This window comes from Defluviimonas aquaemixtae, from assembly GCF_900302475.1.
Lineage (GTDB): Bacteria > Pseudomonadota > Alphaproteobacteria > Rhodobacterales > Rhodobacteraceae > Albidovulum > Albidovulum aquaemixtae.
In genome coordinates this window covers 446446-501521 of sequence record NZ_OMOQ01000003.1, presented here as the reverse complement: position 1 = coordinate 501521, position 55076 = coordinate 446446, and the positions used below count along the sequence as shown (strand labels likewise).

Below are 55076 nucleotides of genomic sequence, written 5' to 3'. Positions count from 1 at the left end.
CTCCATCGCGGGCTGAAGCTCGGGCTCGTACCGGCCGGCGAAGGGATTCGAGACGACCGCGAGCACGGCGGCGCGCCGGCGCGGCGTCCCGGCCTCGGGGCCGCCGTCGTGGTGGATCTCGTCGACGAGGATGCTGAGCTTGCGGAGGCGGAATTCGGCCACGACGGGGTCTCCCTGTCTTTTCACGCCCGGTCCCGGCGCGAATGAACGCTTGCGGGCCGGGGGATCATTCGCCGTACGGCACCCAGATGTTCTTGACCTGGGTGGCCTTCAGCAGGAAGCCCCGGCCCTGGCCATCCGCTGCGTGCCAGTCGCGGTTGGGAAGCGTCCAGGTGGCCTTCAGGTTGCCCGCGCTCTCCTCCTCGACCATCTTCGCGCCCGCCTCCGAACCGCAATACCACATCGCGGCGACATCGTCGTGCTGGGCGAGCGTCTTCGCAAGCTCGTCGCGCGCGCCGGTGACGATGTTGACCACGCCGCCCGGCACGTCCGACGTGTCGAGAACCTGATAGAGGTCGGTCGCGGCAAGCGGCATCGACTGCGCCGGGATCGCGACGACGCGGTTGCCCATCGCGATGGCGGGCAGGACGAGGCTGACAAAGCTGAGAAGCGGTGCATCGTTCGGGCAGGCGATGCCCATCACGCCGAACGGCTCCGGCATGGCAAGCGTCACATGGGCCGACTTCGTCGAATGCACCGCACCGTCGAACTTGTCGGCCTGCGCGGCATAGTAAAAGGCGCGGCGGATGGAGGCCGCGACCTCCGCGGCGGGTTTGGGGACGCCGGCCGACCTGAGGCGGGCGGTAAACTCGGCCTCGCGGGCCGAGAGGTTCTCGGCGAGGTAGTAGAGCACCTGCGCGCGGTTGTGCCCTGTTGCCTGGCCCCAGCCAGTGGCCTTGTGCGCGGCCTCGACGGCGTTGCGGACATCCTTTCGGTTGCCGAGACCGGCGAGCCCGATCTGACCCGCCTTGCCCATCACCGCGTAGGAATAGCCGCCGTCGGGCCGCTTCTGGGCGCCGCCGACATAGATCTTTGCGGTGCGGTCGATCGTCGCCACTCCCTTCCCCGGCGTGCCCGGAACCGGAGCGGCATCGAGCCGCCCCGGTTCCGGCTCGGGCTTCGCCCTCGGAGAGGGATCGGCGAGGTACTCGCGCATCCCCTCGCGCCCGCCCTCGCGGCCGAAGCCGCTCTCGCGGTAGCCGCCGAAACCTGCGGCGGCGTCGAAGAGGTTGGTGGCGTTCACCCAGACAACGCCCGCCTTGACCTTCGACGCGACATCGAGCGCAAGGTTGATATTCTCCGACCAGACCGACGCGGCGAGGCCGTAGCGGGTATTGTTGGCAAGTTCCACCGCCTCGTCGGGCGTACGGAAGGTAGTGAGCGTGGCGACGGGGCCGAAGATCTCGACTTCCGAGACAATGTTCGCCGGGTGGACGTTTGTGAAGAAACCCGGTGCGAAGAACGATCCCTTAGACGGAAGCCGACATTCGGCCTGATGCAGCACCGCGCCTTGCTCCTCCCCTTTCGCGACCAGTTCGCGAACGCGGGCGAGTTGGACCGGATCGACGAGCGAGCCGACGTCGGTACACTTGTCGAGCGGATCGCCGACGCGGAGCTTGGATAGCCTGGCGTGCAGGCGTTTGGTGAAGGTCTGCACGATGCCTTCCTGCACGAGGATGCGAGACCCGGCGCAGCAGACCTGGCCCTGGTTGAACCATATGGCGTCGACGACGCCCTCGACCGCGCCGTCGACATCGGCATCGGCGAAAACCACAAAGGGCGATTTGCCGCCAAGCTCGAGCGTCAGCTTCTTCCCCGTCCCGGCCGTCGCCGTGCGGATCGCGCGGCCGACCTCGGTCGAGCCGGTGAAGGCGATCTTGTCGACCTCGGCCGCAACGAGCGCCGCGCCTGTCTCGCCGTCACCAGTGACAATGTTGATAACGCCCTTGGGCAGACCGATCTCGGCGCAGATCTCGGCGAAGGCGAGAGCGGTCAGCGGCGTATATTCCGCGGGCTTCAGCACCACCGTGTTCCCCGCGGCTAAGGCGGGTGCGATCTTCCATGCGAGCATCAGGAGCGGGAAGTTCCATGGGATGATCTGACCGCAGACACCCACGGGCTTGGCACTGGGAAACTCATCGTCCAGCATCTCGGCCCAGCCGGCATGGTGGTAGAAGTGACGCGCGACGAGGGGGACGTCGATATCGCGGCTTTCGCGGATCGGCTTGCCGTTGTCGAGGGTGTCAAGGACGGAAAGAAATCGGTCGCGCTTCTGGATGTGCCGCGCGATAGCGTAGAGCCATTTCGCCCGCTCATGGCCCGGAAGCTTCGACCAGGCGGGCAACGCGGAGCGCGCGGCTTTCACGGCGCCGGCCACGTCTTTCGCGCTGCCCTGCGCCACCTTCGCCAGCCGCTCTCCGGTCGCGGGGTTCGAGGCGTCGAATGTCTTGCCGGGTTTGGTGAATTCTCCGCCCACGTAGTGCCCGAACGTCTTTCGAGACTTCAGCCAGCCCATCACCTCGCCCGAAGCTTCAGGGGCTGGACCGTAGTCCATCGTTTCCAGGATTTCGGTCACTGTTGGCATCTGTCCCTCAGGCTATGGCATGGCGCGAAGACGCGGCGTAGCGTCCGGTGACATGGTGTTCGAGCTGGCGTTCGATATCGCCGAGCATCGACGAAGCGCCGAGCCGGAAGAGATCGGGCTTCAGCCAGTCGTTGCCCAGTTCCTCCTTCATCAGGATCTGCCAGGCGAGCGCATCCTTGGCGGTCTTCATGCCTCCCGCGGGCTTGAAGCCGACGCGGTGGCCGGTCCTGTCGCCGTAGTCGCGCAGCGCGCGGACCATCACGAGGCTGACGGGCAACGTTGCGTTCACGCCTTCCTTGCCGGTCGAGGTCTTTATGAAATCGGCGCCTGCCTGCATCGCGACCATCGAAGCCTTGTAAATGTTCCTCAGCGTCTTCAGGTCGCCGGTCGCGAGGATCGCCTTCATATGGGCCTGACCGCAGGCCTCACGCATCTCCGACACCTCGTCGTAAAGCGCCTGCCAGTTTCCGTCGAGGACATGGGCGCGGGTGATGACGATGTCGATCTCGTGGGCTCCGTGATCGACCGCGTAGAGGATTTCGGCGAGGCGAAGGTTGAGCGGCATCAGCCCCGCTGGGAAGCCCGTGGCGACGGAGGCGACGGGCACGCCCGTGCCTTCAAGCGCCTTGACCGCGGTGCCGACCATCGCGGGGTAGACGCAGACTGCGCCGGCATGAAGCTCCCGCAGGCCAAGGTCGGCCATGATGTGATCGGCAATCGGCTTGCGCGCCTTGGCGCAGAGCCGACGCACCCGCTCCGGCGTGTCGTCGCCCGCCAACGTCGTCAGATCCATGCAGCGGACCGCGTTGACGAGCCAGGCGGCCTGCCATTCTTTTTTCACCGTCCGGCGCGAGGTCAGCGTCGCTGCGCGACGCTCGGCTGCCGGCGTGTTCACTGCGATCTGATCGAACCAACTGGTCTCCAGGGGAACGCCGGGGTTCCGCTCTGAATTGGGAATGACGTGGACCTCTTCGGTCCCTTGGATCGACATCGGGCAATCCTGTCTCGCGGGCGCTATGGGATCATAACGCGGCACGCTAGCGAATGTCTCGCATCTCCGCAATCTACACATTTGACCAGAAAGTCAAAAAACCGTTTGTTTCCGCGATTGCTGTTGACTTGGAAGGACAAACCGGGTGCCAAGGAAGTGGGTGGCGGCGGCCTTTAGGCCGTTTGAAGGGCTGGACGGTTGGATGTCGGACGGGTCGACACGTTCCGAGAAGGTGGAGTTTGCGATCGAGCGCCTGCTCGAAACGCCCGATGGATGGCGGCCTCTCGTCCGGGACATGGTGGCGCGCTGGCCCGAGGCGCCGGCGGCGGAACTGGTCTATGTCCTTGTCAGTGCCGCGACCGAGATCGAGGCGACCTTCGCCGACGGCAGCCCGTCCCGCGCAGCCGCAGATCACGCCTGGCGCCTGGCAGCCTTGCTCGGCGTCGACTTCTACGCGATGGAGGCGGTGGGGTTGCCGCGAACGAAGGCGGCGGATCTGGCCGGCTACTGGCTGATCGACCCCTACTTTCGGAACCTCTAGTGCCGCGGCCTGCCCTTCCAGGTGCCAAGCCATGCCTTGAAACGCCCCCAGGTGCCGCGCGCCCGGTCCGCCGCGTCGTCGGCACGCTGATCGACGCTGTCCCAGGCCTCGCCGACATCCTCGATGACAGGATCGATCATGCGCTCGCGGAACTGCAGCCACATGCGGCGGATCATGAAGATGATAAGCAGCAGAACGATGAAGAAGAAGATGTTGAACCACGGGATGACCGTCACGTCAGGGCCATCCACGGGCTTGATCGCAATCGCGTTCGGGAAGGCGGAGAAATACACGATGCGCCAACCGTAATGCGTGACCGAGACCCATTGCGGGTCCGCCGCGGTCGACTTCTGGTCCTCCGCCTCGGTCTGAAGATTGGCCGTGTCGAACTTGAAGTACGGCGGCCAGGACCAGCTCGTATCCTCGTTTCTGTAGACCATCGGCTTGCCGTTGGCCTTCACGGCCTGAATGAACTGGACATCGCGGTTGATCAGCCCGCCAGACTGGTCGTCCGGGCTTGACCAGAAGATGCGTGTCCAGTCGTTCAAGTCCTGCCGTTCCTGGTAGGTGTTAACGATCCTGACGATGTCATGCTGCGGCAACGTGTAGTGCAGAAAGCCAAAGACGATCAGCGCGATCAGAGTGAGGAAAGTCCATTTTGCGTATCTCATTATCGCCTCAATAAACGTTCGTCAGATAGACGAGGACAAGCACCAGCACCGTTGGGATGACATAGACGAGCCATATGAGCTTCCGGCGCAAACTCCCTTGGTACGCGCGCATTCCCGCCTCGATATAGGCGTCCCTTGCGGCACTATCACCCCCGCCGCCGTGATTGGCGTCCCATTCCTTCTCAAGCCGCTCGCGTTCGACCGAGCGCGAATAGATCGACAGCAGTACATACATGATCGTCATCGCGATGAAGCCGAAAACGGCAAGACGGACAAAGGCGATCATCTGCGCTCCTTCCTCACGGCGCCCCATGGGCCGACGATGTCGACAATATCGTCCTCGCGCCCAGACGGCCAACCCGGCCGGGAATCTCCGGGTTCACGCATATCCGGTTCCGAGCCGAAGAGCGCTCGTCGCGCGCCCGCCTTGTCGATCTGGTATTCGCGTTCGAGGTAGTCGGCGACGAAGGCCTTCTTCGGCTCCGGCCACGACCGGTAGAGGTGGTAGAATAGCTCCTTGTGGCAGATGAAAAGCTGCCGGACGTCCAAGGGCGACAACTCCGACAGGAGCATGTTGACGAGATCCCGGTCGGCATGCGGCTTGGCGCGTAGCGTGTAGAAATAGGAGGGGTGCGACGAGGTGATGCGTGGCCAGTCGGCGCCCGTCTCGACCCAGCGCAGAAGTGCTGCGAGGCCTTGGAACTCGTCGGGAAGCCGCGCGCCCAGCGCCGCCGCCGCCTGCCGCAGCTCGCGCCGCGACCCGTGGCCGATCTCCAGCCCAAGGCCCGCCGCCGCCGTGACCACAATGAAGTCCATCTTCTGGCGCAGGATCGCCGCCGCATCCGCGCCGGGCGCATTCACGATCGGCTCCACGAGGTCGTTGATTTCAAGGAACTTGGCGATCTGGTTGCGGTCGTCCATGTCGAATACATACTTGATAGGCAACTGGCCGAGCGCCTGCTTCTGCCCGACCGAAATCGCCGCCGGGTGCTTCACGTCGCGGAAGACGTAGATGCCGCCGAAATGCGCGGTCCAGAAGTTGCCCTGGTCGAACCTTGTCGATTTCAGCTCGATCGGGTTCCGCGTCACGTCGCCGGTCCTTTCGGCCAACGTGATCATCTCGGCGATCAGCACGTCATCCCACCAGCCGTCCTCCTCGGTGCGGAACCTCTCAATCAGGCCCGACAGCTTCTGCCCTTCGGCGACATGGTTCCCGGTCGTGTCGGCGATGACAGTGATGCGGCGGATATCAAAAAGCCGCGCAGGGCTTTCGAGGTCGTAGACAGTGTTCTCAAGCTCCCCCGCCACCGCGTCGCGAGCGGTCAGCGTGAAAAGCTGCGCCTCGTTTTCCTCGATGAAGCGGGTGAGGATGCCGCGCGAAGTGGAAAACCTGGCGTTCAGTAGCGGCGCGTTCTTCTGGTCGGTCGTCAGAAGGATGAACTGCCGGTTGCAGCCATTGTGGTTGAGATAGAGATGATCGGAGAACTCGTCGCCGATCTCGGGCGAATAGCCCGAGACGTCAATATGGAAATCGGCAAGCTTGGTCTCCTTCCCCGTCAGCGCCTTCAGCGCGCGGTTGTAGCGCTCGACCAGCGCCGGGCTCTCGACATGGACGAGATTGCCGAACATCAGGCCTTTTTCGATGAGGCGTTTCATCTGATTTTCGCTTCCGCATGCGCCTGAAATCTCTTTCCAAACTGCTCAGCTGTGTTCCGCCATCTAGTGATGTTATTGAGCTGCAAGGAGTAGGGTTGCCTATTAACCGTGAGTGCACTTCCGTGCGCAATGCAGTTTCTGACTTGGTTGATCGTGTCGAGCGTGGATTTGAGAGTTCCGGCAGCTTGCTTCTGCCAACTCAATCCTTCGAAGACATCGTCTACTCCCAACCGTCTAAACAGGCTAACGATGTTACTGGGGCTAGGGTTACCCCAACGGCTCCAAGTCGCTCGGTAGTTCCTAAGTTCCGGTTCAACGAGCACGCGACCAAACGCCTTGAAAGAGCAATCCAGAAAGACTTCTTCAACAAAAGATTGCAGCGCCGATGAAAGCATCACCACACACGCGTTGTTGAGGGCAATGCCCTCGCGAGAACCATCAGCGAGTTTAACTGGGGCTCCTCGATTACCTCCGTGCAAAGTCCGACGCGCATTAATTACTTCATCAAATGCTTGAAGACTTAGGTCTGCCATCGCTCACCCCTTCCCCTCCAGATACCGCCGCTTGGCCTCCTCCATCCGGCCCATCTCGCGCACCGCATTCTCGATCGCCACCTCGTCCGACTTGTCGGCATAGCGGAATTCCGAATCCGCATAGCGGTTGATCTCCTGCACCACCATCTCGACCGTGATCGGGCGGCGCAATTCCGAGATCATCGCCTTCTTCTCGTCGTAGGCCTTAGAGAGGAACAGCTCCGGCTCCTCCATCCATTCGTCCGGCAGTTCGAAATCCATAGCGCGCACCTTCACCGCGTCGGTGATGTTCTTGATCGCCCGGCCGGTGAAACGCTCGTCCGCCTCCTGGATCGCTTTGAGATAGGTTCCGAGCTTGGCGATCGTGTCGAGTTCCCCGATCTCGCCGCGAACCTGATCAAAGACCTTTTGCAAGACATCCTCCATCGGCCGCGAATGCTTTTCGAAGCTCTCAGCCACCGCCCGCTTTATCTCCTGCGCCGCATAGAGCTCGTGCTCCCCCAGCGCGATCTGGTGGTTCTTCCCCAGCAGAAGCGCGAGGATGTCGATGTAATCCTCGCGCGTCTGGGGGCCATCGACCAGAAACCGCGCTCCCGCCCGCTGGCGCAACGCGTCGTCCACGTTTTCCGGGTAGTTCGAGAACATCCCGAACGTGCAGTTCCCCCGCACGACCGTGTTTGCCCCGGCGAACGCCTCCATCAGCACCGCCGTGATCTCCTGCTGGCCCGCCGAGGACTGCCGGTCGCCGCGCTTGCCCGCCACCTGGTCGATGTCGTCGACCGTGCCGAAGCCGATCACGGCGGGGTCCATCACGTTGTTGATGAACGCCTTGGCGTTCTGCCCCGACTTGCCCTGGTACGAATCCACATTGTCGATGGAGAGGTTGGCGAAGCGGAACGGATAGCCCGCCACCTTGCAGTAGTCGTTCAGCAGCCCCGCCATCATCTGGATCAGCGTCGTCTTTCCCGTCCCCGGCTTGCCGTCGCCCATGAAGGTGAAGATGAAACCGCCCAGCTCAGCGAAGGGGTTGAGCTTCCGCTCGAAATCATAGGCCATCAGCATCTTGGCAAGCCGCATCGCTTGGTACTTGGCGATGTGGTTGCCCACGACCTCGTGCGGCTTCTTGAACGTCATGACCAGCGCCGAGCCGCGCGCCTTCCGCGCAGGCTCGAAGCCCGAAATCGGGAAGTCGTCTGCCTCGACCCGGTAATTGGCGCCGGTAAAGGCCTCGAGGCGCGATGCGGAATCCGCGCGCAGCCGCACCTTCTCCATCAACTGCTCGGCATATGCGAGAACCGTCGCCACCAGCTTCGGCTCCTCGGTCGCGAACAAGGCGACGTCCTGATCCAGCTCCCAAAGTGCGCCATGCAATGCAAGCTGTGCATTGTCCGTCAGCACCTCCTCGACCGAGCCGATCTCGACTGTCTCTTCGGTCGCGTGCGCCGCCAAAAGAAACGCCGTCGCATTGGCGAAGACCGACAGGACTGCCAGCGCCTCCGCCGCCAGCAGTTCGGAAAACTCGTTCTTCCGCCCGGCCGGCAACCGGTTCTCGAGATTCGCCTTTTTCAGTTCCGTAAGCCCGGTCTGGTCGGAAAACGCCTCGCCCATTGCCAGAGCGATCGCCAGCGCCCGCCGCAGCGCCTGCAACACGGTGGCCTCGACCGGCGCGACGATCGGGTCGTCGCCGCCGATCCCCTCAATCCGCTCGATGAGCCGTACACCCTCCGCCCGCGCCGTCGACCGGGTCACAAGTCCAGGTGTCGTCGAGCGGAAGCGCGGGCGCGCCCCGATTCCGGGCGATCGCTCGCGCGGCTGATCCACGACTTGCGCCTTGGCGAGCCGCGGCGCGTGATCGAGGCCGTCCAGCATCGAAGCCGCCGCCGCATAGTGCGCCCGGATCTCGTCTTCCTTCAGCTCCATCTCGTTGCGCGGCGCCGTCATTCATTTCCCTCACACATCTTCTTCATTGCCGACATACCTCTGGGGGTCCGGGGGCAGGCAGCCCGCGGGGCGGCATCAGCCGTAGACAAGCACCCGGCCCTCTTTTCCGACCACGAATTTACGCACGTCCCGGAACCCGGCCGGATCCATTTCCGCGAGCACCTGGAACGGACGCTGCGGCAGGATCAGCGACCGTGTGATCCGCGTGGCGCCGGTCTCCGCCCCGCGCCCTGAGAACGGGTCGAGCTTGAAGACCTCGCGCTCGACGCTCGAGAACCAGCCTTTCTCGACTTCGACCCGTTCGCTCAGCAGTTCCTCGATCGTCCAGGCAAGCGCCCAGTCCTCCCCCACGGGTGACCGCGCCTCCTCCAGAACCTCGCGGATCGGCCCGGTCTGAAGTGTGAAGGCCGAGGAATACATCGGCCCGAGGTGCAGCCGCCTCAGCCGCTTCGGATGAAGGTCGTCGAAATCGGTGTCGAAGCCCTTTGCGATTGTCAGAAGCTTCAGCCCGCCCACCGACTGCGCCATCAGATGCGCCTGCGCTTCGGGCCAGCGGCGCTCGTCCAAGGGCAGCGCCTTGCGCCCCGAATCCACGACCTCCATCAGGTAGACGACGGGGACGTTCAATTGGCTGTCATAGACCGCCCAGTGCACGAGGTAGCCCTTTCGCCCGCCCGACACGTCGGCGATGAACTGCGCCTGCGGATGCATCTGGGCGAAGTACATGCCGCCTTTCAGCAATGCCTCGTAATACAGCCGCTGCGACATTGCATATTGCAGGCGCGTCGGCACCACTCGTTCGCCCACGATCTGGCGCACCATCTCGTCCTTGAGCCGCAGCGCATCGGGCATGCCGTCCAGGTGCTTTCCCGCCTGCGCGGCGTCATTCGCCATCGTCACGATCTCCTGGAAGATCGGGAATCCGCTGTCGTGCAGGTCGATCGTGAGATGCTTCTGCCCGATCCCGTCGATCCGGCCAGAGACGAGGTATTTCAGGCTCAGCGCCTTGAACGTGCCCGAAATCGCCCGGACGTAGCCCTCCAGCACCGCGCTGTCCATGGCCGAGAAGGAGCGGTCCTTCTCCATTTCCTCGGCGACGCCCGTCAGAAGCCGGGTGATCCGCTCGAACTTCGCGAAGTAGCGCCGCGCGGCGAGGTCGTCGTCGAGCGACTTGTGGTCGGTGGTCAGGTCCAGTTCGGGCACTTAGCCACCGTAGAGGTTCTTGTCGTGCTTCTCGACGATCTCGGCGAAGCGCCGCGCGAAACGCTCGTCGGCCTTGGCCTTCTGCTCCAGCACCTTGCGGGCGAAGACCATCTGGTCCTCATGCGCCTCGAGCATCTCGGCCATCCGGGTGTTCGTCGCCGACCCGATCCCGGCCATCGCCGCCTGCGCCTCCTGGTCGGTCTTAACCCCGATCTCGTTGATCTTGTGCGCCACATCCTGTTGCTGCGCGGTCTTCAAGGACTTGGTCAGCGCGTCGTAGAGCACGACCCGCTGCTTCGTATCCGTCTGCAGCTTGTTGATCAGCACCATCTGCGTCGCCGCCTGGTTCTGAAGCGAGTCGACCCAGGTCTTGCCCTTCTCGATATAGCGCTCCAGCGTCTGGGACTTGGCGAGCTTCACCTGCTCGTCCTGCACCATGGCGTTGTATTGCTTGTTGAGCTCGGCGAGCTCGCTTTCCAGCTTCGTCCGCGCAGCGGCGTCCTGCTCCATCGAGATCCGGTTTTCGAGCTCGATGATCTTCGGGTCCATCGCCTGGATGTCGGCGCGAAGCGTCTCGAGCTCGCCCACCGTAACCTCGCGCTCGCCGAGCGTCTCGGTGAGGTTCCCTTCGACCTTGTTCTTGTGCTCGTTCAGCACGTTAAGTTGGCTTTCCAGCAGCTTCACGATCACGTCGGACTTACCGATCAGGTCCTGAAGCTTGTCGTCGATGGAGGCGCCGCGCAGGCGCTCCTGCCGCATCGCCTCGGACTTGCCGGCGGCGAAGATGCCGACGAAGCTCTCCCAGCCGGTCTTCGACCGCATCTCGTCGAAATCCTTGGAGAAGCCCGCCGTTACGTCGTCGAGCCCCATGATTAGCTCGGCGATATTCGCATTCATGATCTCGGCATGCTTGTGGACGTCGTCGAGTGTCGCATTCTCGATGTCGATCGACACGTCGTCGCCCGCTTTGAGCTTCTGGCGCGCCGTTTCAATCCGGCTCGTCAGCTCGGAAATCTTCGACTGCGCCTCGGAAACCTGCTTTTGGCTTTCCAGAATCTGGGCATCGAAATCGGACATGGGCTCTCCCCGATGTTAATCACATTTACAATGATAGGGACGCTGCTTTCGCTTTTCATCCCTCTCGCTCGAGAATTTCTTAGCCCAAAAGCAGCGCACCCGTCACCTGCATTCCGGTCGTTTTGCCGTTGCGGCCCCGCTGCCGGGACGATTAGCCTTGGCGCATGCAAGCCGATATCGAGAACCGCATTCAGAGCGAAATCGCTGCCCGGCGTGACGATCTGATCTCACTGACGCAGGACCTGATCCGCATCCCGACGCTCAATCCGCCGGGCCGGAACTATCACGAGATCTGCGTCTACCTCGCCGAACGACTCGGGCGGGCTGGCTTCAAGGTCGATCTGATCCGCGCGGAGGGTGCACTCGGAGACAGCATCGCACATCCGCGCTGGAACCTCGTCGCGCGGGCCGTTGGGACCGGCGCGGGCGACTGCGTCCATTTCAATTCGCACCACGATGTGGTCGCCGTCGGCCACGGCTGGACGCGCGACCCATTCGGCGCCAAGATCGAGGACGGCCGAATCTACGGCCGCGGCGCCTGTGACATGAAGGGCGGTCTTGCGGCCTCGGTCATTGCCGCCGAGGCGTTCATGGCCGCCTGCCCCGATTACCGCGGAGCCATCGAGATTTCCGCCACCGCGGACGAGGAATCGGGCGGCTTCGGCGGCGTCGCTTACCTCGCCGAAAAGGGCTGGTTCGATCCCGAGCGCGTCCAGCACGTGATCATCCCAGAGCCGCTGCACAAGGACCGCATCTGCCTGGGCCACCGGGGCGTCTGGTGGGCCGAGATCGAGACCAAGGGCCGGATCGCCCATGGCTCGATGCCCTTCCTCGGGGACTGCGCGGTCCGCCACATGGGCGCGGTCCTGGCCGAGATGGAGGCGACGCTGTTTCCGCTTCTCGCCACCAAGCGCACCGACATGCCGGTCATCCCCGAAGGCGCAAAGCAATCGACGCTTAACGTCAACGCGATTCACGGCGGCGAGAGCGAGCAGGACGAGGACTATACCGGCCTCCCGGCGCCTTGCGTCCCCGACCGCTGCCGGATCACGATCGACCGGCGGTTCCTGATCGAGGAGGATCTCGCCGAGGTGAAGCGCGAAATGAGCGCGATGCTCGAACGCGTCAAGGCGGCGCGACCGACCTTCGATTACGAGGTCCGCGACCTTTTCGAGGTCCAGCCCACGATGACCGAAAAGGAAGCGCCGATCGTGAAGTCAACCGCCGCCGCGATCGAAAAGGTGCTCGGGCGCGAGGCAGCTTTCGTTGTCTCGCCCGGCACTTACGATCAGAAACATATCGACCGAATCGGACGGCTGAAGAACTGCATTGCCTACGGACCGGGCGTCCTCGACCTCGCCCATCAGCCCGACGAGTGGGTCGGTATCGGGGACATGGAGGACAGCGCGAAGGTGATGGCGCTCGTTCTTGCCGAACTCCTCGCGCCCTGACTTCTGCATAGCCCAACTACCACGGGTGTGGGGGCGACAGCCGCATTAATCGGTATCAGGGCGAAACCGCGACATTGTCTATGAGCCGAACGCCGCCGAGCCAAGCCGCCGCCAGAAGCCGCGCGGGGCGCTCGGGCCGGTCGAGCGGCGTCAGACGTTCCGCGTCGCGCAGTTCGAGATATTCGATCGCGCGGAAGCCGGCGGCCAGGACGGCCTCGCGCGCCGATTGCAGCGCGGCGGGCACCTGCCCCCCGCTCCGGATTGCTTTGGCGGCAGCTTCCATGGCACGGTGAAGGGCAGGTGCTATTGCTCGCTCCTCCATAGAAAGCCGCAAATTTCGCGACGACATGGCAAGGCCGTCGGCTTCTCGCAGGATCGGGCAGCCCACGATCTCGACCGGGATGTTCAGGTCGCGCACGAGCCGCCGGACGATCTGCAACTGCTGCCAGTCCTTCTCGCCGAAATAGGCGGCATCCGCCCCGGTCATCAGCAAGAGCTTTGTCACTACCGTCGCCACGCCGTCGAAATGGCCCGGACGGAACGTGCCCTCAAGATCGGCCGTCAGGTCGGCCACGCTGACCGCAGTGGCAAAACCCTCGGGATAGACCGCCTCGGGCGGCGGCGCGAACAGAAGGTCGGCGCCTGCGGCGGACAGAAGATCCGCGTCGCCCGCCTCGTCGCGCGGGTACTTGTCCAGGTCTTCGGGGTTGTTGAACTGCTTGGGATTGACGAAGATCGTGGCGATCACCCGGTCCGCGCGGGCCCGCGCGGCATCGATCAGGCTCGTGTGGCCCGCATGCAGTGCGCCCATCGTCGGGACGACGCCGACGCCCGCGCCCGCCGCCTTCCAGCCTGCGACGACCTCGCGCAGGCTTTCCACCTCGCGAACCGTCTTCATTTCGCCTTGGAATCGTCGCCGAAGACATGCTCGGTCGCCGGAAAGCGACGCAGGCGCACTTCGGCGGCATAGGTGGCAATGGCGCGCTCGGCCGTCTCGGAGAGTTCCGCGTAGCGCTTGACAAACTTGGGGCGGAAATCTGCGAATAGCCCCAGCATGTCGTCGACCACCAGCACCTGCCCATCGCAATCGGCCGAGGCGCCGATGCCGATCGTGGGCACGTCGACCGCCTTCGTGATCGCGCGCGCGAGCGTATCGGGAACTTTTTCGAGCACAATCGAGAACGCGCCCGCCTCGGCCACTGAAATGGCATCGGCGCGCACCCTGTCGCCGTCCTCGCCGCGCCCCTGAACCTTGTAACCTCCGAGCGTGTTGACCGATTGCGGCGTCAGACCGACATGACCCATGACCGGGATGCCGCGCTCGGTCAGGAAGGCGATGGTCTCGGCCATATGCGTGCCGCCCTCCAGCTTGACCGCGCCCGCCCCGGTCTCCGCCATCAGCCGGGCGGCGTTGCGGAACGCCTGGTCGGGGCTCTCCTCAAACGACCCGAAGGGCATGTCGATGACCATCATCGCCCGCTTCAGCCCTCGCGCTACGGCCTGGCCGTGCAGGATCATCATCTCCATAGTCACGCCAAGCGTCGTCGGAAGACCGTGCAGCACCATGCCGACGCTGTCGCCGACAAGTGCCATTTCGCAATGCTGATCGACGAGCTTCGCGATGGGGGTCGTGTAGGCGGTCAGCATGACGATCGGCGTGCCGCCCTTCGCCGCCCGGATATCACCCGGCACCAGCCGCTTCGCCCCGCCCGTCGCGCTCATATCCGCCGTCCCTCATGCAGATGCAGAGCGACTATAGCTGCGGCGCAGCATCCTTTCCACCCTTCTCTCCCGATCTCCGCTGGCGCTTGATCGGCGCGCGAAACCGGCCAAAGATACCGCATTCGACTAACTTCCGCGCGAAGCGGCATGAAGGAGGGGCGCCATGCTCGACCATCTGAAAAGGAGCGCCGCGGCGCTCGCGCTCACAGCCGGCATGGCTTTCGCCGCCGAGGACACGATCACGCTCGGCATGGCGCTCGAACCGCCGGGGCTCGACCCGACCGCGGGCGCCGCGGCCGCGATCGACGAGGTGGTGTACGCCAACATATTCGAGGGGCTGACGCGGTTCGGCCCGGACGGCGCGGTCCGCCCGGCGCTCGCGACAAGCTGGGACATCGAGGAGGACGGCAAGATCTATGTCTTCCACTTGCAGGACGGCGTGACCTTTCACGACGGAACCGCGATGGACGGCGAGGACGTGAAGTTCTCGCTCGACCGGGCGCGGGCCGAAGACAGCGCGAACGCGCAGAAGGCGCTCTTCGCCGGGATCGAGGCGGTCGAGGTCGTGGATCCTCTGACTGTGAAGGTGACGCTCTCCTCCGCCGACGGCAGCTTCCCCTTCAATATGGCCTGGGGCGACGCGGTCATCGTCGCGCCCGAGTCGATCGACGGCGCCGCGACCAATCCCGTCGGCACCGGGCCGTTCAGGTTTTCGAGTTGGACCCAAGGCGACCGGGTGGAGATCGAACGCAATCCCGACTACTGGGGCGAGCCGGTCGCGCTCTCCAAGGCCACATTTCGCTTCATCTCCGATCCGACCGCCGCCTTCGCCGCGATGATGGCCGAGGATGTCGACGCCTTCCCGAACTTCCCCGCTCCCGAGACCCTGGCACAGCTCGCCGCCGACCCTCGCTTCAAGGTCATCGTCGGCTCGACCGAGGGCGAGACGATCCTGGCGATGAACAACAAGCAGCCGCCCTTGGACGACGTGCGCGTACGCGAGGCGATCGCGCACGCGATCAATCGTCAGGACATAATCGACGGTGCGATGTTTGGCTACGGCACGCCGATCGGCACCCATTTCGCGCCGCACAATCCCGACTATGTCGATCTGATCGGGCTTTCCGACTACGATCCCGAACGATCGAAAGAACTTCTCGAAGAAGCCGGTGTTAGCGACCTGAAGCTGCGACTTGCCCTACCGCCGCCCACCTATGCACGGCGCGGCGGAGAGATCATCGCGGCACAGCTTGCCACGGTTGGCATCGCAACCGAGATTACTAATGTCGAATGGGCGCAGTGGCTGGAGCAGGTCTTCAAGGGCAAGGATTTCGACCTCACCATCGTCAGCCATACCGAGCCTGCCGACATCAACATTTACGCCCGGCCCGATTACTACTTCCAGTACGCCAAGCAGGACTTCGTGGCCTTGATGGACAAGCTTACGGTGACAACGGATGCCGCCGAACGCTCCGCGATCCTCAAGGACGCGCAAGAGATGATTGCGAACGATTATGTCAATGGCTTCCTGTTCCAGCTTGCCAAGACGGGCGTGGCGAATGCAAGAATCGAGGGACTATGGGAAAATTCGCCCACCCAGGCCAACGACCTGACAGCCGTGCGTTGGGTCGACTAGGCGGGCAGTCGCAGATGACCGGCGCACTCGACCAATGAGCGGGGACGACGACGCAGGCGCTGCGCCTTCGGATGATCTGAAATACACCCGACGCAGGCAGGTCGACAGCCACCCAAAAGCGCTGCTCGATGCGCGCCACACAGCGGGCGGCGTTCTCCTCCCGAACCGGCTGGCGCTGCTCGATCGGATGCCCAAGGATGCGGTGGTGGCCGAGATCGGCGTCGCGGGCGGAGAGTTCACGGCCGAGATCCTCGACCGAACCGCCCCGTCCCGGCTGCACCTGATCGACGCATGGGACACCGAGCGCTACGCCACGTGCGAGGCGGAGGTGCGCGCACGTTTCGCGGGCGAGATCGCACGCGGGCAGGTCCGGCTCGACAAGGGCAGGTCGACTGACATGCTCGCCACCTTCGATCCGGTCTATTTCGACTGGGTCTATCTCGACACCAGCCATACATTTGCGATGACCGCAGAGGAACTCTCGCTGTGCGACCGCGTCGTCAGGCCCGGCGGATTCATCGCCGGACACGACTTCTGCACCGGCAATGTCGTGACACCGGTCGTCTATGGCGTGATCCCGGCCGTCAACGAGTTCTGCCTTTCACACGGATGGCGTTACGACAGCGTGACGCTCGAAAGCCACGGGCATTTCTCGTTCTGTATACGCCGTCTGTGAGGCGCCGTCAGCACCGGTCCGAGACAAATCCGCGAGGGCTGGCTGATTGGCGCACGGCACTGTAATCCGGTGCCGCACCCGATTGGTTCACGGAGACGACATGTCCACCTTCCTCCACCTGTCCCCCGACGCCGCAGAGGCCGAACGCGACCGGCCCTCCCCCGACAAGGTGATCTCCGGCGATCCGCGCTTCACGACCTGGAACCTGGAGGAGCGCGACGGCCTCTACTGCGGCATCTGGGAGGCGACGCCCGGCAAGTGGCGCATCGCGTACGAGGAATGGGAATACTGCCGTATCCTTTCGGGCCGCTCGGTCATCACCGACGCCGAAGGGGTGGAACATGCGCTCCGCCCCGGCGACAGTTTCATTCTCCGACCCGGCTTCACTGGCACATGGGAGGTAATCGAGACGACGCGCAAGGACTACGTCATTCGCCTCTGATGTCGCCGGTCAATTGATCTGGGTGAAAATATCAGACGCCTCCGCCGTGGCCACGGACTGGCGCTGATAGAATTCCTCGGCTTCAAGCGACCCTTCAGGCACTAGGTAGCCGTTCTCGAGTTCGACGAAAGCCCCTTCGATGGCAAGCGACTCTTCAGGCGTGCGCACGACGACCGGCGTGCCCATGGGTGCACGCTGATAGAGGTCGAGCGCATCCTGGTTGAAGAGCCGGATGCAGCCCGCCGAAGTCCTACGCCCGATCGTCTGGGACGCATTAGTGCCGTGGATACGGTACTTCGTGTCTCTCCCGCCCCGGTAAAGATAGAGCGCTCGGGCACCCAAGGGGTTGTCGAGACCACCCTCGAGCCCGTCGGCGAACTGGGCGTAGTGTTCGGGCTCGGTCCGGATCATGTTGGCGGTGGGCCGCCAGAATGGCCACTCTTCCTTGCGCTTGATGACGGCATTGCCGCGGAAGCCGCGGCCCTCGCGCCCGACGGCGATGCCGTAACGGATCGCCGTTCCGCCCTCCTCGACATAGTAGAGCCAACGCGCCCAAGGATCGACGACGATCGTGCCGGGTCCTTCGGCGCCCGTCCAGGCAACGCGGATCCGGCGGTTGTGTTCGTTCGTATAGCCCGGGTGGACTTCGGGGATCAGGATGTCGCCATCCTGAACGGCCTCATATCCTCGCAACGGTTCGGCGGCAACCGGCGCGCGTGTGACCTCGGGCTGCCCGCCGCAGGCGGCGATAAGCAGGATGACAGGCAGAATGGTTGCCGAGCGGATGCGGCTGAGGGCGCGCAGCGAAACGGGCATGGCAGCTTCGATCCTCAAGTTTCATGCGGGTTTTGGCACATGACCCCCGCGATGCACAACCCGTCAACCCCCTGTTGACCCCAGCCCATGAAAAACCCCCGCACGGGGCGCGGGTGTCACACGGACGTGATCGAGGGGCGTTCAGTCGGCGAGAGACAGGATGTCGCCCGGCATCCGCAATGGGGTCTCGTCTTGGTCTAAGGAGTTCGAAGCTTCCCGGACTCGTCTGTAAGGCCCGATAGGCCCAAGCCGATCAAGTCTCGGCACTGGCCGAGTCGAGTATCTATCTTGCAGCAAGCAATCCCTGGTGCGTCTTTCCTTCCCCTTGTCGCCCCACTGGCCGAGAGCGTTCCAAGTTTGCTACGCGACCAGGCTAGCGGGCGGAGTCAGTTTCGTGAAACCCGCCGAATAGCCCCCGGCGGGCTCAGGCCCCGATCCCGCGCCGCGTTTCGGCGATCGCGACCGCCAACTCCGCCCGGGCAGTGCAGAAGCCACCGGGCAGCGCCGCTACCACTGCCTCGGCCCAGTCGACATAGGTCCGGCAGCGCTCGAAATCCCAGTCTACGGGCCGCGACCGATTCACGGAGCGGATGTTTGAAGTCTTGTCGCCGAGTTTAACGAGCGCCGCGCGCCCCGACTTCCGAGGTGCAGTCACGATCTGAAGCTCCTTGCGCCGGGCCTTCGGCAGGGACTTGTCATCCGTAACCTCGGCCACGACCCCCGCGATGTCTGCGCCGAACGCGTGGTGGATGTCGGCAGGCTCAACGCCGTCGCAATCCTCGACCGTGTCGTGCAGCCAAGCCGCCGCGATGGCCGCGCTGTCGCCCCCGTGCCGGCGCACGAAGGACGCGACCTCTTCGAGGTGGACGACATAGGGTTCCATAGCTGCGCCCTTGCGCGTCTGGCCGGAATGGGCGTTGCGCGCGAACTCCTCCGCGCGCGTGATGATATCGGACATGATCCGTCTCCTGGTTGGGGATGCGTGGGCCGGACTCCGGCGCGGAAGCGCGGAGGGCCGGCTAACGCTTAATATGAACGGGAAAGGTGGCGGGCCGTCTGGCCGCCACCTTTCAACTTAGTGCCGATTTTCCGTCCGTCAAGCGCCGTCAGCCGACGGTGTTGAACTCGGGCCCGTAGGGATACTTGGTGATGTCCTCGTTGCCCTCCTCGGTAATGACGAGGATGTCATGCTCGCGGTAGCCCCCGGCGCCCGGCTGGCCTTCTGGGATCGTCAGCATCGGCTCCATTGATATCACCATGCCGGGCTCCAGCACCGTGTCGATGTCCTCGCGCAGTTCCAGCCCCGCCTCGCGGCCATAGTAGTGGCTGAGAACACCAAACGAATGGCCATAGCCGAAGGTCCGGTACTGCAGCAGGTCGCGCTCGGCGAAGAAGTCGTTGACCTTCGCCGTCACCTCGGCGCAGGAGACGCCCGGCTTCAGAAGGCTCATGCCGAGTTCATGCGCCGCAACGTTCGCCTCCCAGATATTCAAGGACGCGTCGTCCACCTCGCGCACGAACATCGTCCGCTCCAGCGCCGTGTAGTAGCCCGAGATCATCGGGAAAGTGTTGAGGCTGAGGATATCGCCCACTTGCAACTGACGTCCCGTGACCGGGTTGTGCGCCCCGTCGGTGTTGATCCCCGACTGGAACCAGACCCAGGTGTCGCGGTACTCGGCATCTGGAAAGCGTTTGGCGATCTCCAGCTCCATCGCGTCACGTCCCGCCATCGCGACGTCGATCTCGCGCACGCCGGCCTTCACCGCCTCGCGGATGGCGTAGCCGCCCACGTCGGCGACATTGGCGCCATGCGTGATCAGCGCGATCTCGGCGGCCGACTTGTGCATCCGCTGCTTCATCGTGGTGGGCGCGATATCGACCAGTTTCGACGGCGACAGGAACGACTTGAGCTTTTCCGACTGCAAAAGCGTCAGATGATCGCCCTCATAGCCGACCACTTTGCCCGAACCGGTCACCGACAGGATCGCGCGCCAGTAGTTGTCGCGCTGCCAGTCGGTGTAGGTGACGTTGTCTCCATGTGACCGCCGCCACGGCTGGGCCGCATCGATGCCCGCGCTGATCGTCACATCCTCGGTCGCGGTGACGACGAGCGCATAAGGCCGCCCGAACGCGCAATAGAGGAACCCCGAATAATAGGCGATGTTGTGCATCGAGGTGAGCACCACCGCCTCGACCCCCTGCGCATCCATGATCGCGCGCAGCCCGCCGAGCCTTGCGTCATATTCCGATGCAGCGAAGGGCAGAACCTTCTCGCCCTGGTGAAACCGGTATTGCTGCGGACGTGTCGCCATCGTGCTGTCGCCCTGCTGGAAATTCTCGTGTTGTGGACGTTTCGTCATGTTCAGACCTCACATTGTGGGGTCTCGGACCTCGCCCGGAACCCCGAAAGGTCCCGGCGTACAGGACTTCAGGCGGATATCTCCGCGAGCGTCGGGGCGGATGCCCCTGCGGCGACGCCATCGCCACGGGCTCGCGCACCTTTTATCCCGACCGCCCGAACCGGCGCTAGTCGAAAAACGACACGCGTCCGGCTTCTTCATTGCGCAAATACCCTGCGGCGGTCCGGGGGCGCAAAGCCCCCGGCGCCTGCGCCCGTCCACCGGTTCACCGGCGCCGGTGCCGCGTTGGTCCGCTCGGCGGAACGAAGCGGGCTTTCAAAAAATCAAGCTCGAATGACCGGTCATTTACGCAGCCGCACCTTGGGCCGGGAAACACGTCTCGCCCGAAAGCGGGCGTTCCATGTGGAAATACGGTCGCTGTCGCGATCCTCATATTCTCTGATCGACGCCTCAAGTTCCGTTGAGTCAGCTGGTTCACGATCTTCGCCAAGCTCTGTCAGTCGCATCGTGTACCAAGCCGTGATCCCGCCCTCGGGCGGGTCAGAGAACCTCGGGAACTTGGGGGCACCCTTCGTGCCGGACCGCCACCCATTTGGAAGCGTCGGGTCGAGAACGAGTGCCCGCGCGAGGCCGACCATGTCAACGCTGCCTCGGGCGACTGCATCGGTCGCGTGCTGCAGGGTTTTGAATCCACCCGTCGCCATTAGCGGCTTGCGGGTCAGGGGCCGGGCGCGTTCTGCAAAATCAAGGAAATAAGGCCCCGTGCCCGCACTGTCTGAGGCGGACCGCGCGCCGGGAAAGTAGGTTCCACCGCTGATGTCGATCAGATCGATCCCCGTCCCATCCAACGCCGCGATCACTGCAAGGGCATCTTTCTTGTCAAAGCCCCCTTCCAGTTGATCGGTCGCGTTCAGCTTGATGGCGGTTGGAAAGCCGGGGCCGACAGCGCCGCGCACCTCATCAACGACTTCAAGCAACAGTCGCATCCGGTTCGCTATGGACCCGCCATGTTTGTCATCCCGCCTGTTGAACAGAGGCGAGAGAAACTGGCTCAACAGAAACCCGTGGGCTGCGTGGACCTGAACTCCGCCGAATCCAAGATCCTTGGCGAGGCGCGCTGTCCGGGCAAACTCGGACGGCAGGGCGCGCACCTCGTCCTGGGTCAGGGCCGAACAGATCAGGCCGGGAATGTCGAGCGCGCTCGGACCTTTTGGATCGCTGATTGGAGGATGCGCCATCGCGCCTGCATGGCCAAGCTGAAGCCATAGCTGCGCTCTATTGGCAGACCCCCTGCGGGCGAGGGTTTGGAAACGACGCAGATCAGAATCCGATCGCAGAACGAGATTTCCGGGCTTTTCGGCGAAGTTCGGATTGCCCTGCACCTCGCCAATAATCGACACGGCCAACCCACCTTCCGCCCAACGTTCGTAGAGCCGGATTTGTGCATCCGTAGGATCGCCGCGACCGTCCCCCAGCGAATCCGACATGGCCGACTTGGCAATCCGGTTCTTCAAGACAGTCCCGCACGGCAATTCGAGCGGTTGGAACAGTGTTGCGTAGTGATGATTTTCCATGAAGCGATCCATACCCCGAATGGTCCGCATTGTCGCTTTTTGCGCTCATTCAATCTTGATGCATCATCCGGTAGATTAGGGCTCAAAGCGGACGGACATGCTTTCGCGACATCGCCAATCCCTCTTGGGATTTCGGCTTCCCTGCGTTAATGCGGGCGTCAACACGGGGAGGATGGGAATGCCCTTTCCCGTGAAATCCCTAAAATCCCCTTACGAAAGAGGCAAACACAAGTCTTTTCAACCTCTTGGCCATTGTTTCACGCGTGAAATCCCCTCCGTTTCACACCCTCGGCCGCCGTCCCGACAGCCCCGTACCGGCCCCCGAACGCACCGACTCCCCTCTGGACCGCCCGCCCCCTTCCCCCTAGCCTCGCCCCGGAAAGGGGCCGGGCATGATCCGCTATCTCCTCAGACGCCTCCTCTCGCTCGGCCTGAGCCTCGTCGTGGCGAGCCTCGTCATCTTCGCCGTGATCGAGATCGTCCCCGGCGACCCCGCCTCCTACATGCTCGGCCTGAATGCGAGCGAGGACACGGTCGCCGCCCTCCGCGACCGCCTCGGCCTGAACGCCGCCCCGCCCGTCCGCTACTGGACCTGGATCACCGGCATGATCCAGGGCGATTTCGGACAGTCCTACACCTACAAGGTGCCGGTTTCCCAGCTGGTGGCCGAACGCCTCGCCGTTTCGGCGCCGCTTGCCGCCTTTGCGCTGGCGCTCGCTGTCGTCATCGCCTTTCCCGCCGGCCTCGTTGCCGCCGCGCGCAGAGGCCAGGTCACCGACGCCGCCGTCATGGGCGCGACCCAGGTCGGCATCGCGCTGCCGAATTTCTGGTTCGCGATGCTCCTCGTCCTCGCCTTCGCGCTCCACTGGCGCCTCTTCCCGGCAGGCGGCTTCCCCGGGTGGGAGGGCGGCGTCGGCCAAGGCCTCCGCGCCCTTACCCTTCCTGCCTTCGCGCTCGCGCTGCCGCAGGCGGCGATCCTCGCCCGCGTGCTGCGCTCGGCGCTGATCGAGACGCTGGGCCAGGACTACATCCGCACCGCCCGCGCCAAGGGGCTGACGCGGGGCCAGGCGATCCTGCGTCACGCGCTCCGCAATGCCATGATCCCTGTCCTAACCATCCTCGGCATGCAGTTCTCCTTCCTCCTCGCGGGCGCCATCATCATCGAGAACGTCTTCTACCTGCCCGGCCTCGGGCGGCTCATCTTCCAGGCCATCACCCAGCGCGACCTCATCGTGGTTGAGAGCGTCGTGATGATCCTCGTCTTCGCCGTCATCCTCGTCACCTTCCTCGTCGACCTCGCCTATGCCGCGATCGATCCGCGCCTGAGGAAGCGCGTATGAGGCTGTCCTTCGTCCTCGGAATCGCGCTCTCGCTCGCGGCCCTTCTCGCCGCCGCCATCTCGCTCGTCTGGACGCCCCACGACGTCACCGCGCTCACCATCGCGGAGCGCCTAGAGCCCCCCTCGCCCAACCACTGGCTCGGCACCGACCATTTCGGCCGCGACATCGGCTCGATGCTGATGTCGGGCGCCCAGACCTCGATCGCCGTCGCGCTCGTCGCCGTCGGCATCGGCATGGGGCTCGGCGTGCCGCTCGGGCTCCTCGCCGCCGCCAACCGGGGCAGCCTGATCGACGAGGTCGTGATGCGCGGCAACGATCTGATCTTCGCCTTCCCTTCTCTCGTCATCGCAATCCTGATCACCGCCGTCTTCGGGCCCTCGGCCGTCAACGCGATCCTCGCCATCGGCATCTTCAACATCCCGGTCTTCGCCCGCGTGACCCGCGGCGGCGCGCTTTCTCTCTGGACGCTCGACTTCATCCGTGCCGCCGAGGTCGCAGGCAAACGCGCCGCCCGCATCTCGGTCGAGCACATCCTGCCCAATGTCACGAATCTGCTGATCGTGCAGGGCACGATCCAGTTCTCCCTCGGCATCCTCGCCGAAGCGGGCCTCAGCTATGTCGGGCTCGGCGCCCAGCCGCCGACACCGTCCTGGGGGCGGATGCTGGCCGAGGCGCAGACGATGGTGACGCTCGCCCCTCACGTCGCGATCTTCCCGGGCCTCGCCATCGTCTTCACCGTCCTCGGCCTCAACCTCCTTGGCGACGGCCTCCGCGATCATCTCGACCCTCGCCTGAGACGCGTCCGATGACGCTGCTGTCGGTCCGGAACCTCTCGCTGGCGATCCACGGGCTCCCCATCCTTTCGGATGTCTCCTTCGATATTGCCCCGGGCGAGACCTTCGGCCTTGTGGGCGAATCCGGCTCGGGCAAGTCTATGACGGCGCTCGCCGTGCTGGGGCTTCTGCCGCCCGGGGCACGCGTTTCGGGCGAGGCCCGCTTCACCGGCGACAATCTCCTGGCGCTGCCCGAGCGCCGACTGACCCGTATCCGCGGCAACGAGATCGGCATGATCTTTCAGGAGCCCATGACCGCGCTCAATCCGATGAAGACCATCGGCGACCAGGTCGCCGAGACGCTTCTCATCCACCGCGCCGCCACCCGCGCCGAGGCGCGCGCGGTCGCCCGCGAGAAGCTCGCCCGCGTCGGCCTGCCCGGGGACCGCTTCCCGCTCTCGCGCTACCCCCATGAGCTTTCCGGGGGCCAGCGTCAGCGGGTCGCGATCGCCATGGCCATCGCACTGAGGCCGAAGCTCCTCATCGCCGACGAACCCACGACGGCGCTCGACGTCACGACCCAGGCGCAGATCCTCGATCTTCTCGAAGGGCTGACGAAAGACGAGGAAATGGCGCTCATGCTCATCACGCACGACCTCGCCGTCGTGGCGGGCATGGCGAGCCATGTCGCGGTCATGCAATCTGGCCGGATCGTCGAGAACGGCAGGACGGATACCGTCTTCCGGCGGCGGGCGCACGACTACACGCGACGGCTCTTCGCCGCGTCCGAACACCAGCCTCTGCGCCGACCACAGACCCGCCCCGACACGCTCCTGACCGTGGAAGACGCCGTGCGGGAGTACGTGCTGCCCCGACCCTCCCCTTTCGCGCCACACCCCCGGCTCCGCGCCGTCGACGGCGTGAGTCTGAGGATCCGGCAGGGCGAAAGCGTGGGCCTTGTCGGCGAATCCGGTTGCGGCAAGTCCACGCTCACCCGCGCCATTCTCGGGCTCGACCCGGTCCAGTCCGGCACGATCCGCCTCGAGAGCGCCGCGGTCACGGCAGGCCGCGCAATGCCCCGCGCAGTGCGCGCGCGAATGCAGGTCGTGTTTCAGGACCCCTATGGCAGCTTCAATCCGCGCCACCAGGTCAGCAGGCTGATTGCCGAACCATTCCACCTGACCGGAACCCCGAACGACGCCCGCGACCGCGTCGCGGCGGCGCTCGAGGAAGTCGGCCTTGCGGCCTCCGACATGGAAAAGTACATCCACGAATTCTCCGGTGGCCAGCGCCAGCGCATCGCCATCGCACGGGCGCTCATCATCCGGCCCGACCTTATCGTGCTGGACGAAGCCGTCTCCGCGCTCGACGTCCGGGTCCGCGCCCAGGTCCTCGACCTCCTCGTGCGGCTTCAGGAAAGCCACGGACTCGCCTACCTGTTCGTCAGCCACGACCTTTCGGTCGTGCGCTCGATCACCGACCGCGTCCTCGTCATGCAGTCCGGCCGCATCGTGGAAGAGGGCGAGACGGAACGCGTCTTCGCGGCGCCAAGCCATCCGTATACACAACGGCTCATCGCGGCGACGCCGGTGATCCCGGCCGACTGGAAGGAAAGTGCGTAGAAGTCAGACGCCATGGACACCGGTATCGGCGTGGCTTGGCGGCCAGCATTGCAGACGCTGCCGATCGAGAACCCCTCGACGGGTCCGAGATCGGGCGCCTCCAAGGCGCCGGCCGGAGAAGCATTCAGCCGAGGCGCGTAATCAGCGCCTGGGCGGTGGCCGGATTGGTCGCCTTGTGTCCGGCGATCACGTAGAGGAACACATCGCGCGGCGCCGGTACGGCGGGCGGCTCCTCCACCATCACCAGTCCCTCCGGCACCCTCCCTTCCGCCAGCGCCCGTGCCCGCGCTGCCCAGAGGTCGAGCGCAGCGGCGGAATAGCCTGCAGGCTCCGCCTCTGTCGTGCCCATGATCCGCAGATAGGCGAATGGCGCGGTCGGATCGGCGATCTGGGGAAACTCGCTGTCCCCCGCCAGCACGATGGCGACGCCGTAGTCGCGCACGAGCGCCACGAAGTCCGGCGACCGGAAACTCTCGTGCCGGACTTCTACCGCATGGCGGATCGCGCGGCCTTCGACGCTTTTCGGCAGAAGATTGAGGAAAGCCGCGAAGTCCTCGGGATCGAACTTCTTGGTGGCCATGAATTGCCAGTTCACCGGGCCAAGCTTGTCGCCGAGCAGCAGCAGGCCACTCGCAAAGAACCGCTCGATCGAATCCCCCGCTTCGGCCAGGACGCGGCGGTTGGTTGCGAACCGCGGCCCCTTGACCGCAAAGACGAAACCGTCTGGCGTCTCGTCGCGCCAGCGCGCGAAGCTTTCCGGCTTCTGCGAACCGTAGTAGGTGCCGTTGATCTCGATCGAGGTGAGCCGGCTCGCGGCATATTCCAACTCGCGCTTCCGCGCGAGGCCTTCTGGATAGAAAGATCCGCGCCAGGGTTCAAAGGTCCACCCGCCGATTCCGATGCCGATCCTGCCCGCCATCCGATCCTCCTTGCCGCTCAAAAGTCTAACGCCGTACAGAACAACTGCCCAGCACGGAAGCCAACGGAAGGTGCGATGTCGCCGTTATGCTCGGTAGGGGTCTCGGCATCGGCAACCCGGCTCAGGGCCGCGCGTGGCGCGGCTCGTAGATGCCGAGCTTTCCACCACCCGGAAGTACCATCACCGCGAGCCGACCCCAGCCCTCGTCGCTGACATCGCCGATCTCGATGTACTTGGCGAGCAGATCGGTGCGGAGCCCGTCGATGTCGTCGCACATAAGGAAGAGTTCGTGGCTTCCACCCGTCTCGGCCGGGTGGACCGCCACCTCGGCGGGCGGCAGCGCGAATATCAGCCAGCCGTCGCCGGCGTCGACGGAGGACAGGCCCATCACCTCGCGCAGGAAGGCGCGGTCGGCACCAGCATCGGCGGAATAGACGACGACATGCGCTCCGTTGATCATGTCGGCCCTCCAATCTCGGTTGGCAAAGAACGGCGCGCGGCTAAGATACGCCCGGTGGCGGAGGAAAACCATGCGACTGACTGGAAAGACGGCGATCGTGACCGGAGCAGGATCGGGCTTTGGCGCCGGTATCGCGCGCAGGTTCGCGGCCGAAGGCGCACGGGTCATGGTTGCCGACATCAATTCGGGGGCCGCCGAAGCGGTCGCGGCCGAGATTGGCGGCATTGCGCAGCGCGTCGATGTCTCGATGGCCGAAAGCGTGGCTGAGCTGGCCACGTTGGCCGAGCACGGCCTCGGTGGAGTCGATATCTTGGTCAACAACGCCGGCGTGACCCACGCGCCCGCAGCGCTCGAAGACGTGACGGAGGCCGATTTCGACCGGGTCTTCGCGGTCAACTGCAAATCCGTTTACCTAACTGCCTGTGCGCTTGTGCCGGCCATGAAGGCGCGGGGCGCGGGGGCGATCCTAAACGTCGCCTCGACCGCGGGGCTGTCGCCCCGGCCCCGGCTCAACTGGTACAACGCCTCGAAGGGTTGGATGGTCACCGCGACGAAGGCGATGGCGGTGGAACTGGCGCCTGCCGGCCTGCGGGTCAACGCGATCTGCCCGGTGGCGGGCGAGACGCCGCTTCTGAAGAGCTTCCTCGGCGAGGACACGCCCGAGATGCGGGCGAAGTTCCTCGCCACGATCCCCATCGGGCGCTTCTCGACGCCTGAGGACATGGGAAACGCCGCCGTCTTTCTCTGTTCGGACGAGGCGTCGATGATCACCGGCGTGGCGCTCGAGGTCGATGGCGGGCGCTGCATCTGAGGCCGGAACCGGGGGCTCTGTCTTCGGACCCCTGGAGTATTTGATGACAGAAAGTGGAGCCGGGATGAAAATCGTCAATCTCGCCGAGAAGTTCTCGACGTTCGACACGCACTGGGACCCGAAGGTCGTCGCCGAATACAACGGCAACGACATCATGGTGGTGAAGTTCGAAGGCGAGTTCCCCTTCCACGACCATCCCGACACCGATGATTTCTTTTTCGTGATCGAGGGCGAGGTGTTGCTCGATGTCGAGAACGAGACGCACGTGCTGCACCCAGGCGAGCTTTTCGTCGTGCCGAAGGGCGTGCGCCACCGGCCGCGGGCCGAGCGGGAGGCAAAAGTTCTGCTCATCGAACCCAGGGGCACGCCGAACACCGGCGACCCGACCACCGCCGCTCCGAAGGACCGGATCTGATGCGGCCGGGCGCGCGAAACCTCATCACGGATGTCGCGGGCCTCAGCGTCGGGAATGCCGAAGATCACGTGATCCGAACCGGCGCGACCGTCCTTCTGGGCGCACGGCCGTTCACGGCCGCAGTTCACGTCATGGGCGGCGCGCCCGGCACACGCGAAACCGACCTGCTGGCACCGGACAAGCTCGTCCACGAGGTCGACGCGCTGGTGCTGTCGGGCGGGTCGGCCTTCGGCCTCGATGCCGCCTCGGGCGTCGCCGACGGGCTCCGGGCAATGGGGCGCGGCTTCGCCGTGGGTGACGCCCGCGTACCGATCGTTCCGGGGGCGATCCTCTTCGATCTTCTGAACGGCGGTGACAAAAGTTGGGCCGAGAACCCCTATAAGCGGCTCGGCCGCGCCGCGCTCGCCGCGGTCGCTCCGGATTTCGCGCTCGGGACGGCGGGGGCGGGCACCGGTGCTACAACGCAGGGGCTGAAGGGCGGCCTGGGCTCCGCCTCGGCGATCCTCGAGAACGGCGTCACTGTAGGCGCGCTCGTCGCGGTCAACGCGCTCGGCTCGGTAACCATTGGTCACAGTCCACAGTTTTGGGCTGCGCCGTGGGAGATCGGCGTAGAGTTCGGCGGGCTCGGCCTGCCGGCGCAGTTCGAACCTGCACGTGAGCCCGCCGCCGACAAGCGGGCAAAGGAGGCCACCACGATCGCCGTCGTCGCGACCGACGCCGTCCTCAGTCAGGCCGAGACGCTGCGCATGGCGGTCGCGGCCCATGACGGCATGGCCCGAGCAATCGTGCCCTCGCATACTCCCTTTGACGGAGATCTGGTGTTTGCAGCGGCGACGGGGGAGAAGCCGCTCGCCGACCGGTCCTCGGCGCTCTTCCTAATTGGCCACGCCGCCGCCGCGTGCCTCGCCCGGGCCATCGCCCGCGCAGTCTATGCGGCGGAGGCGCGGCCCGGCGATGTGCTGCCGGCATGGTCCGACCGATTCGGCCATGGATGAAGACCGGCTTTATCGCGATGCCGCGCTGGCCCGGTTCTACGATCTCGACAACGGCTGGACGGACGACCGCAGCTTCTGTCTGAACATGGCTCGCGGGTGCGCCTCCGTGCTTGATCTCGGCTGTGGCACTGGCGAGCTCGCGATCCGGATCGCAGGCGATTACCACACTGCCGTCACCGCGGTCGATCCCGCCCTCGCGATGTTGAATCTCGCGCGGTCCAAGCGGGGCGCGGGCCGGGTCACGTGGGTGGAGGCGGACGCCCGAGACCTCGACCTCGGGCGCAGCTTCGATCTGATCGTGATGACCGGCCACGCATTCCAATCTCTGCTGTCCGAACGGGATCGCGCAGCGTGCCTAACCGCCTTCGCACGACACCTCGCGCCGGAGGGGCGGTTCATCTTCGACAGCCGCAATCCCGCCCGGTGCGAATGGCGCGAATGGCGGCCCGCCCTCTCCCGCCGCGAGATCGCCGATCCTGAATTCGGCTCCGTCGCCGCCTGGAACGATGTTGCCTGGGATTCGGCTAACTACATTGCGACCTACGAAACCGTCTATCTTGTGACGTCGGATGGCCACGAATTCCGCGCCTCGTCGCAGATCGCCTTTCCGTCGCTGAAGGAGCTCAAGCGGCTGATTGCTGCGGCCGGACTCACCGTCGACACTTGGTTCGGCGACTGGACCGGCGCGCCGCTTGCCGCAGACAGCGCCGAGTTCATTCCGCTCGGGCGTCGCGCGTGAGAGTCAGCCGAGAAGCGCGCTCAGAAGCGGGCTAGCCGCGTCCTCCAGCCCTTCGATCACGTCGAAATGATGCTTGCCGGGATCGATGGTGACGGGGCAGGCCCAGGCATTTCCGAGCCGCCGCGCCTGGTCGAGGAAGACTGGCCGCTCATCTCCACCGACCCAGATGTGGACGGGAAGGCCCGGGCGGCGCGCCAGAAGTGCCGGGCTCTCGGCCCGCGCCTCGGCCGCGTCAAGCCTCAGCTCGTCGTTCATCGTCGTCTCCATGAGCGGGCGCAGGTCCGAGAGCGGCGAAATGGGCGCGACGCGACGCAGGTGCTCTGCCACGTCGCCGGGCAGTTTGAGACCCAGGCAGGCTATCCGTGCGGCCAGATGGCCGCCGGCGGAATGGCCCGCAACGACAATGGGCCCCGCGACTTCAGTCGCCACCACACCGAGCGCCGCCGCGATCTCGGCCGTCATCGCTGAAATCTTCGCTGCGGGCGCGAGCGTGTAGGCCGGCATCGCCACTGCCCAGCCGTGCGCGAGAGCGCCCTGGGCGAGGTGCGAGAAATCGCGCGGCCCGAAACGCAGCCAGTAGCCGCCATGAATGAAGACCAGAAGGCCCTCCGGCACATCGGCGGGCAGGAAAAGGTCGAACCAGTTCGCCCCTGACCCGCCATAACTCAGGCCGAGCCGCGCCCGGTCGCCGAGGCTGTCGCGAAACTCTGCCGCCTTTGCCGCCCAGCGCGGCGGATAACCGGCGCCTCCGGGAATATGCTTTGCATTCTCGAATGCCTCGTCATATCTCATGCCCGACATCCTCTCGTCTTGTGGCGGTTCTGGACATTCGCCCGGTCCCGTGCATTTGATCAAATTTCAAACTTAGGGGGATTCCCATGCTTGATACCGCTACCGATCTCCGCTCGCTCCTGAAAGACCCCTCGCTTCTGGTTACAAAGGCCTATGTCGCCGGGCAATGGATTGATGCTGACGACGGCACGAGCTTTGAGGTCACCAATCCGGCGCGAGGCGACGTCATCTGTTCCGTACCCGATCTCAGCCGCGTCGAAACCGCCCGTGCCATCGAGGCGGCTGCCGCAGCGCAGAAGGACTGGGCGGCGCGCACCGGCAAGGACCGCGCAGGCGTCCTGCGCAAGTGGCACGATCTCATGGTCGCCAACGCCGACGACCTGGGCGCGATCCTGACGGCCGAGATGGGCAAGCCCTTGGCCGAAGCGAAGGGCGAGATTCTCTACGGCGCCTCCTTCGTCGAATGGTTCGCGGAGGAGGCCAAGCGCGTCTACGGCGAGACCATCCCCGGCCATCAGCCTGACAAGCGGATCACAGTGATTAGGCAGCCGATCGGGGTCGCGGCCTCGATCACGCCGTGGAACTTCCCGAACGCCATGATCGCGCGGAAGGTCGCGCCCGCGCTCGCCGTCGGCTGCGGCTTTGTCGCACGGCCCGCGGCCGAGACGCCGCTCTCGGCACTCGCCATGGCGGTGCTGGCCGACCGCGCGGGCATTCCCGCGGGGCTCATTTCGGTTATCACATCGAAGAAATCCTCAGAGATCGGCAAGGAATTCTGCGAGAACCCGATCGTCCGAAAACTGACCTTCACCGGCTCGACCGAAGTCGGTCGCATTCTCCTGCGTCAGGCGGCCGACCAGGTCATGAAATGCTCGATGGAGCTTGGCGGCAATGCGCCTTTCATCGTCTTCGACGACGCCGATCTCGACGCGGCGGTCGAGGGCGCCATGATTTCCAAGTTCCGCAACAACGGTCAGACCTGCGTCTGCGCGAACCGGATCTACGTGCAGGCGGGCGTCTATGACGAATTCGCCCGCAAGTTGGCCGAGGCGGTGGCGAAGCTCAATGTCGGCGACGGATTGCAGGAAGGCGTGACCACTGGCCCGCTGATCAACGATTCGGCCGTCGCCAAGGTCGAGGAGCATCTGGCCGACGCGCTGGCGGGTGGCGGCAACGTCCTGACGGGCGGCAAGCGTCACACGCTTGGCGGCACGTTCTTCGAGCCAACCGTGGTGACGGGGGTCACGCAAGAGATGAAGGTTTCCACCGAAGAAACCTTCGGGCCGCTCGCGCCGCTGTTCAAGTTCGAGACCGAGGAAGAGGCGATCCGGCTCGCCAACGACACGATCTTCGGCCTCGCCTCGTATTTCTATGCCCGCGATATCGGCCGCATCACGCGGGTGCAGGAGGGATTGGAATACGGCATGGTGGGCGTAAACACTGGCCTCATCTCCACCGAGGTCGCGCCCTTCGGCGGCGTGAAGCAGTCAGGCCTCGGTCGCGAAGGTTCGCGCCATGGGGTCGAGGACTACCTCGAGATGAAGTACATCTGTCTGTCGGTCTGAGGGGCCGGAACGACTTGGCGAGCGGGTGCACGTAAAAGAAGCCACCCGCTTTGCCTTTGATCTATCCACGGACGATATTGGTCCGGATCGCGGGCAACGTTGCCTTGCGTTTGTTGCACAGGATTCCTTGCCCGACCCGAAGCTGGGCTGGGATGGTCGCATTATCGCGCGGCTGTATCGGCCGCCGCTTCGTGACGCGCTATTCCGATAACACCGGTCTTTCGCCGTTACTGGCTCTCCGGGTTCACTCCCTGGCGGCGCTCCGTCTCAGATAACGAGGCTCAGCAGCCGATGATCTCGGTGGCGATGCCATGCCCCAGAGCGTCTTCGGCCGTAAGCAGGCGGTGCCCCAGCTTGAGTTCACGGACCTCGTCCTTGGTAAGCTTTGTACGGTGGGCCAAAATGTTGATCGAACGTTCTTCGGTCTTCTCCCACCGTTCCGGGAAGCTGTTGAGCTCAGTCCTGTCGTTTGAACTGGCCACTACCCTGAGCGTGACGGGGTGTATCTGCATCGTGCTGCTGCAGCTGATGTTCCGGGTTGCGCCGGCGAGGAACACGTACACGGCCGCCGAGTGGCTGTTGCCGTAGACGGTCGTGGTCAGCCTGTTCTGTGTGTCTGCGATCCGAAGCGCTTCGTAGACGCCGTGCGCCGTCGTCGGGCTGCCGCCGGGTGAATTGATGACGATCTCTTGGGAGAAGCCGCCTTCCAGGCAGGGGATGACCGTATCGAAGATTTTGCCGGTTAGACCCCAGTCGACCTTGTCATCGAGCACAAATCGCTTGTGTTTTCCGGTGCACTTGAGCTTGTCGCCCTCGTCCACCTTGGTCGTTTCAATGGCCGGAATCGCCGTTGTCGCTTCTCCGGCAAACCAGTCGATAGTGAGCGTACCGAGAAGCACTACTGAAAGTGCGGCTACAAGCTTTTTCATCGTCTCCCCCGCCGAACAGGACAGGTACCCCAAAAATCAAGAGACTACGGCTCTGTCGAGCCATGTTTTCGGGCTCAAACTCTGCTTTCTTGACGGTCCTACATAACCAGCAAAAGCCGCCCAAAATATGGCTGGGAATAAGGCCATATTGCGGTTCGAGCTGTTGTTTCGCTGTGATGAGTGAAACTTTAGCCGTCCGTCTGCGCCGCTTCGGCGTCGCACGGCTGACGAACAATCTCATCGAGCATCCGAAGCCGGTGTTCTCAAGATGCCAACCCCCATGCCTGTAATGTGGACCGGACCGACATGGCCATGCGACGTGACCAATAAGAAAAGCCCCGCCGAAGCGGGGCCTGAGCGCGACGCAGGCCCGGCGGCACGGATGGGTGGGGGCTGTTGACCGCACCGCCGGAACCTAGCGTTGTCGCTGCGGCAATGCATCGCCCATGATCGCGGCGGCGCTGCGGACAGAAGGCGACGGTGGCGAGGTGTTTTCGCGGCGTGAAGCGGGCAGGCTTGATTTGCCGCGAAACGGCGATAACATCTTTTCCATGACGGTCCAGCCACCGCCTCCCTTCCGTGCCCATCCCCACCCGCAGGAGCAGGTCTCCTTCAACCGTGCAGAACTTGGTCTGATACTGGGGCTCTACGGTCGCATGGTCGCGGCTGGCGAGTGGCGCGACTACGCGCTGTCGTTTCTGCGCGACATGGCCGTGTTCGCGGTCTTCCGCCGCGCCGCGGAGTTCCCAATCTACCGGATCGAGAAGCGGCCGCGGCTGAGGAACCGCCAAGGAATGTATGCCGTCATCGGCATGGACGGGCGGATCCTGAAGCGCGGGCATGAGCTACCGGTCGTCCTGCGCGTTCTTGAACGCCAGCTGATCCGGCCTGTGAACTGACCTTCGGCAGAATGGTCCATTCGACGTTCAAAGACGCCTAACGATGCGCACCTGCCCCTCGCCCTGTGCTTCGATGCGCGCAATGGCCGCGCCGATCCCTTCCAGCCGCACTGCCATGTGATGGGCGTTGGCATGGATGAGCGTGTCAGCACTCATTGCCATCGCGACATGACCCTTCCAGAAGATCAGATCACCCCTGACCGGCGGCGCGCCCGCGGGCAGTGCACGTCCGAGCGCCTCCTCCTGCAGATCGCTGTCGCCCGGACAAGCTATCCCGCAAGCGAGAAGCGCAGCCTGAACGAGACCGGAACAATCGATGCCCGAGCGGGAATTCCCGCCCCAGAGATACGGCGTTCCGATCAGGCTTTCAGCGACCGCCGCGGGGTCGTCCGCTCTCTCGCCCTCGCGCCCGAGATGGACGCGCGGCGCGAAGCGGCCGTCGTCGGTCTCGACGAACCGCTCGTGCTCCGCCCGGGCGGTGAGCCTTGCGCCAAGGCTCAACATCGCGAGGTCGCGCGACTTCATGTCGGGCGCTTCGTAAAGATGCGTTGCCGGCGCACTGACCCAATGCGTGGCCGCGCCGTCGGTACCGAGCGCCTCTTCCGCAACATAGCCACAGTAGCCGTCCTTCGCCGCCTGGAGGAACGCCCAGCCGGCCCGCCGTTCGAGAATGCGCGCGCGGTCGCCGAACAAAAGCTGCCGGTCGCGCTTGCCCTCTGGCGCGTCTAGAATATCGGCGACGGACAGCGCGATCCGCGCGTGCTCCCCCTCCACGAAGCGATCAGCCTTGACGAGGCCCTGGAGCGAGACATGGGCCACGCGCCCGTTCGCGGGCGTTATCCTCCGGTCGTTCACGCGCCGACGATCCCCGGCAGCGCAGCGAGGATCGCGCGCGCGCCTTGACCGACACCGCCCTTGGGCCGCGCCGGCTCGGCCTTCGGCTGCCAGCCGTAGATGTCGAAATGGACGTATCGCGAGGTTCCGGTCACGAAGCGCCTGAGGAAAAGCGCGGCGGTGATGGACCCCGCCATCCCCCCCGCAGGCGCATTGTCGAGATCGGCTATCGTGGGTTCGATCAACGCCTCGTAGGGCGTCCAGAACGGCATCCGCCATACCGGATCTGCCACCGCCGCGCCCGCGGCGAGGATCGCTCCGGCAATGGCTTCGTCATCGCAGTAGAAGGGCGCGAGGTCGGGGCCGACGGCGACCCGGGCCGCGCCTGTGAGCGTCGCCATCGACACGATCAGGTCGGGAACTTCTTCATCTGCGAACGCGAGTGCATCGGCCAGCACCAAACGCCCCTCGGCATCGGTGTTGTTGACCTCAACCGTCAGCCCTTTGCGGCTCGTCAGGACATCCTGCGGCCGGAAGGCATTGCCCGAGACCGCGTTCTCCACCGCGGGGATCAGGATGCGCAGCCTGAGCTTCAACCCTAGCGCCATGATCATTCGCGCGAGGCCGAGGACTGTTGCCGCCCCGCCCATGTCCTTTTTCATCAGCCCCATCGAGAGCGCCGGCTTGATATCGAGCCCGCCGGTGTCGAAGCACACGCCTTTGCCGACGAGCGTCAGGCGAGGCCCCTCGGTGCCCCAGCGCATGTCGATGAGCCTCGGCGCCCGATCCGAGGCGCGACCAACCGCATGGATCATGGGAAAACCCTCGGTCAGCAGGTCATCGCCCCGGATGACGCGCGCCTCGGCGCCGAAGCCTTTTGCAAGCTCCGTGGCCGCCGCCTCCAACTCGGCGGGTCCCATGTCAGAGGCGGGCGTGTTGATCAGGTCGCGCGTCAGCGCCTCGCCCTCGGCGATGGCGCATATAAGGTCGGCGTCTACGCCAGCGGGCGGGACCAGCCGCGCGGCGGAGGGCTTCGCCGACTTGTAGCGCGTGAACCGATACTGCGCGAGCAGCCAACCGAGCGCGCTTTCCTCCGCCCCCGCCGCCGCGACGTCGCCTTCGAGCCGCCAGTCACCCTCGGGCAGTTCGCCCAGGGCGCGGGCGACGTGAAACCGCCCGCGCGCGCGGTCCGCCGCGTTGCCGAGGCCGAACGCGGCGCCCGACGGCGCGCCGCCCTCGCCCGGCAGCAGGACGAGCTTGCCTAGTGCGCCCTGGAACCCGGCGGCATCCAGCCACGCCCGTTCGGCCGCCGTGCGCCCCGCCAAAAAGCCGGCCGCGCTATCGGCCTCGACCAGATGAAGCGGGCGGGTCGTGGCGGAGGCTTCGGCGAAGGAAAGCGGCATGTCGGACCCCGGTCTGTTTGCGGGGTCAGACTAGCGGTCCAACCGCTATCCGCAAGGCCCTCAGATCGTCATGTCACGCAGGTCCCACACCGCGGTCAGAGAGCGGTCCCCGATCCGGACGAGCCGCGCGAGCGTTGCCGCCTGTGCGACGGCCTCGCCCGCCGCGCTTGTAGTCAACACGTCGCCGGCCACGCTCGCGAAACTTGTCATCCCGATCTGTTCCGCGACCTTGATCAGCAGACGCGCCGCCCGCGCGACACCGGCCGCATTGCGCTCGTCGGCATGGCGCTGGATCTCGCTCAGCCGTGCCGCCAGTTCCTCCATCGCCCGCGCGACGATCTGCTCGGCGCCCGTCTCGCCCAGTTCGGCATACAAAGCCACGAGACAGTCCGGGTTCAGCCGAACCCCTTCCTCGTGGCGCAAAACTGCAAGTTTCGCCACCCATCACCCTCCAGCATCGCGCCCCACGCGCCAGTGCATCGTGACCGCCGCGCCTCAAGAAAATCTTGCCAGCCAAGGCAAAAATCCCTCGAATTCGAACAGCAGTGCCAGTAAGGGGGTGCGCGGACTGAACGCGAGGCGAGCAAGATGGAACATGCAAAGCCGCTGCCGACCTACTTGGTGCACCGCTACCATGGGTGGAAGGCGACGACGTGGGCCGAGAATAGCGCTTGGTACCGGCGCCTCGCAGCCGAGGGCCAGCGTCCGCGCGCGATGGTGATTTCCTGTTGCGACAGCCGCGTCCACGTCACCTCGATCTTCGGCGCGGATCAGGGCGAGTTCTTCATCCACCGCAACATCGCGAGTCTCGTGCCGCCGCACAACCCGGACGGCGAGCATCACGGCACCTCGGCGGCGGTGGAATATGCCGTCACCACGCTGAAAGTCGCGCATATGATCGTGGTGGGCCACTCCTATTGCGGCGGCGTGCAGGGCTGCCACGACATGTGCACCGGACAGGCGCCCGCTCTCGAGGAGAAGACGAGCTTCGTCGGCCGCTGGATGGACATACTGCGCCCCGGCTTCGAACGCGTGAAGGACCTGCCCGAAGCCGAACGTCTCCGTGCGCTCGAGAAAGAGGCGGTGCTCGTCAGCCTCGAGAACCTAATGACCTTCCCCTGGCTGCGCACCGCCGTCGAAGCCGGCGAGATGACGCTTCACGGTCTTTGGAACGATATCGGCGAGGGTGGATTGGAACAGTACGATCCCGGATCGGGCAAGTTCGTGCCGATCTGACTGTGCGGCCCCAGGTCGGGAATATTTTGGCCGGACCATTGCGTGTGTGGCGGATCGCTTTATGTAGCGCCAAAACCTGACTCGGAGGACGCATGGACGCCATTCTTTCCGTGATGGCGCAGAACCTCGTCTCGCCCATCATCCTAAGCTTCGCGCTGGGGCTTCTCGCCGCCGTCGCACGGTCGAGCCTCTCGGTTCCTGAGGCCGCCGCGAAGGCGCTGTCGATCTATCTTCTCTTCGCCATCGGCTTCAAGGGCGGCGCGAGCGTCGCCGCGCACGGGCTCGACTGGACGCTCGGGTTCGCGCTCATCGCGGGCCTTGCGCTCAGCTTGGTGATTCCGGTCATCGCCTTCGCGCTCCTGCGCGGTCTCACGCGCCTTTCCGCGGTCGACGCGGCGGCGGTCGCGGGCCACTACGGTTCGATCTCGATCGTCACCTTCGTCTCGGCGACCGCGATCCTCACCAGCCGCGCGATCGGCCACGAAGGCTATATGGTCGCCGTCGCCGCCGCGATGGAGGCGCCCGCCATCGTCGCCGCCCTCTGGCTCGCGGCGCGGTCGGGAACCGGCGTGAAGATGGACTGGGAACTCTGGCGCGAAGTCCTGCTCAATGGCTCGATCGTGCTTCTCGTCGGCGCTTTCGTGATCGGCGCGATTACCGGCGAGCGCGGGCTAGCCGAAATCGAGAGCTTCATCGTCTCGCCGTTCAAGGGGGTGCTCTGCCTCTTCCTTCTGGACATGGGACTCGTCGCGGGGCGCGGGCTGAAACAGGCGCGCGGCGTCCTCTCCGGCGGCGCCGTCGTCTTCGCGGTTCTCATGCCGCTCGTCGGCGCAGCGCTCGCGCTGCCTGTGGGCATGGTGCTCGGCCTCAGCGCGGGCGGCGTGGCGCTTTTCATGACGCTCGCCGCCTCGGCCTCCTACATCGCCGTGCCCGCCGCGATGCGGGTGGCGCTGCCCGAGGCCAATCCCTCAATCTACCTGACGCTCTCGCTCGGCGTCACCTTCCCGTTCAACCTCGCGCTCGGCATCCCGCTCTACGTCACGGTGGCCGAGCGCCTCAGCGGAGGCTGACCATGCAGACACACAAGGCCAAACGCGTCGAGATCATCATCGAAGCGCCGCTCGAGCGCCGCCTGACCGACGCGATCACCGCCGCGGACGTATCCGGCTTCACCATCCTGCCGGTGCGCGGCGGGTCCGGCCGCTCGGGCCGCTGGAGCCGCGAGGGTCAGGTCTCGACCGCGGGAGGCATGGTCGCCGTCGTCTGCATCATCCGGCCCGAGCGTCTGGACACGCTGCTCGAAGCGGCTTTCTCGGTGGTCGAACGCCACATCGGCGTGGTTTCGGTCACCGATTGCGAGGTGCTCCGCGCCGAGCGGTTCTGAGGCGCCGCGCCGGTCGCCACAAAGTGAGTGCCGGCGCGCCCTTCTGCGTGCTAGCTTGGGCCGGCCTGACGAAGGAGGTCCGCGCCATGATTGAAACTCCCCGCCGCGCATCTCTCGCGGCCGCCGCAGTTGCCGCGCTGATGTTCTCTTGCCTACCCGCTCTCTCTGCCGGCAGCGGCGGCAGCGACAGCGCGACGAACACTTCTCGCCCGAACTATGCGGAAGCCCAAGCCGCCGTCGATTCCGGCAGCTACGTCCAGGCCCTCAGGATACTCGCCGGCGTAGTGAAGGCTGAACCGCGCAATGCCGATGCCTGGAACCTGATGGGCTATGCAAGCCGAAAGATGAACCGGCTGGACGAAGCCGACCGCTACTACGCAACGGCGCTTAGAATCGATCCCCGGCATATGGGCGCGCTGGAGTATCAGGGCGAGCTGTTCCTCGAGCGCGGCGACGTCGACCGCGCGCGGCAGAACCTGAGCATGCTGCGCGGGCTTTGCCGGACCTGCGATGAATATAAGGACCTGATCGCTGCCTTCGACGCAGCCGGGCAAAGCTGACGCGGTTCACGGAACCCGGGACAGGCCATCGAAGTTTATCGCCAAGCGCGGTCGCCGGTCCTCCGGCGCCGCGGCCCGCGCCGACGGGGGTCGTCGCTTATGGACGCATCTGTGTGATCGCCAATCCGGGGTCGGGACAGAACCGCCGTGATTCAGAAGCCATCACCCGCGCGATGGAGGTCTTTGGCCGCCGCTCCCGCCTTCGCCGCTGGAAGCCCGGGACCGACCCGCGGACGCCTGTCGAGCAGGCAATACGTCTAACCGTTTCGCATGGAAGCGCGGCCGCATGTCGGGCCATTTCCACACGGCGCAGGCCGAAGCCGAGCGCGCTGATGCGCACCTGCGGTCGTGTAATCCGGTCGCCGCAACGTGACCGGCTGGTGCGGCAGTACCGTGCTATCGTCGGCCTCGAACCGACGCGAGACCTGTCATGCCTCTCCGCCGCACGCCGTTCCTCGTGGCGCTTCTCGCCTGTGCCGCGTCATTGCACTCCGCCCCGTCGCTCGCGGTCGGCGGCAGCTACTACGGCGGCAGCCACAATGACACGCCGCGCCAGGCCGCACCGAGCTATACGCGCGCCGAGTCCTATGTCGCGCAACGCGACTACGACGCCGCGACACGCGAACTCAGCGCACTGGTGCAGGCCGAGCCGCGGAACGCCGATGCCTGGAACCTTCTGGGCTATTCCAGCCGCCGGCTGCGCAACTACGTCGCCGCCGATGCGGCGTATGCGCGGGCGCTGGACCTGAATCCCAACCATCTCGGCGCACTGGAGTACCAGGGCGAACTGTTCATCCTCATGCGCCGCTACGATGCGGCCAAAGCCAATCTGACGCGGCTCTTCGACCTTTGCGGCGCATGCGAGGAACATGGCGATCTTCAACAGGCGCTTGTTCGCGCCGGCCAATCAGCGACCGGCGCGAAGCGCCTCAAGGCGCCCGGGTCCTAACCCTCAGCCCTTCTTCAGGCAGCGATTGCCAAGCGTCTCGGCGATCTGCACCGCGTTCAGCGCCGCGCCCTTGCGCAGGTTGTCCGACACGCACCACAGGTTCAGACCGTTCTCGATGGTCGAATCCTGCCGGATGCGGCTGATGAAGGTCGCGTAGTCACCGACGCATTCGATTGGCGTGACGTAGCCGCCGTTCTCACGCTTGTCGACGACCATGACGCCCGGCGCCTCGCGCAGGATGTCGCGCGCCTCGTCCTCGTCGAGGAAATCCTCGAACTCGATGTTCACCGCCTCGGAATGGCCGACGAAGACCGGCACGCGGACGCAGGTCGCGGTGATCTTGATCTTCGGATCGACGATCTTCTTCGTCTCGGCGACCATCTTCCACTCTTCCTTGGTCTGGCCGTCCTCCATGAAGACGTCAATGTGCGGGATCACGTTGAAGGCGATCTGCTTGGTGAACTTCTTGGGCTGGTGCTCTTCGGTCGGATTGTAGATCGACTTGGTTTGGTCCCAAAGCTCGTCGATGCCTTCCTTTCCGGCACCCGACACTGACTGATAGGTCGAGACGACGACGCGCTTGATCTTCGCGCGGTCGTGCAAGGGCTTAAGCGCGACCACCATCTGTGCGGTCGAGCAGTTGGGGTTTGCGATGATGTTCTTGGTCTTGTACCGCTCGACGGCCTCGGGGTTCACCTCCGGCACCACGAGCGGGATCTCCGGGTCGTAGCGGTAGAGCGAGGAATTGTCGATCACGACGCAGCCCTGCTTGGCCGCGATCGGCGCGTATTTCTTCGTGGCGTCCGAGCCGATGGCGAACAAGGCGATGTCCCATCCGGTGAAGTCGAAACCCTCGATATCCTTGGTTTTCAGGGTCTTATCGCCAAAGCTGACTTCAGTGCCGAGCGACTTGCGGCTGGCAAGCGCTGCGATCTCGTCGACAGGGAATTCCCGTTCGGCGAGGATGTTCAGCATTTCGCGGCCCACATTCCCCGTGGCGCCGGCGACAACCACCTTGTAGCCCATTGAGGTCTCCTATCACTATGGACGAGGCCCCATATCCGATCGGTGAGAACAAGGAAAGTCCTCCCGATGCCGCGGCGCAGAAAAGCCATGGGGGCCGCGGGCTGGCAAACTCTCCGTCGCGCGACGCGTCCCGATTGCAGCGTATGTTCCAGCGTCGTGCCGATTACGCCCCGGCCAGAGTGATCCGCGCATCGCGCACCATCAGATCCTCCACGAACGCACGTTCGGCGTTGAAGTCGTGCGGAACCTGATCGGCGCTGCGCGAGCCGGTCAGCGACAGCGAGGAGAAAAAGTCGAAGCCGTGCAGCCTGAGCGAGGCGAGCCCGCTCATCGCCAGAAGGTCGATCATCATCAATCCCGTCGTCGGCGGCGCCCGGAGCCCAGCACGCAGGCGCGTGAACTCGGAAACCGGATGAAGGTAGAACCCCGTGGAGGTCGCCACCGGCCAAGGCAGGCGCTTGCGCTTGTGCGACATCCAAAGGATGCGTTTGGGCCGGATCCGGTCGAGATCCTCGGGCCCGATCGAGGTGGCGAGCGCAAGCCAGTCGGTTCGCCTACCATGCGTACGCGACGCGGGCATCGGTGCACGGTTGATCCGGATCACCAGATCGGCCGCGTCTATCTCGATCCCCTCGGCCCGGTCTGCGAGCGACCGCGCATTGCCGACCAAAGCCACGCGCTTGTCCCGAAGCTGCGCCATCAGGTCAGCCCGCGGCACCGACATTGCGACAAGCGGCCTCTCCCGCCTGAGTGTCCGTGCGAGATAAAAACCGGCCCGTGTCACCAGCGCTCTCCCTCCAGAAGGCGGCGATAGACGTCCACTATAGCCGCCGCCTCGCGCTCAATACTGAATTTCTCGCGCACGCGCGCCAGCGACGCCTCGCCCGCCTTCATGCGCAGCTCCGCGTCGTCAAGATAAGGCGCGGCCGCCGCCGCAATGGCAGGAATATCGCCGGCAGGCACCAGCGCCCCGGTCTCGCCCTGCACGACGATCTCCTCGAAGGCGCCGACCCGCGTCGCCACGACTGGCACGCCGCATGCCATCGCCTCGATCGGCGTCAGCCCGAACCCCTCCCAGCGCTGAGGCGCGACATAGAGATCGAGAGCGCGGTACCAGTCCGCCATCGCGTGCACCGGCACTTCGGGCAGGAAGCGGATGCGCTCAGAGAGCCCTGCCGCCGCGACCTTCTCCTTCAGCCCGGTCAGGAACCCCTCATGCCCCTCGGTCGCGCGGCCCATCACCAGCGCAGTCACATCCGGCCGTTCCGGCAGCAGAGAGAAGGCGGCCTCGACGAAGGCATCCGTGCCCTTTTGCGCCCGGATACGGCCATAGCAACCAAGGATCATGTGGTCTTCCGGCAACCCCAGCTTCCGCCGCACAGCCGCGCGGTCCCCAGCCGGTGAGAATCCCTTGGTGTCGATTCCGTGCAGAATCACGACTGGCGCGCGCTCGAGATAAGCGGCAGACTTGTTCGACGTGGCGATCAAGCCATCCATCTGGCCGATCAGCCACCGGCTATAGCCGGTGTGTCTGCGCTGCGAGGCAGAGGTGAACAAGAGACTCAGCCGCCGCCGGAAGAGCCCGCGAAGCACGATCCCCAGAAGCATCTCGATATTGCGCCGGGCGTGCCACACTCTCTCCCGGTCGCGCGGCAGAACGAAGCACCGCGAGAGCGGAATGTGCGGCACGTGGTCCGGCAGACCCGGTCCGCTGGCCACGATGCCGATCAGTTTTGACTGCAACGGCACCAGCCGCACGATCGTCGCCGTCACGCCCGACAGCCGCCGCTTCAGGTTCGGCGCGATCACCTCGGTGGCGTCGATGTCGGGGGCCATGCTCTCTCCTCCGGCCCGATGGTTAGCCGAAGCGGCAGGGCAAGGCTAGTCCACGGAGGCACGGCTGAAGAGGTAGAGCGCCACACCGATCAGCAATGGCACGAGGAAGAAGAGAAAGAGCGCGCTGAACGATGTCTCCGGGGCCAACGCCCCCGACGCGACGGTCCGGTGGAAGGGGCCCGACGCGAATTGCAGAACCCCCGCGCCGCCGATGCCGAACATGTTCATGAACGTCACGCCGCGCCCGATCAGATGCGGCGGAAAGAACGCCCTTCCATGCGCCATGATGACCGGAAAAGACGCCCCAAAGAGCCCGAGCGCCGCAAGCAGCGCCGTCGCGGTCCAGAACCCGGCGGAGGGGATAGCCGCGAGCGCGGCAAGGCAGATCGCGGCCAGCATGTTGCCCGCGACGACCACCCATTTCCGCGTCCGGAATACCCTGTCGAGCGGCCCGTAGACGAAACTGCCCGCAACCATCGCGAGCGCCATAACGAGCGTTGAGCGACCGATCGCAAGCGCGTCCGCGCCGAAGACCTCCGCGAGATATGGTCCCGCCCACAGACCCCTTATCGCCGCCGCCGGCGCGTAGGCGACCGCCATCAGTGGGAGGAGCGCCCAGAACCCCGGGAGGCGCAAGAGATCGCGCACCGATCCGCGCCCCCCGCTCGGCGCTTCGAGCCGGTCGGGGTCGCGCACGAAGAGGTAGAGCGCGAGCGCGACGCCCGCCGTGACCACCGCGAGCCCGAACAGCGTTTCGCGCCAGCCGACCGCTTCGACAAGCCAGGCGAGCGGCGCGGCGCCGAGAATGTTGCCGAGTGATCCCGCACCGATCATCGCGCCGGCCAATGTTCCGAACAGCTCCGGCTGGTAGATTCGCGCGAAGATGTAATAGGAAGCCATGAGCACGGGCGAGCAGCCGATCCCGATCAGCGCCATCGCGAGATGGACCGCCACCGGGCCGTCCGCGAGAGCGAAGACCAGCGCGCCGCCCCCCCCGCCGAGGCCGAGCAGGACCGACGCCGTCATCCTCGGCCCGAGCCGGTCGAGCGCGGCGCCGACCGGCATCTGCATCAGCGCGAAGACCAGGAACCATATGCCCGAGGACAGCGCGAGGTCACTCGGCTGTGCCCCTATTTCCGCGCCAAGGACCGGCGTGAGCACCGCGAGGAAGGCGCGGTAGAACTGGCTGAGCACATAGCCCGCCACCAGAACCATCAATCCCGCCCGCATTGCCCCGCCCCTCGCTCGAACGGCGAGACCCTGCGTCAGAAGCCATGCGCACGCAAGTCCGCATCGAAGCCACTCGGCCCGCTTGGATCGAACCGCCGCCTGCGCTACTGATCCGCCATGCGCGCCTTCCTCGCCATCCCGCTGCCCGACGCGGTCGCCGACGCGCTCGAGGATCTACAGGCCGAGCTTCCCGTCGGCCGCATCGTGCCGCGCGAGAACCTGCACCTCACGCTCGCGTTTCTTGGCGAGGAGCCCGAGGGCGTGATCGAAAGCGTCCACGAGGCGCTTCTGCAATTCCGCGCGAACGTATTCGATCTCGAGCTTGCCGGGCTCGGCACACTTGGCGGACGCGCTCCGGCGATCCTTCACATCGCGGCTGCGCGCAGCGGGTCACTCCGCGACCTTCACGTACGTCTCCGGAACCGGATACACGGCACGGGTCTGATGCTCGCGCGGGAACGGTTCGCGCCGCATGTGACGCTCGCCCGGTTTCGACGCAACATCTCATCGAGCGACCTCGCGCGGCTCGGCCACTTCCTAGCCTTGCGCGCCGACACCCGGCTCGCGCCCTTCCCGGTCGCGCATTTCTCGCTCTTCCGCTCGATGCTCGGCTCCGGACCGCCGGTCTACGAGGAGCTTGCGCGCTACCCGCTCGAAGTGTCGGGCGCGAGCGACGCGCCGTAGTGCCGTAACCGCTTCTTCATTGCGAAAATGCCTCCGCCGGAAGCAGCCCGAGGGCCCGGCGCCCGCCGCGCCGGGCCCGAAAGGAATGGCGCGCCCGGAAACGGGCGCTCAATTAGGCACTGAAAGATTCGGAAGGTCGGGAATTGGTCGGAGCGAGAGGATTCGAACCTCCGACCCCCTGCTCCCGAAGCAGGTGCGCTACCAGGCTGCGCTACGCTCCGACCGTGGCGTGCGGGTTAGCGATTCCCACACGGTTTGGCAAGGGGGCAGTCGCCGCTGGCGGGCCGTCATTCTGCCGCCTTGAGCCGCCCGCGCAGGACGCGCTGCAACACGCTCGACCGCGGTGTGGTCACGGTCTCGTTGCGCCCGCGCGTCTCGGTCACCGGGCGGTGCTCCGACGCGCCCGCGCGACTTTCGCGGAAAACGATGTAGAGACCCGAGGCGATGATCACCGCCGCACCGATCACGGTCGCGCGGTCTAGGCGCTCGGAGAACAGAAAGTAGCCGTAGCCGGTCGCCCAGAGTATCTGCGAGTACTGCATCGGCGCCACGACCACCGCCTCGCCCGCCCGATAAGCGAGGATCACGAGGAACGAGCCGATCAGGCCGAAGACCGCGATCACGCCAAGAAGCCCCAGATGCTCTACTGGCATCGGCCGATACACGAAGGGCAGCACGAGACCCATCGCGAGGAAACTCCCCATCATCGGAAACATCAAGAGCACGACCGAGCGTTCGTCGGCACCGATCTTGCGCACGATGACCGAAGCCGTCGCGCCGCAGATCGCCGCCGCGAGCGCCGCCAGATGTCCCATCGAGAGATCCGCCTCTCCCGGCCGCATCACGATCAGGACGCCGATCAGCCCGACGATCACCGCCGCCCAGCGCCGGAACCGCACAGTCTCGCCAAGGATCGGGATGGCGAGGACCGTGATCAACAGGGGCGACGCGAACAGGATTACGTAGACCTGCGCGAGGGGCAGCGTCGAAAATGCGTAGAAGGCCGACACGCCGGTAACCACCGTGCAGCCCGTACGCAGGAGAACCCACCACGGATGGCGCGGGCGCAGGCTCGCCTCTTTCGCATCGTAAAGCAGGATGACCGAGACGAGAGGAAAGCTCAGAAGCGCGGCGAAGAACACGATCTGGACCGGGGAATAGGTCGCGCCGAGCGTTTTGACGACGACGTCATGGGTCGCGAAAATGCCCATCGCCGCCAGCGCCAGAAGCACCCCGCGTATGTTGTTCTGGACGACTTCAGCCATGTTCGGTCTCCCCGGCGACGCGCGCCTCTAATTGCCCGGCAGCCCGGAATTGACAAGTGGCCGGGGCGTATTTCGCCGCGGCGGAGGCGGCATGCAGGGCGGCATTCTCATACTTCCGGGCAAAATCGGCATGCTTCTGATGACGAATGCCCTCGGCCGTCTTGCGAGCCGCCAGACCCGGGCCGCGCTCGGGCGTCTGACGACCTCACCGGCGACGGACGCCGTTGCGGGGGCTGCGACGACCGCCGACATCCAGTCGTCGAGCGCCACTATGCTGATGACGATCGGCTACGTGGGCGCCGGACCGCCGACCTTTCCGCAGGCAGTGGGCGTGCTCTTCGGCGCGAATGTCGGCACGACGGTGACCGGCTGGATGGTGGTGCTCCTCGGCTTCAAGCTCACCCTCGCCACTGCCGCGCTGCCGATCCTGTTCGCCTCGGGCCGCCTGTCGGCGCTCGGCCGGGGTCGCTGGGCTCGGTTCGTCACGATGCTTGCGGGCTTCAGCCTCGTCTTCCTCGGTCTCGACAGGTCGCAGACGGGCACGGCCGGTTTCCAGGACATCATAATCCCCGAAACACCTCCCGCCGACAGCGTCGGGGGCGGCTCCGACTCCTGTTGCTCGGCGTCGCAGTCACGACGTCATCCAGTCCCCGAGCGCGGGCGTCGCGGCGACCCTCGTCCTTTTGAGTTCGGACGTGATCACACTGACGCAGGCCGCGGCAAAGGTGATCGGCATGAATATCGGCACGACGTTCAAGTCGGTCCTAGCCACGCTCGGCGGCACGCGAGACATGCGGCGGACCGCTGCCGCGCTGGTCGCGTTCCACACCCTCTTCAACACGATCGGTGCGCTCATCATGCTGCCAGTGGCGACGCCTTTCGCCCGGCTGATCGAGCTGCTCATCCCCGGCGCGGGCGCGCCGCCGCACTCGACGACCTCGGCCCGCACATGGCAGCCAATCCCGACGACATCGGAGACTTCCCCACCCAGATCCGCATTCCGGAAGGGCAGTCCGCAACGCTGATCCGGCGCGCGGCGCTCCTGCACCGGCTGTGGTACCGCGCAAGGCAGGAAGAACGGCTCGCCGTGCTAAAGAGGGACCCCGGCCTTCGCCGCCCGGCCGAGGTGTTCAGCGCGGCGCTGCGGTTTGCGGCGAAGTCGCCCGACAGCCCAACGCACCATGCGCGAATGGGCCGTATCAGCCGCCTCATCGTCGTCGCCGAGGCACCGCCGCCGGAGCAGGCGGCCTGAACCGCGCCCCAGATGGACTGACGGTCAGACGCTCGCGTCGAGCGCTTTGACGATCGCATCGCCCATTTCGCTCGTGGAGACCGGCTTGCCGCCCTCGGGGCCCATCAGGTCGGCCGTGCGCAGGCCGTCGGCCAGCACCGTCTCGACCGCCGCTTCCAGTCGGTCGGCCTCGTCGCCCTGATCGAACGAGTAGCGCAGCGCCATCGCGAACGACAGGATGCAGGCGATCGGATTGGCCTTGCCCTGTCCCGCGATGTCCGGCGCCGACCCGTGCACGGGTTCGTAAAGCGCCTTGGGGCGGCCATTCTTCATCGGCGCGCCGAGGCTCGCGGACGGCAGCATCCCGAGCGAGCCGGTCAGCATCGCCGCGAGGTCCGACAGCAGATCGCCGAACAGGTTGTCGGTCACGATCACGTCGAACTGCTTCGGCCAGCGGGTCAGCTGCATCGCGCCCGCGTCGGCGTACATGTGGCTCAGTTCGACATCCGGGTATTCCTCGTCACGCACCTTCTGCACGACTTCGCGCCAGAGAATGCCCGATTCCATCACATTGGCCTTCTCCATCGAGCAGACCTTGTTCGACCGCCGCTTTGCAAGCTCGAAGGCCGACCGTGCCACCCGAGCGATCTCGCTTTCGGTATAGCGCTGGGTGTTGATGCCCACGCGCTCGTTACCTTCGGTGAAAATGCCGCGCGGCTCGCCGAAATAGACGCCCGAGGTCAGCTCGCGCACGATCATTATGTCGAGGCCTGCGACGACCTCCTTCTTCAGCGAGGAGAAATCCGCCAGCGCATCGAAGCACTGGGCGGGGCGCAAGTTGGCGTAAAGGTCCATCTCCTTGCGCAGCCTGAGAAGCCCGCGCTCGGGCTTCACCGCGAAGTCCAGCTTATCGTACTTCGGGCCGCCGACCGCGCCCAGAAGCACCGCGTCGGCCTCCTGCGCCCGTTCCATCGTCTCGTCGGTCAGGGGCGTTCCGTGCTTGTCGTAGGCCGCGCCGCCGACCAGGTCCTCGCTCACGTCGAAGGTAAGTCCGCGCTTCGCGCCGAACCAGTCGATGATCTTCCTGACCTCGGCCATGACTTCGGGGCCGATGCCGTCGCCCGGCAGGATGAGGATGGAAGGATTGGCCACGCTGAGGCTCCTAAGGCTTGGAAACGGTCCCAGCCCGCCTAGCCAATGCCCGGCGCGCGGTCAAGCGGGCGGCGCGGCTCCTGGACGCTGCGCCGTTGAAGTCGCGCGGGCCGGGCATCACATTCACGCTTGAGGCGCGGTCCAACCCTAATCGTTCGGAGATCACCATGCCAGACAAAGCCCTCATCCTCGGCGCGTCGGGCCATTTCGGAGGCCAGGCGGCGCGCGCCTTCGCCACCGCCGGCTGGCACGTCGAATGCTACCGGCGCGGAACCGAGATGACCGGTGCCGCTACAGGCGCGCAAGTCATCGTCAACGGCCTCAACCCGCCGAACTACCATGCCTGGGACCGACTGGTCCCCGAGATCACGGCCTCTGTTCTCGCCGCCGCGAAGGCGTCCGGAGCAACGGTGTGCATCCCCGGCAATGTCTATGTCTTCGGGACTGAACCCGCGCCCTGGGACGAAGACACCCCGCACCGCCCGGTCGCCCGCAAGGGCCGCATCCGCGCCGAGATGGAGGCGCGCTACCAGGAGGCCGCGGCGACCGGTCTTCGCACGATCGTGTTGCGCGGCGGCGACTTCATCGACCCCGACCAGGCGGGCGGCCTTTTCGACCGCTTCGTCATCGGCAAGGCGGCCAAGGGCGTGATCACGACATTCGGCGATCCCGGTGCCACCCACGCCTGGGCCTTTCTACCCGACATGGCCCGCGCCGCTGCCGCCCTGGCCGCGAATCGGAACGAACTCGCCGCCTTTGAAGACGTGCCCTTCCCCGGCCTGTCATTCTCCACCGAAGAACTCGCCCGGACGGTCACCGAGCTGACCGGCCACGCCGTGCGGATCAGGCGTTTCCCGTGGTGGATCATGAATGCCTTGTCGCCGTTCTGGGAACTCGCCCGCGAGCTTAAGGAGATGCGTTATCTCTACGACCATCCGCACGCGCTCGGCGGCGACAAGTTCCGCCGCCTCCTGCCGGAGTTCCCGATCACACCGCTGCAAGAGGTGCTGAAGCGGTTTTCAGGGCAACTCGACCTCGACCCAGACCAGGCGGTGGCGTGAGGCCGCCTCGGCCTCCTCTGCCGCCTCGCTTCCCGGTTCGGGCCACCAGACACCCGAATCCGTCACCCGCAGCCCTGCGGACGGCAGGACGTAGTCCACGCGCAGGTTCCCCGGCCCATCGTCGTCCGGCCAGTCGGCCGTGTCTCGGGCGGGATCGCCGCCATGCCTGGCATTGACCCCGCCCTGCGCCACCGACGCGGCCCGCCCGCCCCTGCTTGCCGGTGCGGGATCCTGCACTCTCGGATCGGCCAGCAGCGCCGCCAGACCATCGGGTCGCCCGTCCCCGTCGACCGGATCGAGATTTGCGTCGCCGAGGATCACGAAAGGCCGCTCGGGTGCGGGATAGGGCAGCGCCCCGTCCAGAAGCCTGAGCCAGAACGCCGTCTCGTCGCGGTTCCGGCGGCCGTTCCGATCCTCCGGACCGTCGAAGACCGGCGGCGTCGCGTACCAGGCGAAGAGCGTGACACTCTGCCCGTCCGGCAGAGCGATGGGCACCGTCCAATGGCCCGTCGTAGACAGGCGCTGGACCGCCGCCGCCTCGGCGCTCAGCTCGGCCCCGTCGATGAGGCTGCCGGGCAGCTCCCGCCACAGGAGATCCGAATAGTCCGTGGCGTCAGCCTCGAGCACCGGCAGCCGCGACAGGATCGCCATCCCTTCCGCGCCGGCGAACCGACCCCAGCCTTGCGCGTCCCCCGGCCCGCCCCTCCGCCCGTCGCCGTCGAGATCGACCTCGGTCACGCGGCCCCGGTTGGGGCGGAACGCGAACAGATGGTCATAGCTGAGTCCACGCGCCTCTATCCGCTGGGCAAAGGCGTTCAGCGCCACAAGATCCAGATCGTAGTCGAAGCCGGTGAGAAGCAGGGCGTCCGGCGCTGCCCGCGCGATCACGCCCGCCGCCGCCTCGACCTGCGGGTCCTTGCCCGACAGGATGTCGCGCAACAAGAGCCCTGGCCCTTTGCGCGACAGTTCGGCATTGAAGGTGGCGATCTTGAGCGTCTCGGCCACGACCGGCGTGGCGCCGGTCGCGAACAGGGCCGCGATCAGCGTCGCACGGATCAGGCTGGCACCAGTTCGGATTCGGCGGCGGCGTTGTTCAGCCGACGCTTCTCCTCGATCATGCCGGCAATCCTGCCCATCGCGATGCCGCGCATGAAGAGCGAGGCTGGCAGGAAGGCCCAGGCGGTCATCGTCCAGATGAGCGTCTGCGGGCTTTCGAGCGTCACCGGCGAGAAAGCCAGCGCGGCGATCTTGACGGCTGCGGGAATGAGGAAGGGCAGCAGGAAGCCGAGAGCGATGTTGAACCGCGCGTCGCGCTGCAGCCGCTCGACCACATCGCCGCCTGTCGTGGGATCGAAGGTCGGCAGGTTGATCCAGACGTTGAACGTGCCGATCCGGCTTGGCCAGCCAATGACGCGCATCGCGACGATGAAGAAGATCAGCGTCATGAGCGAGATCATGTAGGACAGGCCCGCAGCTGTCCTGACAAGCAGGAGATGCCTGAGCGACATGTCGTCCGGCAGCATCAGCACCACGAGACGGACCGGGCTGTAGGGCACGTCGATGACTTCGCCGAGCTTATTGCCGAGCGCTTCGATGAACACCGTCAGCGTGGTCGGCATGGTCGCGCCGCGCACGATCGTCGACAGGAGAAGCACGGTGACGAAGAGCGACAGGAACCGCACCCGGTTAAAGGGCGGCGCGTCGCGGAATTCCACGAGGCCGGGATAGGTAGAGGCGTATTCGAAGAAGGTCAGCGCCGCGGCGAAGATCGCCACGAGCGCCACGATCTGCGTGGTGTCGGTGGTCACGCCCGGCAACATCAACGACGGCGTTGCAATCAACACCATCACGAGCGCGGCGCGCACTATGGCCCCTGTAAGTTGCGAAATCACTACCCTACACCCTTAACTGGCCGGGGCCGATACATTGTCGGGCTCCTCGGGCCAACTTGGGCTCGCCGATGCGGCGAACTGCCTCATTGTTGCCCCAATTGTGCCGACTTCCCGTTCCCCATCAACTTTCGATTAAGGTTAAGCGGGGCAATGGGGCGTTTTCGTGGAAGAAGTGGTGCGGCTTTGCATCAATTCATGAGCAAAAATCCGCCGACAGTGGCGCAACAATAAGGCCGCCCGAAAGGGGCGGCCCGATATCTTGTGGATTTACAGTGGTTAAACCCAAGGACGCGCCTGCGCTGCGGCCGTTTCGAACGTGTCAATCGCGGCCACTTTTTCGAGCGTGAGCCCGATGTCGTCAAGCCCGTTCATAAGGCAATGCTTGCGGAACGGGTCAACGTCGAAGCCGAAGGACTGCCCTTCCGAGGTCGTCACGGTTTGTGATTCGAGATCGACTGTCATCCGCGCATTGGCACCTTTCCGCGCATCGTCCATCAGAACGTCGACTGCATCCTGCGGTAGAACGATAGGCAGGATGCCGTTCTTGAAGCAGTTGTTGTAGAAGATGTCCGCGAAGCTCGTAGAGATGACGCAACGGATGCCGAAATCGAGAAGCGCCCAGGGCGCGTGCTCGCGGCTTGACCCGCAACCAAAGTTATCGCCCGCGACAAGAATCTCGGCGTTCCGGTAGGCGGGCTGGTTCAGCACGAAATCCGGAATCTCCTTGCCATCCTGCGCATAGCGCATCTCGTCAAAGAGATTCACGCCGAGGCCGGACCGTTTGATCGTCTTCAGGAATTGCTTGGGGATGATCATGTCGGTGTCGATATTGACCAGAGGCATCGGCGCCGCGATCCCGGTGAGGGCTGTGAACTTGTCCATGTCGAAGGCCTTTCTGGATGATCGGGTGAGTGGTACGCCTACGAACCCTGTTGTTCAAGACGTCGGGCGGTCACCAGCCGTTCACAAGTGCCAGCGCGCGGCGCCAGACCTCCAGGTCGGGATTGCCTGCGTCGCGGCTGGGATCGTAGTCGATCCAGGGCTGAACGGCGTCCAGCATCACCTTGTAATCATCGGCAGTACGCCCATCCAGCGCAACCGATTGCGAGAGCTTTGGATTCAGCCGCACGATGTTCTGTCCGAGAATGGCGCCAGCGATACGGGTGTCATTGCCGGCAGACAGACCCAGCGACAATTCCAGAAGCGCGGCGTAGGGCGCCTTGGAGCCGAGCCCGATCCATTCGAAGAACCCCCATTGAAGCGGATCGCCGACCGCGGTGCCAGGAACCCCGATCGGCATGTCGCCGATGCCGATTGAGATGGCCGAGGTCTCGTGACTGGAGGAGATCTTGTTGTTGGCCAGCGCGACCTCGATGGCATTCATGATCGGATTGTTCGCAAACGTCCCGCCATCGGCGAAGAACCCGTAATTCACCGCTGCCCCGCCCTCTTGCGCGACGATCTGGTGCGGCGGGAAACACGACGGCGCCGCCGATGTCGCCAGCGCCACGTCCTTCAGCGCGATATGCGCCATGCCCTTGCCAGGCCCGGTGTCGACCTGCTGGTTGGTGAACGTCACGAGTTCTCATCCCCGCGTGCCTTTCAGCACCTGGCCTTTGGGCACTTCCAGCGCGGCCGAATTGACCGCCAGCACAAGCGCGGGATCTATCGAGCCTGAGGTACGGTCACCGACAAGATCATGCGCCACCGACACCAGCCCGTTTGCCGTGTATTGGCATTCAAGGACGCCGGGGCCGCCCTGGTGTCCGAACAGCCGCAGAAGCATTTCCTCGATCCGGCTGAACAGTCCCCGGTCGTTCTCGGTGAATATCCTGTCCGCGTCACATCGGTAGATTTCGACGATCTCCTTTATCCGGTCAGGCATGTCCTGCCCTTGCGTTCGTGCATCGGCCAGCGCGACCGTGATAAGTCCACCCGTGGAGGTACCGGCAAATCCGTCCGCACTCCCCAGCAGCTTGCCGCCCGTCTGCTTGTTCAGGGCTTCGATGATCAGACTGGACATGTAACCGCGAATGCCGCCGCCGTCGCAGGACAGGAGCCGGAACGTCATTGAACACCTCCTTGCTGCAGATCAATGCATCAAGGATGTCCGTCGCGCTGGTGTGGCAAGGCTTGCTGCCGGCGATTGAAACGAGAGGGCGGCACGCCAGCGCCGCCCCATTCGCTCCACGACTTGGCTCATCTGAGCTACATCATTTCCCGCACGTCGGTCAGGTGCCCCGTGACCGCCGCCGCCGCCGCCATTGCGGGGCTCATCAGGTGGGTGCGTCCGCCCCGGCCCTGACGGCCCTCGAAGTTGCGGTTCGAAGTCGCCGCGCAGCGCTCGCCCGGCGAAAGCTGATCGGGGTTCATCGCAAGGCACATGGAACAGCCCGCGAGCCGCCATTCGAAGCCCGCGTCGATGAAGATCTGCGCGAGGCCCTCTTCCTCGGCCTGGGCCCGGACGAGGCCGGAACCCGGCACAACCATCGCGCGCATTCCCTCCTTGACCCTTTTCCCCTTCAGGATCGCCGCGGCGGCCCGCAGATCTTCGATCCGTCCGTTGGTGCAGGAACCGATGAAGACGGTGTCGATCTTGATGTCCTTGAGGGGCGTGCCGGGCTTCAGTCCCATATAGTCGAGCGACCTTGCCGCCGCCTCTACCTTGCCGCCTTTGAAATCCTCCGGCGCGGGCACGACACCGGTGATCGGCAGAACGTCCTCTGGCGAAGTGCCCCACGTCACGACGGGCGCGATATCCTCGCCCTTCAGCGTCACCACCTTGTCCCAGTGCGCGCCGTCGTCGGAACTCAGCGTCTTCCACCAGGCCATCGCGGCTTCCCACTGCGCGCCCTTCGGCGCGTGGGGCCGGCCTTTCACATACTCGAACGTCACCTCGTCCGGCGCGATCAGCCCCGCGCGCGCGCCGCCCTCGATCGCCATGTTGCAGACGGTCATGCGGCCTTCCATCGACAGATCGCGGATCGCCTCGCCGCAATACTCGATGACATAGCCCGTGCCGCCCGCCGTGCCGGTTGCGCCGATCACGCTGAGCGTGATGTCCTTGGCGGTTACGCCGGGGCGTAAGCGACCGGTGATCTCGACCTTCATGTTCTTGCCCTTGCGCTGGATCAGCGTCTGGGTGGCGAGCACGTGCTCGACCTCGGATGTCCCGATCCCGTGCGCGAGCGCCCCGAACG

Annotated in this window: 57 protein-coding genes and 1 tRNA gene (2 of these 58 only partly in view); 22 read left to right on the top strand and 36 right to left on the bottom strand. The window is 65.2% G+C overall.

The window, feature by feature from the left end:
- The 3 genes from DEA8626_RS17550 to deoC form a co-directional block, all read right to left on the bottom strand.
- Positions 1–162, bottom strand: the 5' end (the start) of a protein-coding gene (locus DEA8626_RS17550; RefSeq protein WP_108854501.1) for an amino acid synthesis family protein. 420 nt of this gene lie to the left of the window's left edge; only the first 162 of its 582 coding nucleotides appear in the window; the start codon lies at positions 160–162; the stop codon falls past the left edge of the window.
- A gap of 64 nt (positions 163–226) precedes the next feature.
- Positions 227–2584 carry an aldehyde dehydrogenase family protein gene (locus DEA8626_RS17545; protein WP_108854500.1) on the bottom strand — a complete coding sequence of 786 codons (2358 nt, stop codon included), beginning with the start codon at positions 2582–2584 and terminating at the stop codon, positions 227–229.
- Positions 2585–2591: 7 nt separating this feature from the next.
- Entirely contained in the window at positions 2592–3575 is a 984-nt protein-coding gene (gene deoC, locus DEA8626_RS17540) for a deoxyribose-phosphate aldolase (RefSeq protein WP_108854499.1), read from the bottom strand.
- Between the two features lie 145 nt (positions 3576–3720).
- On the opposite strand from deoC, the gene DEA8626_RS17535 reads away from it, so the two are divergent.
- The gene (locus DEA8626_RS17535; RefSeq protein WP_219929217.1) at positions 3721–4116 is read left to right on the top strand and encodes a hypothetical protein; all 396 of its coding nucleotides are present in this window, start codon (positions 3721–3723) and stop codon (positions 4114–4116) included.
- Here DEA8626_RS17535 and DEA8626_RS17530 read toward each other — a convergent pair.
- The 7 genes from DEA8626_RS17530 to DEA8626_RS17505 all read right to left on the bottom strand — a co-directional run bounded on the left by DEA8626_RS17530 (position 4113) and on the right by DEA8626_RS17505 (position 11197).
- Complete coding sequence (locus DEA8626_RS17530; protein WP_108854497.1) at positions 4113–4787, bottom strand: DUF1523 family protein; 675 nt, start codon at positions 4785–4787, stop codon at positions 4113–4115. The genes DEA8626_RS17535 and DEA8626_RS17530 overlap by 4 nt on opposite strands.
- Positions 4788–4794: 7 nt before the next feature.
- Positions 4795–5073 carry a hypothetical protein gene (locus DEA8626_RS17525; RefSeq protein ID WP_108854496.1) on the bottom strand — a complete coding sequence of 93 codons (279 nt, stop codon included), beginning with the start codon at positions 5071–5073 and terminating at the stop codon, positions 4795–4797.
- Positions 5070–6443 carry a DUF6638 family protein gene (locus tag DEA8626_RS17520; protein ID WP_108854495.1) on the bottom strand — a complete coding sequence of 458 codons (1374 nt, stop codon included), beginning with the start codon at positions 6441–6443 and terminating at the stop codon, positions 5070–5072. Before DEA8626_RS17520 ends, DEA8626_RS17525 begins: the two co-directional genes overlap by 4 nt.
- On the bottom strand, positions 6440–6976 hold the full coding sequence (locus tag DEA8626_RS20910) for a hypothetical protein (RefSeq protein ID WP_146188901.1): 537 nt from the start codon (positions 6974–6976) through the stop codon (positions 6440–6442). Before DEA8626_RS20910 ends, DEA8626_RS17520 begins: the two co-directional genes overlap by 4 nt.
- 3 nt (positions 6977–6979) lie before the next feature.
- Entirely contained in the window at positions 6980–8917 is a 1938-nt protein-coding gene (locus DEA8626_RS17515) for an AAA family ATPase (RefSeq protein WP_108854494.1), read from the bottom strand.
- Positions 8918–8992: 75 nt separating this feature from the next.
- On the bottom strand, positions 8993–10120 hold the full coding sequence (locus DEA8626_RS17510; RefSeq protein ID WP_181366505.1) for a hypothetical protein: 1128 nt from the start codon (positions 10118–10120) through the stop codon (positions 8993–8995).
- Positions 10121–11197 (bottom strand): coiled-coil domain-containing protein, encoded by a 1077-nt coding sequence (locus DEA8626_RS17505; protein WP_108854493.1) that lies wholly within the window; start codon positions 11195–11197, stop codon positions 10121–10123. It abuts the gene before it with no gap.
- Between the two features lie 164 nt (positions 11198–11361).
- On the opposite strand from DEA8626_RS17505, the gene DEA8626_RS17500 reads away from it, so the two are divergent.
- Entirely contained in the window at positions 11362–12648 is a 1287-nt protein-coding gene (locus DEA8626_RS17500; RefSeq protein WP_108854492.1) for an acetylornithine deacetylase/succinyl-diaminopimelate desuccinylase family protein, read from the top strand.
- 55 nt (positions 12649–12703) lie between these two features.
- On the opposite strand, the gene panC is transcribed toward DEA8626_RS17500, so the two are convergent.
- Both panC and panB read right to left on the bottom strand, forming a co-directional pair.
- Positions 12704–13546, bottom strand: coding sequence for a pantoate--beta-alanine ligase (panC, locus tag DEA8626_RS17495; RefSeq protein WP_108854491.1), 843 nt, complete (start codon positions 13544–13546; stop codon positions 12704–12706).
- Positions 13543–14370 carry a 3-methyl-2-oxobutanoate hydroxymethyltransferase gene (panB, locus tag DEA8626_RS17490; protein WP_108854490.1) on the bottom strand — a complete coding sequence of 276 codons (828 nt, stop codon included), beginning with the start codon at positions 14368–14370 and terminating at the stop codon, positions 13543–13545. Before panB ends, panC begins: the two co-directional genes overlap by 4 nt.
- 163 nt (positions 14371–14533) lie before the next feature.
- Between panB and DEA8626_RS17485 the strand changes: the two genes are divergently transcribed.
- The 3 genes from DEA8626_RS17485 (at position 14534) to DEA8626_RS17475 (ending at position 17124) form a co-directional block, all read left to right on the top strand.
- Complete coding sequence (locus tag DEA8626_RS17485; RefSeq protein WP_108854489.1) at positions 14534–16006, top strand: ABC transporter substrate-binding protein; 1473 nt, start codon at positions 14534–14536, stop codon at positions 16004–16006.
- Positions 16007–16040: 34 nt separating this feature from the next.
- Positions 16041–16682 (top strand): class I SAM-dependent methyltransferase, encoded by a 642-nt coding sequence (locus DEA8626_RS17480; RefSeq protein ID WP_108854488.1) that lies wholly within the window; start codon positions 16041–16043, stop codon positions 16680–16682.
- A gap of 100 nt (positions 16683–16782) precedes the next feature.
- On the top strand, positions 16783–17124 hold the full coding sequence (locus DEA8626_RS17475) for a cupin domain-containing protein (protein ID WP_108854487.1): 342 nt from the start codon (positions 16783–16785) through the stop codon (positions 17122–17124).
- A gap of 9 nt (positions 17125–17133) precedes the next feature.
- On the opposite strand, the gene DEA8626_RS17470 is transcribed toward DEA8626_RS17475, so the two are convergent.
- The 4 genes from DEA8626_RS17470 to DEA8626_RS17455 all read right to left on the bottom strand — a co-directional run bounded on the left by DEA8626_RS17470 (position 17134) and on the right by DEA8626_RS17455 (position 21886).
- Positions 17134–17940 carry a L,D-transpeptidase gene (locus tag DEA8626_RS17470; protein ID WP_108854486.1) on the bottom strand — a complete coding sequence of 269 codons (807 nt, stop codon included), beginning with the start codon at positions 17938–17940 and terminating at the stop codon, positions 17134–17136.
- 424 nt (positions 17941–18364) lie between these two features.
- Entirely contained in the window at positions 18365–18898 is a 534-nt protein-coding gene (locus DEA8626_RS17465) for an HD domain-containing protein (RefSeq protein WP_108854485.1), read from the bottom strand.
- Between the two features lie 148 nt (positions 18899–19046).
- Entirely contained in the window at positions 19047–20252 is a 1206-nt protein-coding gene (locus DEA8626_RS17460) for an aminopeptidase P family protein (RefSeq protein WP_108854686.1), read from the bottom strand.
- A gap of 389 nt (positions 20253–20641) precedes the next feature.
- Positions 20642–21886, bottom strand: coding sequence for an NADH:flavin oxidoreductase/NADH oxidase family protein (locus DEA8626_RS17455; RefSeq protein ID WP_245890903.1), 1245 nt, complete (start codon positions 21884–21886; stop codon positions 20642–20644).
- A gap of 380 nt (positions 21887–22266) precedes the next feature.
- On the opposite strand from DEA8626_RS17455, the gene DEA8626_RS17450 reads away from it, so the two are divergent.
- Genes DEA8626_RS17450 through DEA8626_RS17440 form a run of 3 tightly spaced genes read left to right on the top strand, consistent with a single transcriptional unit; the run spans position 22267 to position 25609 of the window.
- On the top strand, positions 22267–23214 hold the full coding sequence (locus tag DEA8626_RS17450; protein ID WP_108854484.1) for an ABC transporter permease: 948 nt from the start codon (positions 22267–22269) through the stop codon (positions 23212–23214).
- Positions 23211–24023, top strand: a complete 813-nt coding sequence (locus DEA8626_RS17445; protein WP_108854483.1) for an ABC transporter permease — start codon at positions 23211–23213, stop codon at positions 24021–24023. The genes DEA8626_RS17450 and DEA8626_RS17445 overlap by 4 nt, the downstream gene beginning before the upstream one ends.
- Positions 24020–25609 (top strand): ABC transporter ATP-binding protein, encoded by a 1590-nt coding sequence (locus tag DEA8626_RS17440; protein WP_108854482.1) that lies wholly within the window; start codon positions 24020–24022, stop codon positions 25607–25609. Before DEA8626_RS17445 ends, DEA8626_RS17440 begins: the two co-directional genes overlap by 4 nt.
- 124 nt (positions 25610–25733) lie before the next feature.
- Here DEA8626_RS17440 and DEA8626_RS17435 read toward each other — a convergent pair whose 3' ends face one another.
- Positions 25734–26528 (bottom strand): DUF72 domain-containing protein, encoded by a 795-nt coding sequence (locus DEA8626_RS17435; protein WP_108854481.1) that lies wholly within the window; start codon positions 26526–26528, stop codon positions 25734–25736.
- 121 nt (positions 26529–26649) lie between these two features.
- A complete protein-coding gene (locus DEA8626_RS17430; protein ID WP_108854480.1) occupies positions 26650–26988 on the bottom strand; it encodes a VOC family protein in 339 nt (112 codons plus the stop codon).
- A gap of 70 nt (positions 26989–27058) precedes the next feature.
- Here DEA8626_RS17430 and DEA8626_RS17425 point away from each other — a divergent pair, with 70 nt between their 5' ends.
- From DEA8626_RS17425 to DEA8626_RS17410, 4 genes are all read left to right on the top strand, one after another.
- Positions 27059–27799 (top strand): SDR family oxidoreductase, encoded by a 741-nt coding sequence (locus DEA8626_RS17425; RefSeq protein WP_108854479.1) that lies wholly within the window; start codon positions 27059–27061, stop codon positions 27797–27799.
- A gap of 64 nt (positions 27800–27863) precedes the next feature.
- Positions 27864–28214, top strand: coding sequence for a cupin domain-containing protein (locus DEA8626_RS17420; protein WP_108854478.1), 351 nt, complete (start codon positions 27864–27866; stop codon positions 28212–28214).
- Complete coding sequence (locus DEA8626_RS17415) at positions 28214–29209, top strand: P1 family peptidase (protein ID WP_108854477.1); 996 nt, start codon at positions 28214–28216, stop codon at positions 29207–29209. Before DEA8626_RS17420 ends, DEA8626_RS17415 begins: the two co-directional genes overlap by 1 nt.
- Positions 29202–29948: a class I SAM-dependent methyltransferase gene (locus tag DEA8626_RS17410; protein WP_108854476.1), complete on the top strand. Its 747-nt coding sequence runs from the start codon at positions 29202–29204 to the stop codon at positions 29946–29948. The genes DEA8626_RS17415 and DEA8626_RS17410 overlap by 8 nt, the downstream gene beginning before the upstream one ends.
- A 3-nt stretch (positions 29949–29951) precedes the next feature.
- On the opposite strand, the gene DEA8626_RS17405 is transcribed toward DEA8626_RS17410, so the two are convergent.
- Positions 29952–30740, bottom strand: coding sequence for a hormone-sensitive lipase (locus DEA8626_RS17405; RefSeq protein WP_108854684.1), 789 nt, complete (start codon positions 30738–30740; stop codon positions 29952–29954).
- A gap of 86 nt (positions 30741–30826) precedes the next feature.
- Here DEA8626_RS17405 and DEA8626_RS17400 point away from each other — a divergent pair, with 86 nt between their 5' ends.
- Positions 30827–32305 (top strand): NAD-dependent succinate-semialdehyde dehydrogenase, encoded by a 1479-nt coding sequence (locus tag DEA8626_RS17400; protein ID WP_108854475.1) that lies wholly within the window; start codon positions 30827–30829, stop codon positions 32303–32305.
- Between the two features lie 281 nt (positions 32306–32586).
- Here DEA8626_RS17400 and DEA8626_RS17395 read toward each other — a convergent pair whose 3' ends face one another.
- Positions 32587–33234 (bottom strand): ATP-dependent Clp protease proteolytic subunit, encoded by a 648-nt coding sequence (locus DEA8626_RS17395; protein WP_108854474.1) that lies wholly within the window; start codon positions 33232–33234, stop codon positions 32587–32589.
- 551 nt (positions 33235–33785) lie between these two features.
- On the opposite strand from DEA8626_RS17395, the gene DEA8626_RS17390 reads away from it, so the two are divergent.
- The gene (locus tag DEA8626_RS17390; protein ID WP_108854683.1) at positions 33786–34133 is read left to right on the top strand and encodes a DUF2794 domain-containing protein; all 348 of its coding nucleotides are present in this window, start codon (positions 33786–33788) and stop codon (positions 34131–34133) included.
- A 27-nt stretch (positions 34134–34160) separates the two neighbouring features.
- Here the strand turns inward: DEA8626_RS17390 and DEA8626_RS17385 are convergent, their stop codons facing one another.
- From DEA8626_RS17385 to DEA8626_RS17375, 3 genes are read right to left on the bottom strand one after another with little or no spacing between them, the layout of a single operon-like run.
- Positions 34161–34988 (bottom strand): C40 family peptidase, encoded by an 828-nt coding sequence (locus tag DEA8626_RS17385; RefSeq protein ID WP_108854473.1) that lies wholly within the window; start codon positions 34986–34988, stop codon positions 34161–34163.
- On the bottom strand, positions 34985–36370 hold the full coding sequence (locus tag DEA8626_RS17380) for a leucyl aminopeptidase family protein (RefSeq protein ID WP_108854472.1): 1386 nt from the start codon (positions 36368–36370) through the stop codon (positions 34985–34987). Before DEA8626_RS17380 ends, DEA8626_RS17385 begins: the two co-directional genes overlap by 4 nt.
- Before the next feature lie 60 nt (positions 36371–36430).
- Positions 36431–36811 carry a hypothetical protein gene (locus tag DEA8626_RS17375; protein ID WP_108854471.1) on the bottom strand — a complete coding sequence of 127 codons (381 nt, stop codon included), beginning with the start codon at positions 36809–36811 and terminating at the stop codon, positions 36431–36433.
- A 147-nt stretch (positions 36812–36958) separates the two neighbouring features.
- Between DEA8626_RS17375 and DEA8626_RS17370 the strand changes: the two genes are divergently transcribed.
- The 5 genes from DEA8626_RS17370 to DEA8626_RS17350 all read left to right on the top strand — a co-directional run bounded on the left by DEA8626_RS17370 (position 36959) and on the right by DEA8626_RS17350 (position 40499).
- Complete coding sequence (locus tag DEA8626_RS17370; protein ID WP_108854470.1) at positions 36959–37606, top strand: carbonic anhydrase; 648 nt, start codon at positions 36959–36961, stop codon at positions 37604–37606.
- A 92-nt stretch (positions 37607–37698) separates the two neighbouring features.
- Positions 37699–38676 (top strand): sodium-dependent bicarbonate transport family permease, encoded by a 978-nt coding sequence (locus DEA8626_RS17365; RefSeq protein WP_108854469.1) that lies wholly within the window; start codon positions 37699–37701, stop codon positions 38674–38676.
- A 2-nt stretch (positions 38677–38678) separates the two neighbouring features.
- Entirely contained in the window at positions 38679–38990 is a 312-nt protein-coding gene (locus DEA8626_RS17360) for a DUF3240 family protein (RefSeq protein ID WP_108854468.1), read from the top strand.
- A gap of 86 nt (positions 38991–39076) precedes the next feature.
- Entirely contained in the window at positions 39077–39550 is a 474-nt protein-coding gene (locus DEA8626_RS17355) for a tetratricopeptide repeat protein (protein ID WP_108854467.1), read from the top strand.
- A gap of 430 nt (positions 39551–39980) precedes the next feature.
- On the top strand, positions 39981–40499 hold the full coding sequence (locus DEA8626_RS17350; protein WP_108854466.1) for a tetratricopeptide repeat protein: 519 nt from the start codon (positions 39981–39983) through the stop codon (positions 40497–40499).
- Positions 40500–40502: 3 nt separating this feature from the next.
- Here DEA8626_RS17350 and DEA8626_RS17345 read toward each other — a convergent pair whose 3' ends face one another.
- The 4 genes from DEA8626_RS17345 to DEA8626_RS17330 form a co-directional block, all read right to left on the bottom strand.
- Positions 40503–41525, bottom strand: coding sequence for an aspartate-semialdehyde dehydrogenase (locus DEA8626_RS17345; RefSeq protein WP_108854465.1), 1023 nt, complete (start codon positions 41523–41525; stop codon positions 40503–40505).
- Between the two features lie 163 nt (positions 41526–41688).
- Positions 41689–42309: a glycosyltransferase family 29 protein gene (locus DEA8626_RS17340; protein ID WP_108854464.1), complete on the bottom strand. Its 621-nt coding sequence runs from the start codon at positions 42307–42309 to the stop codon at positions 41689–41691.
- Positions 42306–43361, bottom strand: coding sequence for a glycosyltransferase family 4 protein (locus tag DEA8626_RS17335; RefSeq protein ID WP_108854463.1), 1056 nt, complete (start codon positions 43359–43361; stop codon positions 42306–42308). The genes DEA8626_RS17340 and DEA8626_RS17335 overlap by 4 nt, the downstream gene beginning before the upstream one ends.
- A gap of 45 nt (positions 43362–43406) precedes the next feature.
- Positions 43407–44591 (bottom strand): MFS transporter, encoded by a 1185-nt coding sequence (locus tag DEA8626_RS17330; RefSeq protein WP_108854462.1) that lies wholly within the window; start codon positions 44589–44591, stop codon positions 43407–43409.
- A 117-nt stretch (positions 44592–44708) separates the two neighbouring features.
- On the opposite strand from DEA8626_RS17330, the gene thpR reads away from it, so the two are divergent.
- Positions 44709–45275 (top strand): RNA 2',3'-cyclic phosphodiesterase, encoded by a 567-nt coding sequence (gene thpR / locus DEA8626_RS17325; protein WP_108854461.1) that lies wholly within the window; start codon positions 44709–44711, stop codon positions 45273–45275.
- 144 nt (positions 45276–45419) lie between these two features.
- Here the strand turns inward: thpR and DEA8626_RS17320 are convergent.
- Positions 45420–45496: transfer RNA gene (locus tag DEA8626_RS17320), tRNA-Pro, on the bottom strand.
- 66 nt (positions 45497–45562) lie between these two features.
- Positions 45563–46540, bottom strand: coding sequence for a DMT family transporter (locus DEA8626_RS17315; protein ID WP_108854460.1), 978 nt, complete (start codon positions 46538–46540; stop codon positions 45563–45565).
- A gap of 91 nt (positions 46541–46631) precedes the next feature.
- Here DEA8626_RS17315 and DEA8626_RS21820 point away from each other — a divergent pair, with 91 nt between their 5' ends.
- Positions 46632–47792, top strand: coding sequence for a Na/Pi symporter (locus tag DEA8626_RS21820; protein ID WP_108854459.1), 1161 nt, complete (start codon positions 46632–46634; stop codon positions 47790–47792).
- A gap of 24 nt (positions 47793–47816) precedes the next feature.
- Here DEA8626_RS21820 and leuB read toward each other — a convergent pair whose 3' ends face one another.
- Complete coding sequence (gene leuB / locus DEA8626_RS17305) at positions 47817–48923, bottom strand: 3-isopropylmalate dehydrogenase (protein ID WP_108854458.1); 1107 nt, start codon at positions 48921–48923, stop codon at positions 47817–47819.
- Positions 48924–49090: 167 nt separating this feature from the next.
- Here leuB and DEA8626_RS17300 point away from each other — a divergent pair, with 167 nt between their 5' ends.
- Positions 49091–49984: a Rossmann-fold NAD(P)-binding domain-containing protein gene (locus tag DEA8626_RS17300; RefSeq protein ID WP_108854682.1), complete on the top strand. Its 894-nt coding sequence runs from the start codon at positions 49091–49093 to the stop codon at positions 49982–49984.
- Here DEA8626_RS17300 and DEA8626_RS17295 read toward each other — a convergent pair.
- The 6 genes from DEA8626_RS17295 to leuC form a co-directional block, all read right to left on the bottom strand.
- Positions 49943–50989 (bottom strand): endonuclease/exonuclease/phosphatase family protein, encoded by a 1047-nt coding sequence (locus DEA8626_RS17295; protein ID WP_245890902.1) that lies wholly within the window; start codon positions 50987–50989, stop codon positions 49943–49945. The two genes, DEA8626_RS17300 and DEA8626_RS17295, sit on opposite strands and share 42 nt — an antisense overlap.
- Before the next feature lie 50 nt (positions 50990–51039).
- A complete protein-coding gene (locus DEA8626_RS17290; RefSeq protein WP_245890901.1) occupies positions 51040–51876 on the bottom strand; it encodes a hypothetical protein in 837 nt (278 codons plus the stop codon).
- A gap of 276 nt (positions 51877–52152) precedes the next feature.
- The gene (leuD, locus tag DEA8626_RS17285) at positions 52153–52758 is read right to left on the bottom strand and encodes a 3-isopropylmalate dehydratase small subunit (protein ID WP_108854456.1); all 606 of its coding nucleotides are present in this window, start codon (positions 52756–52758) and stop codon (positions 52153–52155) included.
- A 70-nt stretch (positions 52759–52828) separates the two neighbouring features.
- A complete protein-coding gene (locus tag DEA8626_RS17280; RefSeq protein ID WP_108854455.1) occupies positions 52829–53455 on the bottom strand; it encodes a patatin-like phospholipase family protein in 627 nt (208 codons plus the stop codon).
- A gap of 6 nt (positions 53456–53461) precedes the next feature.
- On the bottom strand, positions 53462–53947 hold the full coding sequence (locus DEA8626_RS17275) for a patatin-like phospholipase family protein (RefSeq protein WP_108854454.1): 486 nt from the start codon (positions 53945–53947) through the stop codon (positions 53462–53464).
- Positions 53948–54084: 137 nt separating this feature from the next.
- Positions 54085–55076: the 3' portion of a 3-isopropylmalate dehydratase large subunit gene (gene leuC / locus DEA8626_RS17270; RefSeq protein WP_108854453.1), read on the bottom strand. 412 nt of this gene lie beyond the right edge of the window; 992 of the gene's 1404 nt are visible here — the last part of the coding sequence; the start codon falls outside the window, past its right edge; it ends in the stop codon at positions 54085–54087.

Excerpts from the sequence above, each read along its gene's own strand:
- DEA8626_RS17525 (WP_108854496.1), bottom strand. The coding sequence starts at position 5,073 with ATGATCGCCTTTGTCCGTCTTGCCGTTTTCGGCTTCATCGCGATGACG.
- DEA8626_RS17415 (WP_108854477.1), top strand. The coding sequence starts at position 28,214 with ATGCGGCCGGGCGCGCGAAACCTCATCACGGATGTCGCGGGCCTCAGC.
- DEA8626_RS20910 (WP_146188901.1), bottom strand. The coding sequence starts at position 6,976 with ATGGCAGACCTAAGTCTTCAAGCATTTGATGAAGTAATTAATGCGCGT.
- DEA8626_RS17275 (WP_108854454.1), bottom strand. The coding sequence starts at position 53,947 with ATGACGTTCCGGCTCCTGTCCTGCGACGGCGGCGGCATTCGCGGTTAC.
- DEA8626_RS17335 (WP_108854463.1), bottom strand. The coding sequence starts at position 43,361 with ATGGCCCCCGACATCGACGCCACCGAGGTGATCGCGCCGAACCTGAAG.
- DEA8626_RS17460 (WP_108854686.1), bottom strand. The coding sequence starts at position 20,252 with ATGGCGACACGTCCGCAGCAATACCGGTTTCACCAGGGCGAGAAGGTT.
- deoC (WP_108854499.1), bottom strand. The coding sequence starts at position 3,575 with ATGTCGATCCAAGGGACCGAAGAGGTCCACGTCATTCCCAATTCAGAG.
- panB (WP_108854490.1), bottom strand. The coding sequence starts at position 14,370 with ATGAGCGCGACGGGCGGGGCGAAGCGGCTGGTGCCGGGTGATATCCGG.
- DEA8626_RS17330 (WP_108854462.1), bottom strand. The coding sequence starts at position 44,591 with ATGCGGGCGGGATTGATGGTTCTGGTGGCGGGCTATGTGCTCAGCCAG.
- DEA8626_RS17390 (WP_108854683.1), top strand. The coding sequence starts at position 33,786 with ATGACGGTCCAGCCACCGCCTCCCTTCCGTGCCCATCCCCACCCGCAG.
- DEA8626_RS17470 (WP_108854486.1), bottom strand. The coding sequence starts at position 17,940 with ATGCCCGTTTCGCTGCGCGCCCTCAGCCGCATCCGCTCGGCAACCATT.
- DEA8626_RS17370 (WP_108854470.1), top strand. The coding sequence starts at position 36,959 with ATGGAACATGCAAAGCCGCTGCCGACCTACTTGGTGCACCGCTACCAT.
- DEA8626_RS17425 (WP_108854479.1), top strand. The coding sequence starts at position 27,059 with ATGCGACTGACTGGAAAGACGGCGATCGTGACCGGAGCAGGATCGGGC.
- DEA8626_RS17520 (WP_108854495.1), bottom strand. The coding sequence starts at position 6,443 with ATGAAACGCCTCATCGAAAAAGGCCTGATGTTCGGCAATCTCGTCCAT.
- DEA8626_RS17300 (WP_108854682.1), top strand. The coding sequence starts at position 49,091 with ATGCCAGACAAAGCCCTCATCCTCGGCGCGTCGGGCCATTTCGGAGGC.
- DEA8626_RS17315 (WP_108854460.1), bottom strand. The coding sequence starts at position 46,540 with ATGGCTGAAGTCGTCCAGAACAACATACGCGGGGTGCTTCTGGCGCTG.
- DEA8626_RS17350 (WP_108854466.1), top strand. The coding sequence starts at position 39,981 with ATGCCTCTCCGCCGCACGCCGTTCCTCGTGGCGCTTCTCGCCTGTGCC.
- panC (WP_108854491.1), bottom strand. The coding sequence starts at position 13,546 with ATGAAGACGGTTCGCGAGGTGGAAAGCCTGCGCGAGGTCGTCGCAGGC.
- DEA8626_RS17430 (WP_108854480.1), bottom strand. The coding sequence starts at position 26,988 with ATGATCAACGGAGCGCATGTCGTCGTCTATTCCGCCGATGCTGGTGCC.
- DEA8626_RS17475 (WP_108854487.1), top strand. The coding sequence starts at position 16,783 with ATGTCCACCTTCCTCCACCTGTCCCCCGACGCCGCAGAGGCCGAACGC.
- DEA8626_RS17405 (WP_108854684.1), bottom strand. The coding sequence starts at position 30,740 with ATGAGATATGACGAGGCATTCGAGAATGCAAAGCATATTCCCGGAGGC.
- DEA8626_RS17410 (WP_108854476.1), top strand. The coding sequence starts at position 29,202 with ATGGATGAAGACCGGCTTTATCGCGATGCCGCGCTGGCCCGGTTCTAC.
- DEA8626_RS17395 (WP_108854474.1), bottom strand. The coding sequence starts at position 33,234 with ATGAAAAAGCTTGTAGCCGCACTTTCAGTAGTGCTTCTCGGTACGCTC.
- DEA8626_RS17505 (WP_108854493.1), bottom strand. The coding sequence starts at position 11,197 with ATGTCCGATTTCGATGCCCAGATTCTGGAAAGCCAAAAGCAGGTTTCC.
- DEA8626_RS17450 (WP_108854484.1), top strand. The coding sequence starts at position 22,267 with ATGATCCGCTATCTCCTCAGACGCCTCCTCTCGCTCGGCCTGAGCCTC.
- leuD (WP_108854456.1), bottom strand. The coding sequence starts at position 52,758 with ATGGACAAGTTCACAGCCCTCACCGGGATCGCGGCGCCGATGCCTCTG.
- DEA8626_RS17445 (WP_108854483.1), top strand. The coding sequence starts at position 23,211 with ATGAGGCTGTCCTTCGTCCTCGGAATCGCGCTCTCGCTCGCGGCCCTT.
- DEA8626_RS17355 (WP_108854467.1), top strand. The coding sequence starts at position 39,077 with ATGATTGAAACTCCCCGCCGCGCATCTCTCGCGGCCGCCGCAGTTGCC.
- DEA8626_RS17455 (WP_245890903.1), bottom strand. The coding sequence starts at position 21,886 with ATGGATCGCTTCATGGAAAATCATCACTACGCAACACTGTTCCAACCG.
- DEA8626_RS17360 (WP_108854468.1), top strand. The coding sequence starts at position 38,679 with ATGCAGACACACAAGGCCAAACGCGTCGAGATCATCATCGAAGCGCCG.
- DEA8626_RS17435 (WP_108854481.1), bottom strand. The coding sequence starts at position 26,528 with ATGGCGGGCAGGATCGGCATCGGAATCGGCGGGTGGACCTTTGAACCC.
- DEA8626_RS17545 (WP_108854500.1), bottom strand. The coding sequence starts at position 2,584 with ATGCCAACAGTGACCGAAATCCTGGAAACGATGGACTACGGTCCAGCC.
- DEA8626_RS17500 (WP_108854492.1), top strand. The coding sequence starts at position 11,362 with ATGCAAGCCGATATCGAGAACCGCATTCAGAGCGAAATCGCTGCCCGG.
- DEA8626_RS17365 (WP_108854469.1), top strand. The coding sequence starts at position 37,699 with ATGGACGCCATTCTTTCCGTGATGGCGCAGAACCTCGTCTCGCCCATC.
- DEA8626_RS17400 (WP_108854475.1), top strand. The coding sequence starts at position 30,827 with ATGCTTGATACCGCTACCGATCTCCGCTCGCTCCTGAAAGACCCCTCG.
- DEA8626_RS17530 (WP_108854497.1), bottom strand. The coding sequence starts at position 4,787 with ATGAGATACGCAAAATGGACTTTCCTCACTCTGATCGCGCTGATCGTC.
- thpR (WP_108854461.1), top strand. The coding sequence starts at position 44,709 with ATGCGCGCCTTCCTCGCCATCCCGCTGCCCGACGCGGTCGCCGACGCG.
- DEA8626_RS17515 (WP_108854494.1), bottom strand. The coding sequence starts at position 8,917 with ATGACGGCGCCGCGCAACGAGATGGAGCTGAAGGAAGACGAGATCCGG.
- DEA8626_RS17440 (WP_108854482.1), top strand. The coding sequence starts at position 24,020 with ATGACGCTGCTGTCGGTCCGGAACCTCTCGCTGGCGATCCACGGGCTC.
- DEA8626_RS17465 (WP_108854485.1), bottom strand. The coding sequence starts at position 18,898 with ATGTCCGATATCATCACGCGCGCGGAGGAGTTCGCGCGCAACGCCCAT.
- DEA8626_RS21820 (WP_108854459.1), top strand. The coding sequence starts at position 46,632 with ATGCAGGGCGGCATTCTCATACTTCCGGGCAAAATCGGCATGCTTCTG.
- DEA8626_RS17420 (WP_108854478.1), top strand. The coding sequence starts at position 27,864 with ATGAAAATCGTCAATCTCGCCGAGAAGTTCTCGACGTTCGACACGCAC.
- DEA8626_RS17380 (WP_108854472.1), bottom strand. The coding sequence starts at position 36,370 with ATGCCGCTTTCCTTCGCCGAAGCCTCCGCCACGACCCGCCCGCTTCAT.
- DEA8626_RS17480 (WP_108854488.1), top strand. The coding sequence starts at position 16,041 with ATGAGCGGGGACGACGACGCAGGCGCTGCGCCTTCGGATGATCTGAAA.
- DEA8626_RS17485 (WP_108854489.1), top strand. The coding sequence starts at position 14,534 with ATGCTCGACCATCTGAAAAGGAGCGCCGCGGCGCTCGCGCTCACAGCC.
- DEA8626_RS17345 (WP_108854465.1), bottom strand. The coding sequence starts at position 41,525 with ATGGGCTACAAGGTGGTTGTCGCCGGCGCCACGGGGAATGTGGGCCGC.